This window comes from Rathayibacter sp. AY1B5, assembly GCF_002932795.1.
Taxonomy (GTDB): Bacteria; Actinomycetota; Actinomycetes; order Actinomycetales; family Microbacteriaceae; genus Rathayibacter.
Map to the genome: position 1 here is coordinate 1 of NZ_PSWM01000012.1, position 55,427 is coordinate 55,427.

Sequence of the window (55,427 nt, forward strand, 5' to 3'; positions counted from 1 at the left end):
CCCCTCCCGAACCGAAGGAAGACCCGCCCCCGTGAGCATCGAGATCAACAACGAGTCGAGCGTCCCCGTCGACGAGGCCGCCCTGCTGCGCCTCGCCGGCTACGCGCTCGACTCGCTCCACGTGCACCCCGACGCCGAGCTCGCGATCGTGCTCGTCGACGAGGGAGCGATGGAGCAGCTGCACGTGCAGTGGATGGACGAGCCGGGGCCGACCGACGTGCTCAGCTTCCCGATGGACGAGCTGCGCCCCGGCACCGAGGACGAGCAGACCCCCGCGGGGCTCCTGGGCGACATCGTGCTCTGCCCGCAGGTCGCGCAGTCGCAGGCCGAGTCGGCCGGCCACTCGGTGCTCGACGAGCTGCAGCTGCTGACCGCCCACGGGCTCCTGCACCTGCTCGGCTTCGACCACGCCGAGCCGGAGGAGGAGCGCGAGATGTTCGGCATCCAGCGCGACATCCTGGTCGGCTTCCACATCAGCGAGCGACGCCGCTAGAGCGCGCCGTGCCCACTCTCCAGCTCCTCATCGCCGCCCTCGCGCTCGTCGCCGTCGGCGGGTGGTTCGCCGCGACCGACGCCGCACTCGGCGTCCTCTCGCGCAGCGACCTGCTCGACATGGCCCAGCACTCCCGCAGCGCCCGCGCGCTCCGCGCGATCGCGGGCGACATGAGCGCCCACGTCAACGTCGTCAACTTCTCGCGGATCGCGGCCGAGACGACGGCCGCCGTGTTCGTCACCACGGTGCTGGTCGTCGAGGTGCCGCAGCTCTGGCTCGCGCTCCTGCTGGCGGTCCTCCTCATGGCGGCGGTCTCGTTCGTCCTGGTCGGCTCCAGCCCGCGCAGCGTCGGGCGCGCGAACGCCCGCGCGGTCCTGTCCACCAGCGCCTCGCTCGTGCACGTGCTCCGGCTCGCGCTGGGCCCGGTCGCGCACGGGCTCGTGGCCCTCGGCAACCGGGTGACCCCGGGGACGGGGCGCTCGGCGGGGTTCTCCTCCGAGGAGCAGCTGCTCAGCATGGTCGACGAGGCGACCGAGCAGGACGTGCTCGAGCAGGACGACCGCGAGCTGATCCACTCGATCTTCGAGTTCAACGACACCTTCGTGCGCGAGGTGATGGTGCCCCGCACCGACATGGTGACGATCGAGGCGACCTCCTCCGTCGGTGCGGGCATGGGGCTCCTGCTGAGCCGCGGCATCTCCCGGCTCCCCGTCATCGGCGACGGCGTCGACGACGTCCTCGGCGTGCTCTACCTGCGCGACGTGGCCCGGCACACCTACGAGCGGCCGGACGACGACGACACGGTCGCCGATCTCGCGCGCCCCGCGCTGTTCGTGCCCGAGTCGAAGAAGGCCGACGAGCTGCTCCGCCAGATGCAGCTCGAGTCCAACCACCTCGCGATGGTGGTCGACGAGTACGGCGGCATCGCGGGCCTGGTGACGCTGGAGGACCTCATCGAGGAGCTCGTCGGCGACATCTCCGACGAGTACGACCGCGAGGTCGACCTCTTCGAGGAGACGGCGCCCGGCGTCTACCGCGTCTCGGCGCGCCTGCCGGTGGACGAGCTCGGCGAGCTGTTCGAGCTCGACCTCGAGGACGACGACGTCGACTCGGTCGGCGGACTGCTGACCAAGGCCTACGGCCGCCTCCCCGAGCGCGGCGCGACGGCGCGGATCGGCGGAGTGCTGCTCGAGGCCGAGCAGGCGGACCCGCGCCGTGGGACCATCTCCACGGTGATCGTCCGCCGCGATCCCGATCTGGACACCGCCGGCGAGCCCGGCACCGGCCCCGTCGCGATCATCGCGGACGGCGGCACCACCACCCCCAGCCCGAGCACGGCTCCCACCCGCGGAGCCACGGGCGATCAGCACGAGGACGCACGATGACCGACACCACTCCCGCCGCCGCTCCCTACCGGGCGGGCTTCGTGTCCTTCGTCGGCCGCCCGAACGTGGGCAAGTCGACGCTCACGAACGCCCTCGTCGGCGAGAAGATCGCCATCACGAGCTCGAAGCCCCAGACCACGCGGCGCGCGATCCGCGGGGTGGTGCACCGCACCGACGGCCAGCTGATCGTCGTCGACACCCCCGGCATCCACCGGCCGCGCACGCTCCTCGGCGAGCGGCTCAACTCGCTCGTCACCTCGACCCTCGGCGACGTCGACGTGATCGGGATGCTTTTCCCGGCGGACGAGCCGATCGGCCCCGGCGACCGCTTCATCAACGAGCAGCTCGACTCCTTCCCGCGCGCCCGGAAGGTCGCGATCGTCTCGAAGGTCGACCTCTCCTCGAAGAAGTCGGTCGCGAAGCAGCTGCTCGCCGTCTCGGAGCTGCGCGAGTGGGACACCATCGTGCCGATCTCCGCCGTGACCGAGGAGCAGCTGGACGTCCTGGCCGTCGAGCTCCTGCGCCTGATGCCCGTCTCGCCCGCCCTCTACCCGGAGGAGGCGGTGACCGACGAGGACCTGTCCTCGCGGATCGCGGAGTTCATCCGCGAGGCCGCCCTCGAGGGCGTCTCGGACGAGCTGCCGCACTCCCTCGCCGTGACGCTCGACGACATGGTCGAGCGCGAGGACGGCTCGCTGATCGACATCTACGCCAACGTCTTCGTGGAGCGCGACAGTCAGAAGGGCATCATCATCGGCAAGGGCGGCCAGCGCCTGCGCGAGGTGGGCGCCGTCTCCCGTGAGCAGATCGAGCGCCTGCTGGGCCGCCGAGTGTTCCTCTCCATCCGGGTGAAGGTCGCCAAGGAGTGGCAGCGCGACCCGAAGCTCCTGGGGCGCCTGGGCTTCTGACGCCGGAGGGACGACGGCGGTCACCCTCCAGGACGACGCCCCCGGGCGCACGGACCCGTAGCGTGGTCCTCATGCGCGCCCTCCTCGACCGACCGGCGGCCCTGCCGATCGCCGGGGCGCTGCTCGCCGCCCTCCACCTGCTGCTCGGGCTCACCGGGGTCACTCCGACCGAGCGGATCGCTGGCGGCCTCGTGGTGGCGCTGGCCCTCGCGGTCGCGGGGTTCCTGCCCGCGCTCGCCCCCTCGCTCGTCGCGGTCGGCGCGCTCGCCGACGGGGGCGTCCTGCTGGGCGGCATCCCCGTCGACGGGGTTCTCGTCGGCCTGGTCGTCCTCTGGCAGACGACCCGCCGCGTAGGCCCCTGGACCCGTGCCCTGGCGCTCGCGGGCGGCCTCGTCCTCGCCGGGATCGGCGGCGTCACCGTCGCGCTCGGCCTCTCCGGCCCGCTCGATCCGTCCGGGCTCCCCGCCCGCGTGGAGTTCGTGGTCCTCGCCCTGGTCGCCCTCGCGGTCGCCTCCGTGCTCGGTGCGGCGAAGGTCCTCGTGTACCTCCACGCGCTGCGGACGCCGGTCCTCGCGGGCGATCGGATCGACGCGCTGCTGACCCGGGTCGCCGGCCCGCAGGACCCCTTCGCGGTGGGGGTCGCCGGCGGTCAGGCGCTGGTGCTCCTCCTCGTCGCCGGCCTCCCGTTCGCCGGGGTGGACGGCGCGATGCAGCTGCTGGTCGCGGGCGTGCTCGCGGTCGCGCTGGTGCTGCACCGGCGGTCACCGGTCCTCGCCCTCTCGATCGCCTGGGCCGGTGCCGCCCTGCAGATGAGCGCGAGCCTCGCTCCCGGACCGGCGGATCTGGCCATCCTGGCCGTCCTCTTCGGCGCCGGCGCGTCGGAGTCGCGGCGAGTGCGGATCGCGGGCGCGGTGTCGGCCGTCCTCGGCGCCGTGGTCGCCGTGGTCTACCTCGTCCTCGTCTTCGACCTCGTCGCGAGCGCCTACGACGGCCTGCTGTCGGCCGGCGCCACCTTCGGCGGGATCCTCGCGACGCTCGGCCTCTCCTGGACCATCGGCCTGCTCTCGCGGTCGGTCCGCCGGGCCCGGGAGGGCCAGACCCTGCGCGCGCAGGCCGAGCAGGAGCGCGCCCGAGCGCAGCGCGAGCTCGACACCGTGGAGGAGCGCAACCGGATCGCCCGCGACATGCACGACGTCGTCGCCCACTCCCTCGCCGTGGTGATCGCGCAGGCCGACGGCGCGCGCTACCTCGGCGCCACGAGTCCCGAGCAGACCGACGCCGCCCTGCTCACCATCTCCTCCGTCGCGCGGGACGCCCTCGGCGACGTCCGCATGCTCCTCGCGCAGCTGCGGCACTCGCAGAGCGACGGTCCGCAGCCCGGCGCACGCGATCTGCCGGCCCTTCTCGACAGCGTGGGCGGCGCCGGCGCCCCCGTCCGCGCCGAGCTCGACGTCGACCTCGAGGCCGTGCCGCGCGCCGTCGGGCTCGCCCTCTACCGCATCGCCCAGGAGGCGACCACGAACGCGCTCCGGCACGGGCGCCCGGGCTCCCCGCTCGACATCGCCCTGCGCCAGGACGGCGGCCAGCTCGCCCTGACAGTGCGGAACGCGCGGTGCGCCGACGCCGAGCGCGACTCCCTGCCCGGTGAGGGCCACGGCCTGGTCGGCATGCGCGAGCGCGCCGCGCTCGTCGGGGGAGTGCTCGCCGCCGGGCCGGTGGGGGACGACTTCGTCGTCGACGCGCGCCTGCCCTCCTCCCCGTCCCTCGTCCGCACCGCCCCACCCCTCGCCTCCGGAGGCAGCCCCGCATGACCGACACCATCCGCCTCGTCCTCGTCGACGACCAGGCCCTCTTCCGCGCCGGCATCCGCATGCTGCTCGGCTCGCAGCCCGACCTCGAGGTGGTCGGCGAGGCCTCGGACGGGGCCGAGGGCGCGGAGCTGGTGGCGCGGCTGGCCCCCGACGTGGTCCTGATGGACATCCGGATGCCGGGCGTCGACGGCATCGAGTCGACCCGTCGGATCCTCGCGGACGCGCAGGAGCGCCGGGTCGAGCCTCCGCGCATCCTCGTGCTGACCACCTTCGACCTCGACGAGGCCGCCGCGCGCGCCATCCGGGCGGGCGCGAGCGGCTTCCTCCTGAAGGACACGGAGCCCGGCTTCCTCCTCGCCTCCGTCCGCACCGTGCACGCGGGGACCGCGGTGGTCGCCGCCTCCGCGACCCGCGAGCTGTTCGAGCACTTCGGAGCGGCGGGCAGCGGACGCGAGACCCCGCCCGCCTTCGCGACCCTCACCGACCGCGAGCGCGAGATCTTCCACCTGGCCGCGCGGGGGATGAGCAACACCGAGATCGCGCGCGCCGAGTTCCTGAGCGAGGCGACGGTGAAGACGCACATCAGCCGCACCCTCGGCAAGCTCGGCCTGCGCGACCGTGTGCAGCTGGTGGTCTACGCCTACGAGAACGGCCTCGTCTCCTAGAGCGGGACGCCGGGGTGACGCGCCGCGGGGGCGGTGCTACCCTGACCGGGTGCGCTTCGGACAGCTCCTCCTTCTCCGCCGCGACGAGATCTGATCCTCAGGCCATCCTCGTCGCGGAGTCCGTCGTCGGCTGAACCATCCCTCGCCCGCGAGGTCGATCCGCATCCGGATCCCCGCGAGACCGCCCGACCGGCACCGCCCACCAGCGGAGCCGCGCGCGAGCGGGATCGGTCACGAGCGAGAACAGACACGTGCGCACCACTGCGCCGGGAGAGCACCTCATGCTGAACAACCAGAAGCCGTCGCCCATGCCGATCGGCAAGTACCGTCCCTTCCACGAGCTGATCGCCGTGGATCTGCCCGACCGCACCTGGCCGTCGAAGCGCATCACCACCGCGCCCCGCTGGTGCGCCGTGGACCTCCGCGACGGCAACCAGGCGCTCATCGATCCGATGAGCCCCGAGCGCAAGCGCATCATGTTCGATCTGCTGGTCCGGATGGGCTACAAGGAGATCGAGGTCGGGTTCCCGAGCGCGAGCCAGACCGACTTCGACTTCGTGCGCAGCCTCATCGAGGAGGGCGCGATCCCCGAGGACGTCACGATCCAGGTGCTGACCCAGGCCCGCGACCACCTGATCGAGCGAACCTACGAGTCGATCCGCGGTGCCCGCCAGGCGATCGTGCACCTCTACAACTCCACGAGCGTGCTGCAGCGCGAGGTCGTGTTCCGGAAGGACCGCCAGGGCATCATCGACATCGCACTGGCCGGCGCCCGCAAGTGCCGCGAGATGGAGTCGACCGTCCCCGGCACGGCCGTCTACTACGAGTACTCGCCCGAGAGCTACACCGGCACCGAGCTCGACTTCGCCCGCGAGATCTGCGACCGCGTCGTCGAGGTCTTCGAGCCGACTCCCGAGCGCAAGGTCATCCTGAACCTGCCCGCCACCGTCGAGATGGCCACCCCGAACGTCTACGCCGACTCGATCGAGTGGATGAGCCGCAACCTCGCTCAGCGCGAGAACATCGTGCTGTCGCTGCACCCCCACAACGACCGCGGCACGGCCGTGGCGGCCGCCGAGCTGGGCTACCTGGCCGGCGCCGACCGGATCGAGGGCTGCCTCTTCGGCAACGGCGAGCGCACCGGCAACGTCGACCTGGTCGCGCTGGGCGTGAACCTGTTCACCCAGGGGATCGACCCGCAGATCGACTTCAGCGACATGGACGGCATCAAGCGCACCGCCGAGTACTGCAACCAGCTGCCCGTGCCCGAGCGCAGCCCCTGGGCGGGCGACCTGGTCTTCACCGCCTTCAGCGGCTCGCACCAGGACGCCATCAAGAAGGGCTTCGAGGCGATGCAGGCCGAGGCCGAGCGGACCGGCCGCAGCGTCGACGAGCTCACCTGGGCCGTGCCGTACCTGCCGGTCGACCCGAAGGACCTGGGCCGCTCCTACGAGGCGGTCATCCGCGTCAACTCGCAGTCCGGCAAGGGCGGAGTCGCGTACCTGCTGAAGACGGACCACGCGCTCGATCTGCCGCGCCGGCTGCAGATCGAGTTCTCGGGCGTCGTGCAGGCCAAGACCGACGCCGAGGGCGGCGAGGTCACGAGCGAGCAGATCTGGACGGTGTTCCAGGACGAGTACCTGCCGGCGCCCGCCGAGCGCGCCGATGAGAAGTGGGGACGCTTCGAGCTGCTGCGCACGAACACGTCGAGCGATCTGGGCGGCAGCATCGCGTTGGACGCGGTCCTCCGGGTGGGCGACGAGAGCGTCTCGGCCAGCTCGCGGGGCAACGGCCCGATCAACGCCTTCGAGGCCGTGCTGGAGCAGCAGGGCGTCGAGGTGCGGGTCCTCGACTACGTCGAGCACGCTCTCAGCGCCGGTGGCGACGCGCTGGCCGCCTCGTACGTCGAGTGCACGGTGAACGGACGCACTCTGTGGGGCGTGGGCGTGGACGCCGACATCTCGACCGCCTCCCTCAAGGCCATCGTCTCGGCCGTCAACCGCGCCCTGCGCGAGGAGGTCCCGGTCCGCGAGCTGGCCGGCGCCTCCGCCTGATCGGGCCCGATCCCCGCCGGGGGAGCCGTGACGGGTCGCGGCTCCCTCGGCGTTCCGGTGCGCGGACCGCGCGGAACGCCGCTCCCTGCGTCCGAGTCGGGCGCCGCTAGCTCCGGCGGCGCCAGCGCAGGCGCGGCACCCCGCTGAGCGCGCGCTGCTCGGGCAGGCTCCAGCCGTAGCGGACCGCGAGCAGGCGGATGACCGTGGTCACGCCCACCGCGAGCGGCGCGGCGAAGTCGATCGTCACTCCGAAGCGCAGCGCCAGGACCAAGACCCCCGTGCCCACCGAGGCGGCGACCGCGTAGAGCGAGCCGACGTGCATCAGCGCGATCGGCCGGTTCAGCAGGATGTCGCGGACGACGGATCCGCCGACGGCCGAGACGGTGCCGACGAACACCGCTGGAACCTCCGGCACACCGAGCGACAGGGCCTTCGTGGTGCCGATCGCGCCGAAGAGCCCGAGGGTCAGCGCGTCGAGGGCGGTGATCGTCCCGTCGACCCGGTTCAGCAGGTGCTGGAGCAGCATGCCCAGCAGGGAGGCGGTCACCGCGACGATCAGGTACGCGTCGGTGTGCAGGGCCACCAGGGGCGTCTGGAGCAGCAGGTCGCGGAGCACGCCGCCGCCGAGGCCGGTGGCCGTGCCGATGATCGTGACGCCGAGCAGGTCGATCCGGCGGTCGCGGAACTCGCCCGCGAACATCGCGCCCTGGAGGCAGCCGATGGCGATCGCGAGCAGGTCGGCCCAGGCCGGGATCTCGAAGAGGGAGGCTGCCACCCGGACATCGTTCCACGGCACGGGCCCTGCTCCGGCCGGGCTGCCAGCCGGGTGTCGGGGGTCGGGGGGATAATCGGGGAATGCCCACCTATCGCGACGAAGCCGTGGTGCTCCGCACGCACAAGCTGGGCGAGGCCGACCGCATCGTGACGCTGCTCTCGCGCAGCCACGGCAAGATCCGCGCGGTGGCGAAGGGCGTGCGCAAGACCGGCTCGAAGTTCGGCTCACGGCTCGAGCCGTTCATGGTCGCCGACCTCCAGCTCTACGAGGGCCGGAGCCTCGACATCGTCACGCAGGCCGAGTCGCTCGGCGCCTACGGTGCGCTGATCGCCGCCGACTACGACAGCTACACCGCGGCGAGCGCGATGGTCGAGACGGCCGACCGCCTCACCGACGCGGACGCCTCCCTGCAGCAGTACCTCCTGCTCGTCGGGGCCCTGCGCTCGCTCTCGAAGCACGAGCACGAGCCGGTGCTGACGCTCGACTCCTACCTCCTGCGGGCGCTCTCGATCGCGGGCTGGGCGCCCAGCTTCGAGGACTGCGCGCGTTGCGGCGCCCCCGGACCCCACGGCGCGGTCGTGGTGCAGCTCGGTGGCGTCGTCTGCACCGACTGCACGCCTCCCGGCGCGCCGAGGGTCGCTCCGGAGGTCGTGGTCCTGCTGGGAGCGCTGCTCACGGGAGACTGGGCCCACGCCGAGACCACCGAGCCGACCACGCGGTCGCGGGCGAGCGGAGTGGTCGCCGCCTACACGCAGTTCCACCTCGAACGCGGTCTGAGATCCCTGGAGCACGTCACCCGATGAAGCCCTTCACCCACAAGGACGCCGAGCCGTACCGCCCTCTCGACTGGACCGGGATCCACCCGCCCGCGATCCCGCGGAAGGCCGTCCCGGGGCACGTCGCGATCGTGATGGACGGCAACGGCCGCTGGGCGAACTCGCGCGGGCTGACGCGGATCGAGGGGCACAAGCGCGGCGAGACGGCGCTGCTGGACGTCGTGGCCGGAGCGATCCAGATCGGCGTGAAGCACCTCAGCGTCTACGCGTTCTCGACCGAGAACTGGAAGCGCTCGCCCGAGGAGGTGCGCTTCCTGATGGGCTTCAACCGCGACGTGCTGCACCGCCGCCGCGATCAGCTCAACGAGTGGGGCGTGCGCATCCGCTGGGCCGGCCGGAAGCCGCGCCTGTGGGCCTCGGTGATCACCGAGCTGCAGTTCGCCGAGCGGATGACCGCGGACAACGACGTGCTCACCCTCACCATGTGCGTCAACTACGGCGGGCGCACCGAGATCGCCGACGCGGTGCAGCGGCTCGCCGCCGAGGTCCAGGCGGGGCGGCTCAAGCCCTCCGGCATCTCCGAGAAGACGATCGCCCGGGCGCTCTACGTGCCCGAGATGCCCGACGTCGACCTCTTCGTGCGCTCCTCCGGCGAGCAGCGCACCAGCAACTTCCTGCTCTGGCAGAGCGCCTACGCCGAGATGGTGTTCCTCGACCGGCTCTGGCCGGACTTCACGCGGACCGACCTCTGGGACGCGATCGAGCACTACTCCGGCCGCTCCCGCCGCTTCGGCGGCGCGGTCGACGTGCCGGGGGCCTCCTCGTGATCCGGGCCGGGATCGTCGGCTTCGGGCTCGCCGGCAGCGTCTTCCACGGTCCGTTCCTCGCGGCCGACCCGGCGTTCGAGGTCGTCGCCGTCTCCACGCGCGACGCCGGTCGGATCGCCGCGGCCTCCGCCGCGCATCCGGGCGCCCGGATCGTGCCCGACCTCGACGCGGTGCTCGCCGAGCGGCCGGAGCTGGTCGTCCTCGCCTCGCCGCCGTCGGTGCACCGGGAGCAGGCCGTCCGGGTGCTCGAGGCCGGGGTCGCCGTCGTGATCGACAAGCCCTTCGCGCCGAGCACGGCCGACGCGGACGCGATCATCGCCGCCTCCGAGCGGAGCGGGGCGCCCGTCTTCGTCTTCCAGAACCGGCGCTGGGACGCCGATCTCCTCACGCTCCGCCGCCTCCTCGGCGAAGGGGTCCTCGGCGAGGTCCTCCGCTTCGAGTCGACCTTCGAGCGCTGGAGCGCGCCGAAGACGGGCCGGTGGCAGAGCGGGACAGGTCCGGCAGAGGGCGGAGGGATCCTCTTCGATCTCGGCAGCCACCTGGTCGATCAGGCGCTGGTGCTGTTCGGCCCGGCCGTCGTGACGGCGGCCGAGACCCGGACCGTCCACGAGGGCTCGGCGAGCGAGGACGACGCGTTCGTCTCGCTCCTGCATCACAGCGGCGTCCGCTCCCACCTCACCATGAGCCGGGTCGCCCGGGCGACCGGCCCCCGCTTCCGCGTGCTCGGCACGCGTGCCGCGTTCAGCGTCGGCGGTCTCGATCCGCAGGAGACCGCGCTCCGCACCGGCGGCGCCCGACCGGACGACGAGGGCTTCGGCGAGGTCGCGCCGGAGGCCTGGGGCGTCCTGGTCGACGACTCCGGCTCCCACTCCGTGCCCAGCGAGCGGGGACGCTACGCCGCGTTCCTCGAGCAGGTCACCCGGTCGCTCCGGGAGGGCGCTCCCTCGCCGGTCGACGTCCGCGAGGCCCGCGAGGTCGTCGCCGTGCTCGAGCAGGCGCACGCCCTCGCCGCCCGCTGACCGGGGCCGCCGCCGACGCGCCCGGTCGCTCCCCGGTCTTGGCGATCCGGCTCCGGAGCGTCATCCTCGAGAGGTGAGCACCGCACTGCCGAACCACGCCGACCTGCGCGCGCGCTTCGCCGGTGCCCGCGGCTACCACAACGCCTGCACCCTCGGTCTGCCGCCGCGGGAGACCGTCGAGGCGCTGCGGGCCGACCTCGACGGCTGGTCGTCCGGGGAGAGCACGGCCGCCGCCTACGGTGCTGTCGCCGAGCGCGCGCGAGCCTCGTTCGCCGCGATCGCCGGCGTCCCGGTCGACCGTGTCGCGATCGGCTCGCAGACCTCCGCCATGGCCGCCGTGCTCGCCGCCTCGCTGCCCGACGGGGCCCGCGTGCTCTGCGTGGACGGCGACTTCTCCTCCATCGTGTTCCCGTTCCTCGCCCAGGCGCACCGCGGAGTGACCGTGCGCTCCGTCGCGCTCGACGCGCTGGCCGACTCCGTCGAGCACGAGGACGACCTCGTCGTCTTCTCCGCCGTGCAGTCCAGCAGCGGAGCCCTCGCGGATCTCGACGCCGTCCTCGAGGCGGCCGCGCGCCACGGGGTGCGGACCGCGTGCGACCTCACGCAGGCGGCCGGCGTCCTGCCGGTCGACGCCTCCCGCTTCGACGCGACCCTCACCCACGCCTACAAGTGGCTGTGCTCGCCGCGCGGAGTGGCGTTCCTCACCGTCTCGCCGGCCTACGCGGCCGAGCTCGTCCCCGTGCAGGCGGGCTGGTACTCGGGGGAGGACGTGTGGTCGTCCTGCTACGGACCGGCCATGCACCTGGCCGAGAACGCCCGCCGCTTCGACGTCTCGCCGGCCTGGCAGGCGTTCGCCGGAGCCGAGGCGTCGCTCTCCCTGTTCCGCTCGCTCGACCTCGACACGGTCTGGGCCCACGCCTCCGGCCTCGGCGACCGGCTGTGCGAGCGGCTGGACCGCGAGCCCCAGCACCGGGCGCTCGTCTCCTGGCCGGACGAGGGGGGAGCGGACCTGGAGCGGCTGCAGGCCGCGGGTCTGCGCGTCTCGGGCCGCGGCGGCCGGCTCCGCATCGCCTTCCACCTCTGGAACGACGAGTCCGACGTGGACGAGCTCGTCCGCGTGCTGCGGGAATAGCGGGGCGCCCGCTCCGTTGTCCTGGGGGTGAGTGCTGCGCCGAGCCCCCTGTCCGTCGACGTCTGGTCCGACATCGCCTGCCCCTGGTGCTACATCGGGAAGCGACGGTTCGAGCGAGGGCTCGAGGCCTTCCGCGCCGCGCACCCGGAGGCTCCGGAGGTCGTCGTCGAGTACCGCAGCTTCGAGCTCTCGCCGGACACGCCGGAGGACTACCGCGGGGGAGAGGCGGCGTTCCTCGCCGAGCACAAGGGGATCCCGGAGGCGCAGGCACAGCAGATGCTCGATTCCGTCACGGCGATCGCGGCGAGCGTCGGCCTCGACTACCACTTCGAGTCGGTGCGTCACGTCAAGACGGTCACCGCCCACCAGGCGCTCCACCACGCCAAGGAGAACGGACTGCAGCTCGAGCTCGTCGAGCGTCTGATGAGCGCGTACTTCGTCGAGGGCCGCGACCTGGCCGATCCGGACGTGCTCGCCGCGCTCGCCGGCGAGGTCGGGCTCGACCCGGCCCGGACGCGCCGCGCTCTCGAGGACCAGCGCTACCTCGGGCGCGTGCAGTCCGACATCGCCCAGGCCCGCGAGTACGGGATCTCGGGGGTGCCGTTCTTCGTCCTCGACGGGCGCTTCGGCGTCTCCGGCGCCCAGGAGCCGGCGGCGTTCACCGAGGTGCTCGAGCACGTGCTGGAGCAGCGGGCGGCCGTCGCATGAGCGGGCCGTTCGAGATGCTCGGCGACTCCGGCGGGGCGCTGTGCGAGGACGGCGTCTGCGCCGTGCCGCCCGCGGAAGCGGAACCGCAGGCCGAGGTGCCGCCGATCAGCGCGGAGGCTCCTCCACGGTGATGTCGGCCACGATCGCGCCGTAGGCGGACACGAGGGCGTCCGCGTCGACGAAGGCGCTGCGGCCGTCGGCGCCCGCTCCCATCGCGACGCGGCGGCCGAGGATCCGCTCGTCGGCGTAGACCGGCCAGGCCGTCGTGGAGCCGATCGGCGTGATGGCGCCGCGCCGGTAGCCGGTCGCCTCGAGGGCGGCCGTCTCGTCCGGGAGGCGGAGCCTGTTCACCCCGACCACCGCGCGCAGCTTCGGCCACGCGATCTGCCGCCCGCCGGGAACCAGGGCGAACAGGTAGCCGCCGTCGTGGCGCTTCACCACGAGCGACTTCACGATGTCGCCGGGCTCGATGCCGAGCAGCGCGGCCGCCTCGTGCAGGCTGCCGGAACCCGGCCTCTCCACGATCTCGACCGCCAGGCCGCGGGCGGACGCGTCCGCCTCCAGTCGCTGCGAACCGTCCTCCACGGATGCGCTCCCGCTCATCTCTCCACCTCTCCGCTCGTCACTTAGCCTTCCCCAACACAGGATCTGGGAGAATCGATACCGATGTCCTCCACTCTCACGGCCGCCCCGCCCGCGCGCACCGCGCCGGCGCTCCGGATCGGCCCCCTCGAACTCGACGCGCCGGTGGTGCTCGCCCCCATGGCGGGCATCACCAACACGGCGTTCCGCCGCCTCTGCCGCGAGTTCGGCAACGGCCTCTACGTGAGCGAGATGATCACCTCCCGCGCGCTCGTCGAGCGCACGCCGGAGTCGATGCGCCTCATCCGCCACCACCCCAGCGAGTCGGTGCGCTCGATCCAGCTCTACGGAGTGGACCCGGTCACGGTCGCCGAGGCCGTCACCCTGCTCGTCGCCGAGGACCGGGCCGACCACATCGACCTCAACTTCGGCTGCCCCGTGCCCAAGGTCACCCGGAAGGGCGGGGGAGCGGCTCTGCCGTGGAAGCTCCCGCTGTTCCGGCAGATCGTCGAGGGCGCGGTGAAGGCCGCGGGCGACGTCCCGCTCACCGTCAAGATGCGCAAGGGCATCGACCCGGACCATCTCACCTACCTCGAGGCCGCCCGTGCCGCCGAGGGCGCCGGAGTCGCGTCGATCGCGCTGCACGCACGCACCGCCTCCGAGTTCTACAGCGGGCACGCCGACTGGTCGGCGATCGCCACGCTCAAGGAGACGGTCACGAGCGTGCCCGTGCTGGGCAACGGCGACATCTGGTCGGCCGAGGACGCGCTGCGGATGATGGCCGAGACGGGCTGCGACGGAGTCGTCGTCGGTCGCGGCTGCCTCGGGCGCCCCTGGCTCTTCGGCGACCTCGCCGCCGCGTTCGCCGGCTCCGACGACCGGTTCCGTCCCTCGCTCGGGCAGGTCGCCGAGGCGTTCCGGCGCCACGCGGAGCTGCTCGTCGACTTCTTCGAGAGCGAGGAGCGCGGCTGCCGCGACATCCGCAAGCACGTCGCCTGGTACTTCAAGGGCTACGCCGTCGGCGGCGACCTCCGCGCCCGCCTGGCCACCGTCGAGTCGCTCGCGCAGCTCGACGAGCTGCTGGCGACACTCGACTGGACGCAGCCCTACCCGGGCGAGGCGGCCGAGGGGCAGCGGGGCCGCGCCGGCTCGCCCAAGGTCCCCTCCCTCCCGGACCGCTGGCTCGAGTCCCGCGAGCTCGACGCCGGGCAGCGCGACGCGGTCTCGGCCGCCGAGATCCACCACAGCGGTGGATGACCGCGCGCTCTGGGGGTACTCGCTCGTCGACACCGAGCGATTCCTGCCGGAGGACCACTCGACCCGCCGCTCGGACTTCGCCCGCGACCGCGCCCGGCTCTTCCACTCCAGCGCGCTCCGCCGGCTGGCCGCGAAGACCCAGGTGCTCAGCCCCACCGCGGGCGTCGACTTCGCGCGCAACCGACTGACCCACTCCCTCGAGGTGGCCCAGATCGGCCGCGAGCTCGCCACGAGCCTCGACCTCGACCCCGACGTCGTCGACACGGCCTGCCTCGCGCACGACATCGGGCACCCGCCGTTCGGCCACAACGGCGAGCGCGCACTCAACACCTGGGCCGAGGGGATCGGCGGCTTCGAGGGCAACGCGCAGACCTTCCGGCTGCTCACGCGGCTCGAGCCGAAGGTGTTCGGCGACGACGCCCGCCCCTACGGACTGAACCTCACCCGCGCCAGCATCGACGCGAGCTGCAAGTACCCCTGGCCCGACACGCGCTCGGTCGCCGACCCGTCGGGGCGCGCCAAATTCGGCTTCTACGCCGACGACGCCCCCGCATTCGCCTGGATGCGGGAGGGCGCCCCCGAAGGCGTGCGCTGCATCGAGGCCGAGGTGATGGACCTCTCCGACGACATCGCCTACTCCGTGCACGACTTCGAGGACGCGGTGGTCTCCGGCTACATCGACGTCGAAGCACTCGGCTCCCGCGCCGACCACGAGGACCTCGTGCAGTCCATGCACTCCTGGGTCGGCGGGGAGGTCGGACACGACGAGCTCGTCGCCGCCTTCGACCGTCTCGACTCGCTCGACGTGTGGGTCTCCTCCTGGGACGGCTCCCGCCGCGACCAGGCCCGGCTCAAGAACCTGACCAGCCAGCTCATCGGCCGCTTCGCCGCCGCCGCCACCGAGGCCACCCGCGAGGCGTACCAGCACCCCGACCTCGTCCGCTTCGGCGGCCACGTCGTCGTCCCCCGCGAGCAGCAGGCCGAGATCGCCGTGCTCAAGGGGATCGTCGCGACGTTCGTGATGTCGCGGAACACCCGCCAGCCCATCTACGCCCAGCAGCGCGAAGTCCTCACCCGCCTCGCCGACACGCTCCTCGACCGCGGCCCGGGAACCCTCGAGCCCGGCTTCGCCGAGGACTGGCACGCCGCCCCCGACGACGACGCCCGCCGCCGCGTCGTCGTCGACCAGGTCGCCAACCTCACCGACCAGAGCGCCCTCGCCTGGTTCGAGAGGCTGTGTTGAACTCCACGCCGGTCCTTGCCCGGCGTGGCGCGGTCGGCTTTTCGACGGGGTGCGTTTCGTAGGGCGGGGTGCGTCCGCCTAGGGCGATCCGCTGGTACGCGGATCGGCCGTTCGGCGGTGCCGTGGGCACGCCGGTCCTTGCCCGGCGTGGCGCGGTCGGCTTTTCGATGGGGTGCGTTTCGTAGGGCGGGGTGCGTCCGCCTAGGGCGATCCGCTGGTACGCGGATCGGCCGTTCGGCGGTGCCGAGGGCACGCCCGTTGCGGCCCGGCGTCACCGTGGTCGACGTGGCGACAGGGGGCGAGTGGTGGAGCAGGTGCGTCCGCCTAGGGCGATCCGCTGGCACGCGGATCGGCCGTTCGGGGGTGCCGGGGCGCGCCCGTTGCGGCCCGGCGTCACCGTGGTCGACATGGCGACAGGGGGCGAGCGGTGGAGCAGGTGCGCCCGCCCGGGGCGGTCTGCGGGCGGGCGGATCGGACTGTCGGCCAGGGGCGCCGCTCGGCGGGCGCGAGGGAGCGCGGGGGCGGCGGGTACGGTGAGGGCGTGGGAGCGGAGCGGACACGGCAGCGGATCCTCGAGGCGGCGACGGAGGAGTTCGCGGCGCACGGGCTGGCGGGAGCACGGGTCGACCGCATCGCGGCACGATCGGGGATGAGCAAGCCGATGCTGTACTCGCACTTCGGAGCGAAGGAACGGCTGTTCGACGCGGTGTTCGACGAGCACGTGCTCGCCAACGCCCAGCGGGTGCCCTTCACTGCGGCGGACCCCGCGGGCTACGCGAGACGGCTCTACGACGACTACCTGGCCGACCCGGCGCTGATGCGCCTGGTCATGTGGAAGCGTCTCGAGCAGGAACCGGCCGGCTACCTGTACGAGGGCAACGAGGGCATCGACGAGGCGAACCTGGCCGACATCGCGGAGCAGCAGCGCGCCGGCGTCCTCCGGCCCGACCTCGACCCGGCCGACCTCTGGACGCTCCTCATCGCGACCGCCGCGGCCTGGGCCCAGGGCTCCGTCACCACGGTCGCCGACCCCGGCGACCCGGACCCGGTGCACCAGCGCCGACGAGCGGCGCTGGGAGAGGTCGTCGACGCGGCCCTGCGACTCCGCTGACGATCCCGCGGAACCTACCAACCGGTAGGTAGTCTTTCCGGCATGCTCACCACCGCACTCCTCGCCGAGCGTCCCGGCGACTCCCTCCGCCCCGCCGTCATCGAGCGGCGCGAGCTGCGCGCCGACGACCTCGACGTCCGCGTCGACTTCTGCGGCGTCTGCCACAGCGACCTCCACGCGCTGGGCGCGGACGCGGGATTCCCGCTGGTGCCCGGCCACGAGTTCGTCGGCGAGGTCCTCGCCGTCGGCTCGGGAGTCACGGCGTTCCGCCCGGGCGACGCGGTCGCGGTGGGGAACATCGTCGACTCGTGCGGCGAGTGCGGCATGTGCCGCGCGGGTCAGGAGAACTTCTGCGCGCGCTTCCCGACTCTCACCTACGGCGGTGCGGACCGGGTCGACGGGACGCCGACGCTCGGGGCCTACTCCGGCCGGTACGTCGTGAGCGAGCGGTTCGCCTACGCGCTCCCCGAGGGCCTGGATCCGGCAGCGGCCGCACCGCTGCTCTGCGCGGGGATCACGGTCTGGGAGCCGTTGAGAGCGTCGGGAGTCGGGCCCGGGACCCGCCTCGGTGTGGCGGGCCTCGGCGGACTCGGCCACCTGGCGGTCCGCCTCGGCGCGGCTCTCGGCGCCGAGGTCACGCTCCTGACCACGTCACCGGGCAAGGAGGCCGACGCCCGCCGGCTCGGAGCGCAGCACGTCGTCGTCACGACCGACACGGAGGCGCTCGCCGCCGCCCGCGACTCGCTCGACGTCGTGATCGACACTGTGTCCGCCCCGCACGACCCGGCACCGTACCTGCGCGTGCTCGCCCTCGACGGCACCCTGTTCCTCCTCGGGCACCTCGGCACGGTGACGCTCGACGTCCTGGACCTGCTCGTCGGCCGGAAGCGGCTCGCCTCGGCCGGGAGCGGAGGGCGCCGGTACACGCAGGATCTGCTCGACTTCTGCGCCGCTGAGGGCGTCACCGCGGAGGTGGAGGTGCTGCCGGTCGCGGAGATCGGGTCCGCCCTCCGCCGGCTGGCGCGGAACGACGTGCGCTACCGGTTCGTCCTCGACCTCCGCGGCATCGACGACGACCGCCGGTGACGCCACGGGCCGAGGATCAGCCGGCGAGCAGCTGCCCGTAGCGCTCCTCCGGGTCGAGGGCGAGGCCGGCCTTGACGCTGCGGGCGATGTCGTCGGCGAGCACTTCGGAGTCGCCGCGCTCGAGGCCGTCGAGGGCGGCGGTCACGATCGCCTCGGGCGAGGACTTGGGCGCGTCCGTCCAGGACGCCATGTCGGTGTCGACGAACCCCATGTGCAGGCCGAGGACCTGGGTGCCCTGCTCGGCGAGAGCGAGGCGGAGGCCGTCGGTCGCGCTCCACGCCGCGGCCTTCGACATCGAGTAGGACTCGGCGCCCGGGAACGACGTGAAGGACGACACGGACAGCACGTTGAGCACGGCGCCGCCGCCCGCGCGGCGCAGGTGGCCGGCGAAGGCGCGGGCCAGCAGAAGCGGTCCGAACGCGTTCGTCTCGACGGTCCGGCGGATCTCGGCGATGTCACCGGTCAGGAAGGGAACGGTCGGCGCGATGCCCGCGTTGTTGACGAGGATCTGCAGGTCGCCGAGTTCGGCGGCCAGCTGCTCGATGCGCGCCGGGTCCGTGACGTCGAGGGCGACGGGGACCACGCCCTCGCTCACCGGGATCGAGGAGACGTCACGGGCGGCGGCGTAGACGGTGCGGGCCCCGCGGGCGCGGAGCTGCCGGACGAACTCGGCGCCGATGCCCCGGTTGGCGCCGGTGACGAGGGCGGTGGAGTCGTGGATCTGCATGGTGTCCCGCTTTCTGTAGCGATCGATAAAGAACGTGTGGCGAGGACGCTAGCACATTCCGTAGCGCCTGCTATAGATTGGTGCTCATGGCAGGACGACCGAGGAGCTTCGACCGCGAGGCGGCGCTGCGGACCGCGATGAACCGCTTCTGGAGCGACGGCTACGACGAGACCACGGTCGCGGTGCTCACCCGCGACATCGGCATCTCGGCACCGAGCCTCTACGCCGCCTTCGGCGACAAGGACGAGCTCTTCGAGGCCGCAGCCGTCTGCTACTCCGGCACCGCGAACGCCGTGCTCGAGGAGATGCTCGACCGGCCGACCGCGCGGGAGGCCGTCGCCGCCGTCGTCCGCGTCAGCGCGGAGGGGTACTCCGCGCCCGGAACTCCGGCGGGCTGCTTCGTGCTGAGCGAACCGCGGCTCGAGGCTCGTCGCCGCGAGATGGAGGCGCTCATCGCCGCCCGGGTCGAGCGCGGGATCGAGGAGGGCGACGTGCCGCCGGAGACGGACGCCGGATCCGTCGCCGCCTTCGTCGTCGCCGTGCTCAGCGGGATGTCGACGCAGGCCCGCGACGGAGCACCGGCGGACCGCATCGCGGGCATCGGCGAGCTCGCACTCGGCGCGCTGCCGGCGGCCACGGGCGGGCGAGCTGCAGGGCGCACGCAGAAAGCCCCCGGATGAGGCCGCGTCGTCCCCGTCTCGGCCTCCTCGCCCTCGTCGTCGCCGGCCTGCTGCTGGTCCAGCCCGCCGCGGCCTCGGCGGCACCCCTGCTGCCTCCCGCGAACGGCGTCCTCGACTACCAGCTCGGAGGCGCCTACGCTCCGGCGTCGAGCGTCACGATCGTCGACCGCGATCGCACGGACGCGCCCGCCGCCGGCCGGTACAGCATCTGCTACGTCAACGCCTTCCAGACCCAGCCCGGAGAGAGCGCCGCCTTCGCGAAGCGGCACCCCGAGCTCCTGGTGAGGAGAGCGGACGGGAAGCCCCTCGCCGACCCGGGCTGGCCGGACGAGTACCTCTTCGACGTCTCGACCTCCGCGAAGCGGACCGCTCTGCTCGCGATCGTCGGCGCCTGGATCGACGGATGCGCCGAGGACGGCTTCGACGCCGTCGAGGCCGACAATCTGGACAGCTACACCCGCTCGGGCGGGAGGCTGACGACGTCGCAGGCGCTGGCGTTCGCCACCCTCCTGACGGCGCGCGCTCACCGCGCCGGCCTGGCGATCGGCCAGAAGAACGGGGCCGACCTCGCCGCTGCCGGGAAGAGGACGGTCGGCTTCGACTTCGCGGTCGTCGAGGAGTGCCAGGTCTACGACGAGTGCACGGCCTACACGGACGCCTACGGGCGACAGGTCTCCGAGATCGAGTACACCGACAACGGCCGGTCGGCCTACGCCGAGGCCTGCGCCGCGCAGGGCCGGAGCATCTCGGTCACCCTCCGCGACCGCGACGTCGTTCCCCGTGGCGCAGCGGGGTACGTGAACCGGCACTGCTGACGCCTGGCCGACGCTACTGCAGCGCTCCCAGCACGACGGCCGCGGCGCGGGCGACGAGCGCGTCGTCGTAGTCCGCCTTGGGGTCGTTGCGCGCCGTGAGGATCGACAGCACGACCGCGTCCCGCCCGGGCGGCGTCACCACGGCGACGTCGTTGCGGATCCCGCCGGCGCCTCCGGACTTGTCCGCGACGCTCCAGCCGGCCGGAGCACCCGCCCGGACGAGCGTGTCGCCGGTCGCGTTGCCGCTCATCCAGGCGAGCAGGAGCGCGCGGTCCTCTGCGGACAGCACCTCACCCGTGGCGACCGCGGCGAGGTCCGCGGTGAACGCGGCCGGGGTGGTGGTGTCCTCGATGCTGCCGGGCTCGATCGTGTTCAACGCGGGCTCCTCGTTCACCACCTCGGTGGTGGTGTCGCCGAGAGCCTCGAGTCCGCGGTCGAGCGCGGAGGGTCCGCCGATGCGCCGGAGCACCAGATTCAGCGCCGTGTTGTCGCTCCGGCGGACCGCCGCCTCGGCGAGCTGCGACAGCGGCAGGCCGGTGGCGGTGCTCTCCTCCGTGACGGGGGAGTAGCCCGCTGCCTCGACGTCGGCGGCGGTCCAGGTGACCACCTCGTCCCGCTCAGCGGCGGGGGCCGTGCGCAGGAACTCCGCCACGGCGAGGGCCTTGAGGCTCGAGGCGTAGCCGAAGCGCTCGTTCGACCGGTGCTCGATGCGGCGGCCCGAGCCGGTGTCGACCGCGCTGACGCCGATCCGGGCGTCGAACTCGCTCTCGAGCGCGGCCAGCTCAGCGGAGACGTCGATCGGAGGAGGGGTGGCGGAGGGTGCCGGCGACGACACGGAGGCGGACGACGCAGGCGTGAACGGGGTGTCCACCGTGCCGGTGCACCCGGCGAGGGCCAGGAGGAGGGCGGGCCCCGCGAGTGCGCGGAGGCTGCGCGACGACGCTCTCGAACGGTTCACAGCGCGGAGTAGACGACGAAGAAGGCGACGGCGGCCGCCGCGGTGGCGCCGAGCGCCGCGAGCCGGACGAGTGCCCGGGGCCTCCTCCGCACGACGGCCAGGACGAGGAAGCCCGCGCCCAGGACGACCTGGATCCACCAGTACACCGGACTCGTGGTGTCGGCGACCGCGCCCAGCGCCCAGACGCCCTCGCCGATCAGCACGCCCGAGAGCGGCGCGACGGCCAGGACGCGCCACATCGTCGAGCCGTGGAGGGTGAGGGCGGCGGCGGCCCCCAGGATCGGCCCGGCGGGGACGGCGAGCAGCCAGAAGACGTCGGTGAAGGGGAGCGAGTAGCCGAAGCCGCGCGCCGCGGTCACGAGGTCGTAGCCCTCGAGCAGCGCCCAGAAGCTCAGCAGTCCGAGCGCGGCCGCCGCCACCGGCCGAGCGCCGCCGAGGCGCACGAGCGCGAACACGAGCATCGACCAGCCCCCGGAGGAGTTGGCGAACGAGCTCACCGACGGCGGGAGGGAGCCCTGCAGCAGGCTGGTGAGCCCGCCCAGGACGAGCCCGCCGAGCAGGGCGACGAGCAGAGCGCGCAGGAGGGGCGGGCGGGAGGCGGCAGGGGGCATGGGTCGATTCTCGGAGACAGCGGGAGGGGGCGGATCAGGGATGACCCTGATCTCGGGGTGCGGGGCCCCGGAGGCGCGCAGGCTCAGTCGAGCACGGCGTAGGCCTCGAGCTCGACCAGCACGTCGGGCTCGAAGAGGAAGTCGACACCGATCGCGGACAGCGGGGGCAGCGGGTCGGGGAGCCGGAGCTCCTCGCGGACCTGCTCGATCCCGGCGGCCCACGCGGTGAACATCTCCGGAGTGGACCGCGTGAGGAAGAACCGCAGCCGGACCACGTCGTCGAAGGTGGCGCCCGCTCCGGCGAGCCCGCGGGCCGTGTTGCGCAGCACCTGCGCGACCTGGCCGGCGAGGTCGTCCGGCGCGAGCCGGTTCCCCTGGCCGTCGCGGGCGATCTGGCCCGCCACGTGGACGTGCCGGGCGCCCGTGGCCACGGAGATGTGGGCGTAGTTCACGGGCTGGAGCATGCCCTCGGGGGAGGAGGTGGTGACGGTCATGACGACTTCTCTCGATAGGCGGTTCCCTCTGTCTACCTGGTGTGCTCAGGGCACTTCGACGAGACGAGGTGGCATGGACGACACCGCTCCGACCGTCACCGAGCTGCTGCAGGTCGACGCTCCGCATCGCGAGCTGCTCGACGAGCTCCTCGACAAGTGGTCGCTCCAGGTGCTCGACCAGCTCTGCGAGCGGCCCTTGCGGTTCAACGAGCTGCGCCGAGCGGTGCCGGCCGTCGGGCAGAAGTCGCTCACCGCTGCGCTCCGCGGGCTGGAGCGGAACGGGATGATCGAGCGGGTGGTGCTCGGCACCCGACCGGTCGCGGTCGAGTACCGGATCTCTCCGATCGGCGACACGCTCAACGAGCTCGTCGACGCGCTCCTGCGGTGGACGGACCGGCAGCTCCCCGCGGTGCAGGAGGCGCGCGCCCGGTACGACGGCGCCCTGTGACGCGGGCGGAGCAGGGCGGCCGCTCCGCCCGCGCCGCCTAGGCGAGACCGCCGTTGACGAAGACGACCTGCCCGTTGATCCAGCGGCCGGGACCCGCCAGGAACGCGACGGTCTCGGCGATGTCCTCGGGCTGCCCGAGCCGCTCCAGCGGGACGGCTCCGGCGAGTCGCGCCACCTCCTCCTCCGACTTCCCGTCGAGGAACAGGGGAGTGGCGGTCGGCCCCGGAGCCACGGCGTTGACGGTGATGTCCCGGCCCCGGAGCTCGCGGGCGAGGACGAGGGTCATCGCCTCCACCGCCGCCTTCGACGCGACGTACGGGGCGTAGGTCGGGAACGACGTGCGCGTCACGCTGGTCGAGAAGGTGATGATCGCGCCGCCGGGGCGGAGCCTCGCCGCGGCGAGCTGCGCGAGGACGAAGGGCCCGCGGATGTTGGTGCGGTGCATCCGGTCGAGGTCCGCGAGGTCGAAGGTCGCGACGGGCCCGAGGATCATGATCCCCGCGGTGTTGACCACCACGTCCAGACCGCCGAGCGCCTCCTCGGCCTCGCTGAAGGCCGCGGCCATCGCGGTCTCGTCCGCGACGTCGCCGCCGACGACGACGGCCTCGACGCCCGCCTCCCGGGCTCGCGCCGCGACGCTCTCGGCGCGGTCGCGGTTGCCGGAGTAGTGCACCGCGACCGAGAAGCCGTCGCGGGCGAGGCGCTCGACGACGGCGCGCCCGATGCCTCCGGAGCCGCCGGTCACGAGAGCGGTGCGAGGCTGGTGCTGTGCGGTCATCGGGTCTCTCCCTGGGTCGTGGTGTCGGTGGGGGCGAGCAGGTCCTGCATGCGGATCCTCTCGTAGAACTCGCGGCGCACGGCGTCCCCCAGCTCGAAGACGCGGGCGGCGCCGTCGTCGGCCGGATCGATGACGACCCGGAAGGGGCGCGAGCCGCGGGGCAGGTCGATCACCCGCGCGATCTCGGCGGCGACCTCCTCCGGGTCGGCGTCGTCGGGGGCGAGCTCGGCGAGGCGGGCCGAGACGTCCTCCATCAGACCCGGGTAGCGGTCCTCGTACGCGGAGGCGATGTCGGCGCGCTCCGCCCGTCCGGCGTGGGCGAAGTGGTTGGTCCCGGTCGTGTACGACCCCGGGACGACGATCACGGTGTCGATCCCGAAGCGCGCCACCTCCACCGCGTAGCCGACCGCGAGCGCGTCCTCCGCGGCCTTCGCGGCGAAGTACGGCCCGAGGTAGGGCGGCGTGCCGCCCCGCGAGCTCGACGAGCCCACCCACACCAGCAGACCCTCCTCCTGGGCGCGGAGGATCGGCAGGACCGCGTGGTTCAGCCGCTGCGTCGAGAGGACGTTGACGTCGTAGGCCGCGGCGAGCTGCTCCACCGTGAAGGCCTCGGTCGGCCCGAGGACCATGTGGCCGGCGTTGTGGACGACGACGTCGATCCTGTCGCTCTCGTCCGCGATGCGGGCGACGGCGGCGTCGACGGAGGCCTGGTCGGACACGTCGAGCTCGATCGGGCGCAGGTCGACGCCGTGCTGCTCGGCGAAGTCGCGGGCCTCCTGGGCGGCCGGAGCGTTGCGGGTGCCGAGGGAGCGCATCCCGGCGTACACGCGATGCCCGGCGAGGGCGAGCCTGCGGACGGTCATTGCTCCGAAGCCGCTCGAGGCGCCGGAGACGATCACGACTTTCGACATGGTGGTCCTTTCATGGGGGAGGAGGGACGGTCCCACTCTCGGGCGGGCGGGACCGCCGCGGTGTCGCGGTCCTGCGGAGGACGAGCGCGATCCTGCGGAACGACGGTCACGAGGCGGCGGGCGAGCGGAGGGCCGCGTAGAGCTCCTCGGGCGAGCGGTCCAGCAGGGCCTTCACCCCGGCGGTCTCCTCGTCGAGCGCCTCCTCGCGGCCCGCCGCCAGTGCGTCGAGGGCGAGCGAGACGGCCGCCTCCGGACTCGCCTTCGGGATCTCCCAGCCGGCCATCATGTCGGTGTCGGTCGAGGACAGGTGCACGGCCAGGACCTGCGTCCCCTGCGCGGCCAGCTCGAGCCGGGTGCTGTTGGTCAGCTGCCACTCCGCGGCCTTCGCCGCCGCGTAGGCGCCGTTGCCCGGGTAGGTGCGGAAGGACAGCAGCGACAGGACCGAGACGATCGCGCCGCCGCCGTTGCTCCCGAGGATCGGGGCGAAGGCGCGCGTCATGCCGAGGACCCCGTAGAAGTGGGTGTCCATCTCCGCACGGATGAGCTCGAGATCGCCGGTGACGAGGTCCTGCAGGGTGGGGATCCCCGCGTTGTTGACGAGCAGGTCGACGTCGCGGGCCCGGGCTGCGGCGGCGGCGATCTGCCGGGGATCGGTGATGTCCAGCTCGAGGGTCACGACGCGCGGGTCGGCGTCGAATCCCGCGAGAGACGGGGGCCGTCGCGCTGTCGCGTAGACGCGCTCGGCGCCCCGGTCGAGGAGCTGGTCGACGAAGCGGGCACCGAGGCCCCGGTTCGCGCCGGTGACGAGTGCGGTCGATCCTGTGATGTCCATGTCGTCGACCGTGAGATCTGACATCAGTGTCAGCTGCAAGGGGTCGGAGGAGAACGGATGAGGATCGGCGAGCTCGCGGAGCGCACGGGAGTGAGCGTGCGTTCACTCCGCTACTACGAGACGCGGGAGCTGATCCGCTCCTGCCGGACGGACGGCGGTCAGCGCGTCTACGAGCAGGACGCCGTCGACCGGGTCCTGCTGATCCAGCAGCTGTTCCGGGCGGGCCTGGGCAGCGCCGAGGTCGTGCAGCTCCTCCCGTGCATCTACTCCGGCACCACGACCCGGGCGATGCTCGGGCTCCTCGAACGGGAGCACGCCCGCCTCGACGCCCAGATCGAGGACCTGGTCGCGACGCGGGACCGCCTCGCGGAGCTGCGCGTGGACGCCGCGGGGCGCCTGGCCGCCTGACCGAGTCACTCGAGCCGGGCGCGGTGCTCGCGCGGGCTGACTCCGTGGTGCCGGCGGTAGGCGGCGGCGAAGGCCGCGGGCGTGCTGTAGCCGCAGGCGGCGGCGATCGCCGCGACCGGAGCGTCCGAGCGGCCCAGCAGTGCGCGGCCGTGCTCCATCCGCAGCGCCGTCAGGCGGCGCATCGGCGTGGACCCCGTGGCGGCGGAGAACCGGCGCAGGAAGTGGAACGGGCTGAGGTGCACCAGGGCTGCGAGCTCGTCCAGGGTCACGGGATCCGCGAGCCGGGCCGCGAGGTGGTCGGCGACGAGGGCGAGCTGGACGGGGGAGAGGCCGGGCTCGGCCCGACGCGCGACCGGCTCGGGGAGCGAGAGCAGGTGCGCCACCAGCGAGAGGGCCGCCGTCTCCCCGAGCAGGGCGGGAGCGCCGACGCGCGCGGACCGGTCGATCGCGAGCATCGAGGCGTGGACGTAGTCGTCGCCGAGCGCGAGGACGTCGAGCCGCGCGGCCGGCGTGCCGGGGAACGCCTCGAGGACGCTCGCCACCAGAGTCGGTCCGACGGCGACGTGCAGGGACGCGAACCGCTCCGTGCTCCTGCTGCTCCAGGAGGCCCGGATCTCCCGGCCGGGGGGCGTCGCGGACGTGCGGCCCGGGGCCGCCTGCCCGGTCGCCCAGCGGCCGTGGGGTCGGGCGCTCTCGATCACGTAGGAGCCCGCCGTCACCAGCACGAGGCGGAGCTCGTCGCTCGGCGGCGCGTCGATCTCGTGGTCGTGCGGATCCACGACCTCCTGCACGCGGACCGAGCCCGCGCTGTCGGGACCGGTCACCGCCCGCCCCCGAACGCCGCCGCCGAGACCTCCGACCAGGACCGCCAGGTCCGCAGCCTCTCCTCGTAGACGGCCTCGATCATCGGGAGGACCGAGCCGAGCACCAGGCGGGCGGGCGGGTCCGCCGCATCGACGAGGCGGAGGATCGCCGGGACCGTCGCGACCGGATCGCCGACCGAGAACTCGGGTCCGTGCTCGCGCACGCCCGCGTACTCCTCCCGCTCGGCGCTCCGCCGCGACCCGCGCGAGAGCCAGTCGGTGGCGTAGGGGCCCGGCTCGACGCAGGTGACGCGGACGCCGAGCGCTTCCACCTCCTGGCGCAGCGACTCGCTCAGTCCCTCCAGCGCCCACTTCGACGCGTGGTACGCGCCGATCCCGGGGAAGGCGCACCCCGCCCTCGCTGGTGACCTGCAGCAGGCGGCCCCGGGAGCGCCGCAGCGCCGGGAGCGCGGCCTGGGTCACCCAGAGCGCCCCGAAGAAGTTCGTCTCCATCTGCTCGCGGATCTCCCGCTCGGTCAGCTCCTCGACCATGCCGAAGTGGCCGTAGCCGGCGTTGTTGACGACGATGTCGATCCCGCCGAAGCGCTGCTCCGCCGTCGCGACGGCGTCGAGCACACCGTCGCGGTCGGTCACGTCGAGCTCGAGCGGGAGCAGCTGCTCCGGGAAGCGGGCGGCCGTCTCGGCGAGCCGACCCGTGTCGCGGGCCGTGGCCGCGACCCGGTCGCCGCGCTCGAGCGCCGCCTCCGCCCAGAGCCGACCGAAGCCGCTCGTCGTGCCGGTGATGAGCCAGGTCCTCGTCGTCGTCATGCAGGCGAGTCTTCTCGGACCGCGCCCCTTCCGGTAGCGAATGCTGATCACGTCCGGCATTCCTCATCGGACTGACCGGCGCATACTGGCCCCATGCCCCTCGACGTGCACCCGCAGCTGCTCCGAGCCCTGGCGGCGGTGCTGCGCACGGGATCCTTCACCGGCGCCTCCGAGGAGACGGGCTTTACGCAGTCCGCCGTCTCGAAGCAGATCGCGGCGCTGGAGGAGGCGGCCGGAGTGCCGCTGTTCCAGCGCGGCCCGCGGGGAGTCGTCCCGACGGCCGCGGCTCTCGGCCTCGCCCGTCACGGCGCGGCCGTGCTCGACCACCTCGACGCCGCCGCCCGGGAGGTCGCGGCCCTGGACCGGCCCCTGCTCGGACGGGTCCTCCTCGGCGGGTTCCCGACCACCGCGATGCGCCTCGCTCCGGAGACGATCGCCCGCGTGCGCGGCGACCACCCGGCGATCGAGGTCGTCCTCCTCGAGTCCTCCACGCCGGTGCAGCTGCGCCGCCTCCGCGCGGGGCGCCTCGACCTGGCCGTCGTCGCGGTCGGCACGGAGCCCGACGAGCACGACCTGACCGGGCTCGAGACCGAGATCCTGCCCTCCGGCGCCCTGCACGTCGCCGTCGCCGACCACCACCCCTGGGCGCGAGTCCGGCGCCTCTGCCTCCGCGACCTGGCCGACGCCGACTGGGTGGTCGGCCGCGGGGGGAGGGGCGAGCCGCAGTTCGGCGTCTGGCCGGACGCCGAGCGGCCACGGGTGGTGGCCGAGATCGACGCGTGGAGCAGCCGCCTCGGCTTCGTCGCGGCCGGCCTCGGGGTCACGACGGTCCCGGCTCTCGCGATCGCGGGACTGCCGCGCGGTGTGGTCGCCGTGCCCGTCGACGCCGCCCGGCGCCCTGCGCGCGCCTTCCTCGTCGCCTCCTCGGGGCCGCTCGACGAGGCCGCCGGAGTGGTCCGCTCCGCCCTGCACGAGGTCGCCGCCGAGATCGCCGCGGCGCCCGCCCGCCCGGACCGCGCGTAGCCGGCCGTCGTCGCGACCGGGCCGCCAGCAGTTCTCCCCACCCCGACTCGGGGGCCTCAGCGGCCGATACGATGGACCCCATGCCTCGGATCCGACAGTCAGATGTCGAGGAGGTCAAGGCGCGGGTGAACATCGGCGACGTGATCGGCGAGTACGTCACGCTGAAGTCGGCCGGCATCGGCTCGTTGAAGGGCCTCTGCCCCTTCCACGACGAGCGCAGCCCCAGCTTCCACGTCCGCCCGCAGGCCGGCTTCTACCACTGCTTCGGCTGCCAGGAGTCGGGCGACGTCTACAGCTTCGTCATGAAGATGGACCACAGCTCGTTCAGCGAGACCGTCGAGCGCCTCGCCGGGCGCATCGGCTTCCCGCTGCAGTACGAGGACGGCGACGGCCGCGCACCCGAGACCGGCGGGCGCGCGCGCCTCCTGGCCGCGAACGACGCCGCGGAGGAGTACTTCCGCGAGCAGCTCGCGACCCCGGGCGCCGACGTCGGCCGGCGCTTCCTCGGCGAGCGGGGCTTCGACCGCGCCGCCGCCGACCGCTTCGGCGTCGGCTTCGCGCCCGACGGCTGGGACGGGCTCACCACCGCGCTCAAGCGCCGCGGCTTCTCGGAGGAGGAGCTGACGACGGCCGGCCTGGTCAGCAGCAACAATCGCGGCGGCGTCTACGACCGCTTCCGCGGCCGCCTCGTGTGGCCGATCCGCGACGTGACCGGCCAGACCGTCGGCTTCGGCGCCCGCCGCCTCCTCGAGGAGGACAAGGGCCCCAAGTACCTCAACACCCCCGAGACGCCCGTCTACCACAAGTCCCAGGTGCTCTACGGGCTCGACCTCGCCAAGCGCGACATCTCCCGCGGGCACCGGGTGGTCGTCGTGGAGGGCTACACGGACGTCATGGCCTGCCACCTCGCCGGCGTCACCACCGCGGTCGCCACCTGCGGCACCTCCTTCGGCGTCGACCACATCAAGGTGCTGCGCCGGGTGCTGGGCGACGACAGCGGCGTCGGCGAGGTCGTCTTCACCTTCGACCCCGACGCGGCGGGCCAGAAGGCCGCGATGCGCGCGTTCCAGGAGGAGCACCGCTTCGCCGCGCAGACCTTCGTCGCCGTCGCGCCCGAGGGCCTGGACCCCTGCGACCTCCGCCTGAACCGCGGCGACGACGCCGTCCGCCGCCTCATCGACGACAAGAAGCCGATGTTCGAGTTCGTGATCCGGCAGCTGCTCGACCGCTACGACCTCGAGACGGTCGAGGGCCGGATCGCGGCCCTGCGCGCGGCCGCCCCGGTCGTCGCCGAGATCCGCGACCCGGCGCTGCGGCCCGGCTACTCCCGCGAGCTCGCCCGGATGCTCGGCCTGGACATGGCCGAGGTCAACTCCGCGGTGCGCTCCGCCGGATCCCGGCCCCGCTCCTCCGGACCCGAGGGCCGCGATCAGCAGGGCGGACGGGGCGGCGGCGAGTCGCCCACGGCCGAGGCGCCCCTCGGCGCGCGCATCGCCGACCTGCCCGTCGACGTCGTCACGCGGATCGAGCGCGAGGCGCTGATGGCGATGCTCCAGCTGCCCCAGGCGATGGGGCCGGAGCTCCTGGCCCGGGCGGCGCACGCGGCGGTCACGAACGAGACCCTCCGCGTGGTCCGCGACGCCGTGGTCGCGAACCTCGAGCGGGCGGAGGACCGCGACTGGGTCGAGCACGTCGCCGACGACGTCCCCGGCCCCTTCGCCTCGCTGGTGCGCCAGCTCGCTGTGGCGCCGATCCCCGCCGCCGACGAGGAGGGGCTCGCCCGCTACTCCCGCGACGTGGCGATCTCGCTCATCGAGCGCGACCTGCTCCGCGAGATCGCCGAGCTGCGCGGGGCGCTGCAGCGCGCGTCCGCCGATCCCGTGATGGCGCGCGCGGTGCAGGTGCGCCTGGTCGAGCTCGAGCGCGAGAAGCGGGCGCTGCGCACGGAGTGAGCGTGTTGCGGTCGTGTGAAGAAATCGGCCGCACGCCCGTGCCGGTTCGGAGAGCGCTCACAACTGTGTTACCCATGAGGAACAGCAATGCGGGCGTCCAGTGTCGTGACGCCACAGCCCACAGGAGATCTGTGTGCCGAGAGTCCGCGCGCCCGGAGCGCGCCCGCATCCCATCCTTGACAGGAAGAGGCAGACGGAGATGAATTCCGCATCCACTCGCGGCACCCGTGCACTGGCCGCCGCCGCAGGCTTCGCCGCGGTCGCGCTCGTGCTGACGGGCTGCGCCGCCGGCGGGAACGACTCGTCCGGCGGCAGCGCCGGAGGGGCCCTGACTATCGGCACCACCGACAAGATCACGACTCTCGATCCCGCGGGCTCCTACGACAACGGCTCGTTCGCCGTGATGAACCAGGTGTTCCCGTTCCTGATGAACACCCCCTACGGCAGCCCGGACGTCGAGCCCGACATCGCCGAGTCGGCGGAGTTCACCGCGCCCACGGAGTACACCGTGAAGCTGAAGGAGGGACTGAAGTGGGCCAACGGCCACGACCTCACCTCCTCCGACGTGAAGTTCTCCTTCGACCGCCAGGTCGGCATCGCGGCCGAGAACGGCCCGTCCTCGCTCCTGGCGAACCTCGACAGCGTCGCGGCTCCGGACGACACGACCGTGGTCTTCACGCTCAAGTCCGAGAACGACCAGACCTTCCCGCAGATCCTCTCGAGCCCCGCCGGCCCGATCGTGGACGAGGAGGTCTTCTCGGCCGACGAGCTGACGGCGGACGCCGACATCGTCTCGGGCGACGCCTTCGCCGGGCAGTACACGATCGCGAACTACGACGTGAACAACCTCATCCAGTACAAGGCGTACCCGGACTACCAGGGCGTGCTGGGCGAGGCGAAGACGGACACCGTCAACGTCAAGTACTACGCGGACTCGTCCAACCTCAAGCTGGACATCCAGGAGGGGAACATCGACGTCGCGTTCCGCAGCCTCTCGGCGACGGACATCGACGACCTCCGCGGCAACGACACGGTCAAGGTCGTGGACGGACCCGGCGGCGAGATCCGCTACATCGTCTTCAACTTCGACACGCAGCCCTTCGGCGCGACCACCGGTGAGGCCGACAGCGCGAAGGCCCTCGCCGTGCGCCAGGCCGTCGCCGACCTGATCGACCGCGACGAGATCGCCGACCAGGTCTACAAGGGCACCTACACACCCCTCTACTCCTACGTCCCCGCGGGCCTGACCGGCGCGGTCGAGCCGCTCAAGTCGCTCTACGGCGACGGCAACGGCGCGCCCGACGCGGACAAGGCGAAGGCGACCCTCGAGGCCGCCGGCGTCACCTCTCCGGTCACCCTGAACCTGCAGTACTCGAACGACCACTACGGTCCGTCCTCGGGCGACGAGTACGCGCTGATCAAGGACCAGCTGGAGTCGACCGGCCTCTTCACCGTGAACCTGCAGACCACGGAGTGGGTGCAGTACTCGAAGGACCGCTCGAGCGACGTCTACCCGGCGTACCAGCTCGGCTGGTTCCCCGACTACTCCGACGCCGACAACTACCTCTCGCCGTTCTTCATCAAGGAGAACTTCCTCGCGAACCACTTCGACGACGCCGAGGTGCAGAGCCTGATCGCGCAGCAGGTCTCGACCACCGACGCCGACGCGCGCACCGCGCTGATCGAGCAGATCCAGGAGAAGGTCGCGGCACAGCTCTCGACCGTCCCCTACCTGCAGGGCTCGCAGGTGGCGGTCGTCGGCAGCACGGTGAGCGGAGCCGAGGACACCCTCGACGCCTCGTTCAAGTTCCGCTACGCGGCACTCAGCAAGGGCTGATCCACCCCCTCGCGGCCGGCGCCTCCCCGACAGGAGGCGCCGGCCGTTCTCCACGAAAGGCATCACGTGACGACAGCCACGACGGCTGCGGCGACGGCGCCCACCCGGCGACCGCGCGGCTCCGGGGGCGGACTCGGGCGCTACCTGCTCGTCCGCTTCCTGCTCATCATCCCCACCGTCTTCATCCTCGTGACGCTGGTGTTCCTCCTCATGCGCTCCACGGGCGACCCGATCACAGCGGCCCTCGGCGGCCGCCTGACCGCCGACCAGCTCGCCGAGCGCGTGGCCGCCGCCGGCTACGACCGGCCGCTGATCGTGCAGTACCTCGAGTACCTCGGCAAGCTGCTGACCGGCGACTTCGGCACCACCCTGAGCGACAACCGCCCCGTCACCGAGGTGCTCCTCACCTACGGTGCCGCGACGGTCGAGCTCGCCTTCTACGCCCTGATCGTGGCGTTCCTGGTCGGCATCCCGCTCGGGATGCTCGCCGCCTACCACCGCGACCGCACGCCCGACGCGGTGCTGCGCATCTTCGCCATCCTCTGCTACGCGACCCCGGTGTTCTTCGCGGGCCTGCTGCTGAAGCTGGTGTTCTCCGTCTGGCTGAAGTGGTTCCCCGTCGCCGGGCGCGCCTCGACGAGCACCGAGCTCTCGCTCCAGTTCCTCGAGAACAAGACCGGCATCTACCTCATCGACGCGATCCAGACCGGCGACCCGGCCGCGATCTCGGACGTGCTCTCGCACGCGGTGCTCCCCGCCGTCGCGCTGGGCCTGCTGACCGCGGGCATCTTCCTGCGCCTGGTGCGGACCAACGTGATCGGCACGCTCGGCACCGACTACGTCGACGCGGCGCGCTCGCGCGGAGTGAGCGAGTTCCGGCTCGTCCGCACGCACGCCTACCGGCCGGCGCTCATCCCGATCATCACCGTGATCGGACTGCAGATCGCCCTGCTGCTCGGCGGCGCCGTCCTCACCGAGACCACCTTCGAGTGGAAGGGCCTCGGCTTCCAGCTCGCCGAGTACCTCCAGGCCCGCGACTTCGTGGCCGTGCAGGGCATCGTCGCCCTGCTCGCCGTCATCGTGGCGCTGACCAACTTCATCGTCGACGTCATCGCGGCGCTCATCGACCCGCGAGTGAGGTACTGAGCATGAGCATCACCTCCCCGGCGCGCCCGCGCCGCCGCCTCGTCGACCGCCTGCCGGTCGTCCACCAGCTCCGGCAGAGCGTCGGCCTCCAGCGGGGGATGCTCGTCACCGGCCTGATCATCACCGGCGCGTTCCTGCTGGTGGCCCTGTTCGCGCCCCTCATCGCGCCCTACGGCTACTCGCAGCTGCGCTCGGGCGGCGAGTCGTTCGGAGCGCAGGAGCCGCCGAGCGCGGAGCACCTGCTCGGCACCACCGTCGGCGGCTACGACGTCCTCTCGCGCGTGATCTGGGGAGCGCAGACCGCGTTCCTCGTGATCGTCGTCGCCGTGGTCCTGTCGATCTTCCTCGGCGTCTTCCTCGGCCTCGTCTCCGGCTACCTCGGCGGCTGGCTCGACCGCGTGCTCGTCGTGATCTGCGACGCGATCTACGCGTTCCCGACCCTGCTGCTGGCGATCGTGATGTCGATCGTCATCTCCGGCGGGCAGTCGAACCTCTGGGCCGGCATCTTCGCCGCGGCGGTCTCGATCACCGTCGTCTACATCCCGCAGTACTTCCGCGTGATCCGGGCCGAGACCGTGCGGATCAAGGGCGACGCCTTCGTCGAGTCGGCGAAGGTGATCGGAGCGTCGACGCCGCGGATCATGTTCCGCCACGTCCTGCGCAACGCGACGCGCACGCTGCCGCTGATCTTCACGCTCAACTCCTCCGAGGCGATCCTGACCCTCGCGGGCCTGGGCTTCCTCGGCTTCGGCATCGAGCCGACGTCGGCCGCCGAGTGGGGCTACGACCTCAACAAGGCGCTGTCGGACGTCACGAGCGGCATCTGGTGGACCTCGGTCTTCCCGGGTCTCGCGATCGTGCTCGTGGTGCTGGGCATCACCCTCGTGGGCGAGAGCCTGAACGACCTCGCCGACCCGCGCCTGCGCGGTCGGCGCGCGGTGGCCGCCGGTGCCGGCGACGTCGCCGCGACGTCCGTCGTGCCGGGCGGCGTTCTCGCCGCCGACGGCCTGGAGACGCCGGGGCACGACCCCGTCGCCGGAGTGGAGGGGACGCGATGAGCGACCAGCGCATCGTCCGGGACGCCTCAGCGCGTCCGATCGTGGACATCACCGACCTCGAGGTCGCCTTCGCGAGCGACCGCGGAGCCGTCCGCGCCGTCGCCGGGGTGAGCCTGCGCGTGGAGCGCGGCGAGGTCCTGGCGATCGTCGGCGAGTCCGGCAGCGGCAAGACCGTGACCGCGAAGACCATCCTCGGCCTCCTGCCCGAGACGGCCACCGCCTCCGGAGTGGTCCTGCTCTCGAAGAAGGACGGCAGCGCGGCGACCGACGTCGTCTCCGTGCCCAAGGCGCGCCTCCGGGAGCTGCGCGGCACCGACGTCGCCATGGTCTTCCAGGAGCCGGGCACCGCCCTCAACCCGGTCTTCACGGTCGGCTGGCAGATCGCGGAGGGGCTGCGCGCCCACGGCTCCGTCTCGAAGAAGGAGGCGCGGCGGCGCGCGATCGACGTCCTGCGCACCGTCGGCATCCCGGAGCCGGAGAAGCGGGTCGACTACTACCCGCACCAGTTCTCGGGCGGCCAGAAGCAGCGCGTCGTCATCGCGATGGCCCTGGTCCTGGACCCCGGTCTGATCGTCGCGGACGAGCCGACCACGGCCCTCGACGTGACCGTGCAGGCCGAGATCCTCGACCTGCTCCGCCGGTGCCGCGACGAGTTCGGCACCTCGATCGTGCTGATCACCCACAACATGGGCGTCGTCGCCGACCTGGCCGACCGCGTCGCCGTGATGTACCAGGGCGAGCTGGTCGAGGAGGCGACGGTCTCCGAGCTGTTCTCGGCGCCGAAGGCCGAGTACACCAGGAAGCTCCTCGCCGCCGTCCCGCACGTGGGCCAGGGCGTCGAGCGCGCCCGCGTCCGTGCCGTCGAGCGCGCCGAGGCCCCCGAGGCCGAGACGCTCGTCGCCGCCGAGGGCCTGCGGATCCAGTACCCCGGCCGGCTCGGCCGCCCCGGCTTCGTCGCGGTCGACGGCGTCTCGCTGCGCATCCGCGCGGGCGAGGTGCTCGGCCTCGTCGGCGAGAGCGGCTCGGGCAAGACGACCATCGGGCGCGCGATCGCGGGCCTGACGCCGGTGACCGGCGGGTCGCTGAAGGTCCTCGGCAAGGAGATGCGCGGCATCCGCGAGCGCGCCTTCCGGCCGGTCCGCGGCGACATCGGCTTCGTGTTCCAGGACCCGGCGTCGAGCTTCAACCCCCTGCTCACCATCGCCGAGTGCGTGGCCGAGCCGCTGATCGTGCACGGGCGGGCCGGCGACGCCGCCGGGGCGCGCTCGCGCGTCGACGAGCTCCTGGAGGCGGTGCAGCTGCCCCGCTCCTACGGCGACCGCTACCCGCACGAGCTCTCCGGCGGCCAGCGCCAGCGCGCCAGCCTCGCCCGGGCCCTCGCCCTGGAGCCGAAGCTGTTGATCGCCGACGAGCCGACCTCGGCGCTCGACGTGTCGGTGCAGGCCCGCGTACTCGAGCTCTTCGCCGAGCTGCAGCGCGAGTTCCGCTTCGCCTCGCTGTTCATCAGCCACGACCTCGCCGTGGTCGACCTGCTCGCCGACCGCATCGCGGTGCTCTACCGCGGCGAGCTGGTCGAGGAGGGGACGGGAGCCGAGGTGCTCGCCGCGCCGAAGCACCCCTACACGCAGCGACTGCTCGCCTCCCTGCCCGTGCCCGACCCGGTCGAGCAGGCCTCGCGGCGCGAGCTCCTGCGCAGCATCGTCGAGGCGGAGCGCCGGGCGTGAGCCGGACCGCCGGGGATCCGGCCCCCATCGTCGTCGACGACCTCAGCGTCGAGTACCCCCCGCGCGGCATCAGCCGCCGGTGGACGGCGCTGCGGGGAGTGAGCCTCCGGGTGGAGCCGGGGGAGGTGCTCGGGATCCTCGGCGGCAGCGGCTCGGGCAAGTCCACGCTCGCGCGCGTGCTCGGCGGCGACGGCCTCGGGCACGACGGCGGCCGCACGCGCCCCGTGATCATCGGAGGGGACGCGACGGTCGCGGGGCACCGCCTCCGCTCCCTCCCCGCCCGCGAGCTCAAGCGCTTCACCGTCGACGTCGCGCATCTCGCGCAGGACGCCGGCGCGACCCTCCGCCCCGAGCTGACCGTCTCGGAGCTGATCGCCGAGCCGATCTTCCTCCGCGACCGCCACTACGACCCGAAGGCCGCGGCGGTGCGGGTGGCGACGCTGCTCGACTCCGTGCACCTGCCGCTGTTCCTGCTGGACCGCTACCCCTACGAGCTCTCCAGCGGCCAGCGCCAGCGCGTGGCCGTGGCCCGCTCGCTCGTGCTCGGCCCGAAGGTGCTGATCGCCGACGAGCCGACCTCGGGCATCGACGCGACGGTGCGCGAGTCGATCGTCGACCTCCTCGCCGATCTGCGGCGCCGGGAGGGCTTCGCGGCCGTCGTGGTCAGTCACGACATCGACGTGCTGAGCCGGGCGACCGACCGGATCGCGGTGCTCGTCGGCGGCGAGGTCGTCGCCTACGGTCCGCTGCTGGACGTGCTGATCGAGGCCCGGCACCCCTACGTGCGCGAGCTCGGAGCGGCCTTCGCCGAGTACGAGCGCTTCGACGCCTCCCGGGCGCAGCGCGTCGAGGCGGCCGACCAGTGACCGTCCCGCGCGTCGCGGTGCTCCCGCGGCCGAAGCCGGTGTTCGCCGAGGCGGTCGAGTCGGGCGGGGGAGTGGTCGTCGGACTCGACGAGAGCCCGGACGCGCTGCTCTGGCTGTCCTACGGCCGCACCGACGAGCTGGCCGCGGTGCTGGAGGAGCACCCGACGATCCGCTGGGTGCAGCTGCCCTGGGCCGGCGTCGACGTCTTCGCGCCCGTGCTCGCCGCGTCCCGCGCGGACGTGGTCTGGACCAGCGCCAAGGGCGCCGACGCGGAGCCGGTGGCCGAGCACGCGCTCGCGCTGGTGCTCGCCCTCCTGCGCTCGCTGCCGGAGCGGGCGCGCGCCGAGTCGTGGGGGCCGAAGAAGGCGGTCACGCTGCACCGCGCCTCCGTGGTGATCGTCGGAGCGGGAGGGATCGCTCGCGAGCTCCTGCGGCTGCTCGCCGTCTTCGACTGCCGGGTGACGATCGTCCGCCGCGGAGACGAGCCGGTGGAGGGCGCCGCCCGCACCCTGCCGGCGTCGCGGCTCGCCGAGGCCGCGGCGGACGCCGACGTGCTGGTCCTGGCCGCCGCCGCCACCGCGGGCACGGAGCGGATGATCGACGCGGGTCTGCTCGCGCGGCTCCCCGCCCGCGCCGTGCTCGTCAACGTCGCCCGGGGGAGCCTCATCGACACGGACGCGCTCGTCGCCGCCCTCGCCGAGGGCCGTCTCGCGGGTGCCGCGCTCGACGTGACGGACCCCGAGCCGCTGCCCGACGGGCATCCGCTGTGGAGCGAGCCCCGGTGCCTGATCACGCCCCACAGCGCGGACACCCCCGAGATCACCGCGCCGCTCCTGGCCGAGCGCGTGCGCGCCAACGTGGCCGCCTGTGCCGCCGGCGAGCCGTTCGTCGGCCGTGTCGACCCGGGCTCCGGCTACTGAGTGCGCGCCCGATTTTGCGTTCGCGGAGAGTTTGCTAAAGTAATACCGCGCTGATCGCCTCCGGGTGGTCGGATGATCCTCGATAGCTCAATTGGCAGAGCAATCGGCTGTTAACCGGTAGGTTCTTGGTTCGAGTCCAAGTCGGGGAGCGAAGGGTCCGGGACTCCACTCTCGGGCCCTTTTTTCGTGCCCGCGAGCGGTCGCCCTCGAAGGCCCATGCGCTCGGACCGACGATCGGAGGCGCGATGCGAGACGACGTGCTCGCCCTTCTGCGCCGTCGTCCCGACGTCGAGGCGCCGGATCTCGTCGCCGTCGACGCCAGCGACCGCCTGCTGCTCGACCTCGCCGCCGACCGCGGCCGCATCGCCGTGATCGGGGACGCCTACGGGGCGCTGAGCATCGGCCTCGCCGCCGAAGGCCGTGCCGTGCGCGTCGTGCAGGACTCGATCACCGCCGAGCGGGCTCTCGCTCGCAACCTCGAGGCGGTGCGCGCCGCGGGCGTCGAGACCGCGCCGGTCGAGATCGTCGACTCCGTCGCGGAGGCCGTCCGCGACGCCGACACGGTGCTGCTGCGCCTGCCTCGCTCGCTCGACGCCCTGGCCGCCGTCGCCGCCGAGACCGCCCTCGCGGATCCGGCGGCGACCCTGATCGGCGCCGGCCGGATCAAGCACATGACCCGCACGATGAACGACGTGCTCGCCGCGCGCTACGAGCGGATCGACGTCTCCCTCGCCCGTCAGAAGTCGCGCGCCCTGCTCGCGAGCAGCGCCCTCCCCGACCAGCCGCCCGTGCCCGGGCCCGAGCGGCGCCGTCTGGTCGAGCTCGACCTCGAGGTCGTCGCGCTGCCGGGAGCCTTCGCCGGGGCGCGCCTGGACCTCGGCACCCGCGCCCTGCTCGCCGCCCTCGACCTCGACTCCCTCCCCGCGGGCACCGCCCTCGACCTGGGCTGCGGAACCGGCGTGCTCGCCGCCGTCGTGGCCCGGGCCCGCCCCGACCTCGCCGTGACCGCGACGGACACCTCGCGTGCCGCGGTCGAGTCCGCCCGGGCGACCTCGGCGGCCAACGAGCTGCCCGTCCGCGTCCTCCGCGACGACAACGCCTCGACGCTGGAGCCGTCCTCGGTCGACGTCGTGCTCTGCAATCCGCCGTTCCACTCCGACGGAGCCGTCACCGACCTCGTCGCCCGGCGCATGCTCCGTGCGGCCGGCCGCGTGCTGCGCCCCGGAGGCGTGCTGTGGACGGTCTTCAACTCCCACCTCGCGCACCCGGCCGAGCTGCGCCGGGCGGTCGGGCCGACCTCGGTGGTGGCCCGCGACCGCCGCTTCACCGTCACCCGCTCCGTGCGCTCCGACGGCTGAGTCCGGCTCCGCAACCCCCTCCGCGGCCTCAGGTCCGCTGTCCGGGGCGCGGGTACGATCTCTCTCCGGCGCCCCTGTGCCGAACCCGTCCCGTCCCCCCGGAGGCCGTCGTGCTCGAAGTCGTCCTCGTCCTCGCCCTGATCGCCCTGGTCGCGGTCGTCGTGCTGTGGCGCCGCGCCGTCGGCGCCGAGCGCCGTGCCGCCGAGAGCCGTGCGGAGGAGGCGGCGCGCGTCGTCCGCCTCGAGCTGGCGGTCGGCGAGCAGGAGGCGAGGCTCCGCATCGTCGGCGAGCTCGAGCAGCTCGCGGTCCGCAGCGCCGCGCACGTCGTCGAGGAGGCCGAGAGCGTCCGGCTCACGATCGACCGCGACCCCGCCGCAGCCGCGCGGTCGGCGCAGCGTGCCGTGCGGGCGGCCGAGGCCTCGCTGGCGCAGCTGCGCCGCATCGCGACCGTCGCCTCCGTCGATCCGGGGGAGCTGCCGCGCACCGGCGGATCCGCCCCTCTGATCGAGGGTGCCCGCGAGCGCGGCCTGAGCGTCCGCGAGGAGTCGTTCGGCGAGCCGTTCCCGCTGCAGGACGGCGCCGAGGTGGCCGTGCTCCGGGTGCTCGAGTACGCCTTCGACTCGGCGCTGGAGACCGGCGGCGCGGGGACCGAGGTCCGCATCAGCTCCCGGTGGACGACCACGGGCCTGCGGGTGGAGGTCGACGACGACCGCGAGCAGCACGGCGCGGCGGAGCAGGACGCCAGCGCTCTCGAGGCGGACCTGCGCTCGCTCACCGAGCGCATCGACAGCCCCGCGCTCGCCGAGCTGCGCGAGCGCGCCGCCCTCTTCGGCGGCGACGTGACCGAGAAGCGGACGCCCGGCGTCGGCCGGAGCGTCACCGCCTCGTTCCCCGCGATCCGCCATCACAACGGCGTGCACGGGGTCGACCTGTCAGGGTTCCCCGGCTAGTCCGACAGGGCCCGCTCCGCGGAACGCACCTCCTCGGGAAGCCGATCGCGAGCAGTGAGGCCGCCCGCCCGCCGCCCGGGTCCCCAGGAGTTGTCGCACTCGCGCTCGAGTGCGACGACTCCTGCGTTCTCGCGGCCCGAGTCAGTCCTCGAGGTGCTCCACGCCGGGCAGCCACGAGACGCCGGGTCCGCCCCAGCCGCGCTTGCGGGTGATCTTCGCGACCGGCTTGTGGTAGTGGTGCTCGAGGCGGTCGATGTAGAGCACGCCGTCGAGGTGGTCGAACTCGTGCTGGAACACTCGGGCGAACCAGCCGTCCGCGACGATCTCGAACGGCTCCTGCTCGAGGTCGACCGCGCGGAGGATCGCGCGCTCGGAGCGGCGGAGCGGGAAGCGCTCGCCGGGGAAGGACAGGCACCCCTCCGACTCCGTGTCCTCGTCCGCCTCGCCGAGCGGGGTCGGCGTGACGTACAGCTCGGGGTTGATCGCGACGCCGCGGCGGGGGGTGCCGTCGTCGTCGGCGTAGTCGTAGACGAACAGGCGCAGCGGGACGCCGACCTGCGGGCCGGCGAGGCCGACTCCGGGGGCGGTGTCCATCGTCTCGAACATGTCGGCGACGAGGGTGCGCAGCGCGTCGTCGAACTCGACGACGGGGGCGGCGGGGGAGTGCAGGACGGGGTCGCCGGCGATGCGGATGGGGAGGACGGCCATGGGGGACAGGGTACCGCGGGGCCGCCGACCGGGTCCGCGAGGATCATCCGCTGGGCTCAGACCCTCACCCGTGCGTCGGAGGACTCCCGGAGGCGTTCTGGGTAGGGTCGACCCCATGCCCGCCGATCTCGCCGAACTCCTCAACGACCCGGCGAAGTTCATCGGCATCCCGATCGCCCTCGTGGGCGCGGTGTTCCTCTCCCTCGGCGCGCAGTTCCAGCACCGCGGAGTGGCGAAGGTGGAGCGGTTCTCGAAGCGCTCCGGCTCGTCGGGGCTCAGCGGCGGCCAGCTGGTCGCCCTGCTCTCGCGCCCCTCGTGGGTGATCGGCACCCTCCTCCTGGGTCTCGCGATCGTCTTCCAGCTGACCAGCCTCGGCTTCTCCCCGCTCATCGTGGTGCAGCCGCTCGGAGCGGTGGCGCTCGTGATCACCGCGGTCGTGAACGCACGGGTCAGCAGGGTGCGCCTGAACGCCGCGTCGATCCGGGCGATCGTCCTCTGCGTCGGGGGCGTCGGCACGTTCGTCCTCGTCGCGGCCTTCAACGCGGTGGACAAATCGATCCAGACGCCCGAGCTCATCACGATCCTCGTGATCCTCGCCGTGGTGCTCACGGTCTTCGTCATCGCCTTCCGCGTCTTCCGCCGCGGAGCGAAGGCGATCTTCTACATCGTGGGCGCCGGAGTGGTCTACGGCTTCGTCGCGACGCTCGCGAAGGTCGTGCTCAACCGCATCAAGTACGGCGAGTTCGACCCGCTGACGGTGGTCTGCATCGTCGCGCTCCTGGCCGCCACGGCGCTCGGCGGGTACTTCGTGCAGAACGCGTACTCCTCCGGCCCGCCGGACCTCGTCGTCGCGGGCCTCACCGTCATCGACCCGCTGGTCGCCGTCGCGATCGGCATCGTCGTGCTCGGGGAGGCGCAGTACGCGGCACCGTGGGCGATCCCGCTCTTCATCGCGGCCGGTGCCGTCGCCATCTACGGCGTCTTCCTCCTCGCCAAGCACCACCCGCAGGCGCGCTGACGGCGCGGGATCCCGGGTGGTGAGGACTCCTCTGCCTACAATGGGTCCGCGCCGAGAGCCACGAAACCGACCGACCTCCGCCGATCGCTCCCTTCTCTCCCCGAGCGGCACGACACCGATAGGACCTCCCGTGTCAGATCCCCGCGACGCGTCCCGACCGGGATCGCCCGACTCCCGACCGCTGACGGTCGTGATCGGCTGCGACACCTTCGCCCCCGACGTGAACGGAGCCGCGAAGTTCGCCGAGCGCCTCGCCGCCGGTCTCGCGCAGCGCGGCCACGAGGTGCACGTCGTCGCCCCCTCGGCCGACGGCTGGAGCGGCACCCGGGTCGAGACGCACGAGGGCCAGCGGATCATCGTGCACCGCCTCTACAGCTGGCGCTGGTACCCGCACGACTGGCTGCGCTTCGCGATGCCGTGGCGGATCCGGCAGAACAGCGCGCGCATCCTCGACGAGGTGAAGCCCGACGTCGTGCACTTCCAGTCGCACATCATCGTCGGCCGCGGCCTCGGGATCGAGGCGGCCAAGCGCGGCATCCGCATCGTCGGCACGAACCACTTCATGCCCGAGAACATGCTCGAGTTCACCCTCCTGCCGAAGGCCGTGCAGGCCAAGGCCGTGGCGATGGCGTGGCGGGCCGCGCGCCGCACCTTCGGCCGGGCCGAGGCGGTCACCACGCCGACCCGCAAGGCCGCGCAGTTCCTCGAGAAGTACACGGGCCTCCGAGGCGTCCACTCGATCTCCTGCGGCATCGACGCCGACAACTACACGCCCGACTTCGAGGCGCGCGCCGGCAACTCGATCCTCTTCGTCGGCCGGGTGACCGGCGAGAAGCACATCGACGTCCTGCTCCGCGCGGTCGCCCTGCTCGACCCGGCGCTCGACGCGAAGCTCGAGATCGTCGGCGGCGGCGACCAGATGCGCAACCTCCAGCAGCTCGCCACGACCCTCGGCATCGCCGACCGTGTCCGCTTCACCGGCTACGTCTCGGACGCCGATCTCAAGGAGGCGTACACCCGCGCCACCGTGTTCGCCATGCCGTCCATCGCCGAGCTGCAGAGCATCGCGACGATGGAGGCGATGGCCTCGGCCCTCCCCGTCGTCGCCGCCGACGCGATGGCCCTCCCGCACCTCGTGCACGACGGCGAGAACGGCTACCTCTTCGCTCCGGGCAGCGCCGAGGCCCTCGCCGAGCGCCTCACCGCCGTGCTCACGGCCGACCGGGAGGACTTCGAGGCGATGAAGCGCGCCTCCCTCCGCATCGTCGCCGCGCACGACATCAACCGCACGATCAGCACCTTCGAGACCCTGTATCGTGGTGAGCCGGTGGCCGTTCCGGCCTCCGACGCAGCGTCCGCACCCGCCGCCACCTGACGGCCGCTCGGACGGCCGCCGCGGGGCGTTAGCTCAGCCGGTCAGAGCAGCGGACTCATAATCCGTCGGTCACGGGTTCAAGTCCCGTACGCCCTACTCCGCTCCACCCGCAATGGTCCCTTCCCTCCAGTGCCGGGTCGGGCATCGAGCTGATGCCGGTCCCGTCGGAGCGCGCGGGTCGTCCCGCGATGGCCCCGTCGTGCCGACGGGCCGTGCCTCAGGACGGCGCCGACGCGGTCCTCGCCGGTACGCCGACCGCGGACGAGTCGGAGGCGACGTCGCGGACGACGACGGCGCCGGCTCCGATCCGCACACGGTCGCCGACGGTCACGTCCCCGACGATCGTCGCGCGGGCGCCGATGTAGACGTCGTCGCCGATGACGGGGGTCCGGCCCTTCGACTCGCCGATGGTGACGCCGTGGTAGATGAACGCGTTCCTCCCGATGACCGTGCGCGGGTGCAGGATCACGCCGCGGCCCCAGTGGGGGAGACGCAGGCCGGGCCCGACCTGAGCGGTCGGCGGCAGCTCGGCTCCGACGATCATGCGGGTCCAGACGAGGTGGAGGGGGAGTCTGGTCCTCCGAGAGCTCGAGTACTGCCCGAGTCGGAGGACGAGGACGGTGAGCCGGTCGGAGGCGTGGCCCTTGGCGGCCAGGTCCGCGCGGACGACGGCTCGGAGTTCGGCGAGATCCATGCTCCCAGTCTGGGTGGGAGCCTCGCGGGCGGGGCCGGGCCGTCGGAGATCGTCCGAGGCGTGGCGAGCATTCGCGAGCGGACGACGCGGTGGCGCGATGCGCTAGCACGTCCCGACGCGCCGCGCCCGTACTGGCCGCTCCCCGCTCGACGTGATTGCCTGATCCTGTGCCTGACCTTCCGATGTTCCCGCTCGGCTCCGTGCTCCTGCCGCACATGCCGCTCCCGCTCCGGCTGTTCGAGCCGCGGTACCTGCGGATGCTCGGCGACGTCCTCGAGGACGAGACCCTCGCGTTCGGCGTCGTGCTCATCGAGCGCGGCCAGGAGGTGGGCGGCGGCGACCAGCGGTTCGCGGTCGGTGCCCGCGCGCGCATCCTGAACATCGACGGGGCGGAGTCGTTCGTCACGCTCGACTCGGTCGGCGAGGAGCGCTTCGAGGTCGTCCGCTGGTACGAGGACGACCCGTACCCGCGCGCCGAGGTCCGGCTCCTGCCCGATCTGGAGTGGGACGAGAAGCACGCCCCCGCGCTGGCCGCGGCGGAATCGGCGGTCCGCACGGCACTGGCGGTCGCGAGCGAGTTCGTCGAGCAGCGCTACGGCGCGGTCGTCGAGCTCGCCGAGGATCCGGCCGCGCACGCCTGGCAGCTCGCCGGCGTCGCACCGGTCACCGAGCTCGACCGGCTCGCGTTCCTCCGCAGCTCCACCATGGAGGAGCTGCTGGAGTCGGTCCGGGAGCGCTCCGCCGAGGCGACCGAGTCGTTCCGCGCCGGCTGGGCCTGAGCCCTGCACCGCGTGCCGCCGTCCTGCGACCGGCCCGTCAGTCCTCGAGGCTGACGCCGCGCTCCTCCGCCAGCGTGACCAGGTCGTCGACGACCACGAGCGCCATCCGCACCGAGCGGTCGCGGCGGTACTCCTCGTCGTCCGGGTCGATCCGCGAGGTGCGGTCGAGGGTCTCCTCGATCGACTGCGCGAGTTCGCGCCACGCGTCCTGACGGGCGTCGTCGACGAGCCTCGCGAGGTACTCCTCGTCCTGTGCCCGCCTGTGGAGGGAGTCGGCGACGAGGAGCGAGAGCCGCTCGCGGTGGTCGAGGTTGTCGACGTCGGCCGAGCGGTAGTCGTGCACGTGGTCGGAGCGGCCGCCCACCGAGGTCACGTCGGCGGCGATGCCGCGGAGGCGCTCAGCGGCCGCCTCGGACTCGCGCGCCAGCTTCTCGAGCTCCTCCGCGGCGACCACGGAGTAGCGGCCCGAGTCGAAGGGGACGTCGGCGCCGAGGCCGTCCATCAGCACCCGGTTCTTCACGGCCATCCGGCTCGCGTACTGCGCGAGCATCAGGCCCTCCTCGGCGGCCTCCTCGACGGAGGCGGGCTCGCGCGACGGGTTCTCATCGGGGTCGTACGGCTCCATCTTGAACCTGCGTCGACGCCGGAACCACACGTGCGTCACCTACATCCCGGAGCAAGCGCCCCGCCCGCCGGAGCACCTCTTCGAGAGTACCCGGCGGGCGGGCGCCGTGGTCGGCGGCTCAGGCCTCGCGCCAGTCGTCCTGCCGGAGGTGGGAGCCGGCCTGCGGCCCCATCTGCAGCATCCCGCCGTCGACGACGTACGAGGATCCGGTGATGTAGGAGGCGGCGGGAGAGGCCAGGAAGGCGACCACCGCCGCGATCTCGCGGGCGTCGCCGGGGCGGCCGAGAGGGATGCCGGGGCGGTCGATCGTGAAGGGGTCCACGTCCTCGGCGTCGTTCATCGGCGTGGCGATCTCTCCGGGGGCGACGGCGTTGACAGTGATGCCGAGGGAGCCGAGCTCGAGCGCGGCGACCTTCAGCAGCCCGCCCAGCCCGTGCTTGGCAGCGGTGTAGGCGACGGAGCCGACCCGCGGCTGGTGCTCGTGGACACTGGTGACCGCGATGATCCTGCCGCCCGTGCCCTGGGCCGCCATGCGCCGCGCGGCGCGCTGGAGGCAGACGAAAGCACCGTCGAGGTTGAGGGCGACGGTCGAGCGCCAGCTGTCGAGGCTCTGCTCGAGGAAGGGCTCGCCCCCACCCCCGCCCGCATTGCTGACGGCGACGTCGAGCCCGCCCAGTCGATCCGCGAGGTCGTCGATCACATCGCCCGCGCCCTCCAGATCCGTCGTGTCGAGGCGCGCGATCTCGGCGCGCCGGCCGAGGGAGCGCACCTCCTCCGCTGTGCCCTGCGCGCCCTCCTCGTCGCTTTGCCAGGTGATGCCGACGTCCATTCCCGCCTCGGCCAGTGCCACCGCGGTCGCCCGGCCGATGCCGGAGTCCGAGGCGGTCACCAGTGCACGGGTGGGCCGGAAGTCCCGAGGTCCCTGAGTCATGTCGTCTCCTGTCTCGATCGAGCCGCCGATCCGGCGGACACGGATCGATCCCATCAGCGGCTCCGGAGCGCTCGGGAGCCGGTTGACAGGTCCGGGCTCGCGCGTGACGCGTGGCGGTGTCCCCGCTGAGCGCCCCGATCGCGTTGACTGGGCGGATGGATCACCGGCGCATCTCGGTCGTCGTCCCCGTGAAGGACGACGCCCGCCACCTCGAGCAGCTGCTCGAGCTCCTCCGCGAGCAGACGCTCGCTCCGTTCGAGATCGTCGTCGTCGACGACGGCAGCACCGACGACAGCGCCGACGTCGCGCGGGCGGCGGGCGCGCGGGTGGTGCGGCACGACGGCGCCGGGATCCCGGCGAGCACGGCGCACGGCTTCGACGAGGCGCACGGCGACGTCCTCGCGCGGCTCGACGCCGACTCCCGCCCGGGACCCGACTGGCTGGCGCGCCTGGCCGGCCACTTCGCCGATCCCGAGGTCGGAGCGGTGACCGGTCCCGGACGCTTCGACGAGCTCGGTCCGATCGCCCGGGTGATCGCGCGGGTCGCCTACATGGACGCCTACTTCGTGCTGATGGGGTCGGCGCTGGCCAACTGGCCGCTCTTCGGCTCGAACTGCGCCGTCCGCCGGTCGGCGTGGGAGGAGATCGCGGAGGAGATGCACCGGCACGACGCCTACGTGCACGACGACGTCGAGATCAGCGTGCACCTGGGACTCCGGCACCGGATCGTGCTCGACCGCCACCTCGAGGTCGGCATCTCGGCGCGCCCGTTCGGCGCCTTCGCCGACATGCTCCGCCGCTTCGACCGCGCTCTGCACACGCTGGCGCGGCACCCCGGGATGGGGTCGTCCCTGCAGCGCTGGACGCACCGGGTGCGTCGGACCCACCGCGACCACCTGCGGGCGACGGCCGCGGCGCGACGCGAGGGCTAGGCGCGCTCGGACGCGGGGCGCCCTTCCTTCGGCATCGCCCAGACCGCGGCGAGCATGCCCACGGCGAGGACCGTGAGCGCGATGCAGACGAAGCGGGTGCCCTCGGCGAGGTCCGCCGGTGCGGGGACGCCGCCGCCCGCCTTCGCGTTCACGATCGCGCCGAAGACGGCCACGGCGACGGCGCTGCCGATGTTCCGGGCGAAGAAGTTGGTCGAGGAGACCACTCCGCGCTCGTTCCAGTCGACGCTCGACTGCGCCCGGATCAGCGTCGGAGTCGCCACGAGCCCCATGCCGGCGCCGATCAGCACGCAGAAGCCGGCGATCTCCCACAGCGTCGAGGAGGAGCCGAGCAGGATGGTCAGCGCCGTGCCGATCACGACGAGCCCCGCTCCGAGGAAGCCGGTGTTGCGGAAGCCGATGCGCAGGTAGAGCCGGCCCGACAGGCTCGCCGCGACCGGCCAGCCGAGCGTCATCGCGGCGACGGCGAAGCCCGCGCCGAGGGCGGAGCTGCCGAGAACGCCCTGCGCGAAGGTCGGGAAGTACGAGGTGACGCCGAGCGTGATCGCGCCGACGGTCACCGAGACGAGGCTGGTGGAGATCAGCACGCGCCGCGTGAGGACCCAGAGGGGGAGGACCGGGGCTGCCGCACGCCGCTCGATCGCGACGAAGCCGGCGAACGCGAGGGCCGAGACGACGAACACGCCGACTCCGGCGGGGGAGAGCCACGGCCAGGCGCTGCCGCCCTCGAGCAGTCCGAGGATGAGCAGCGCGGTGCCGACGGCGAGCACGGAGGCGCCGGCCACGTCGATCCGCTGCTTCTCGCCCCGCGTGGTCTCGCGGAAGCTGCGGATCAGGAGGAACGCCGCCAGGAGGCACAGGGGGATGTTGACGAGGAAGATGCCGCGCCAGGCGCCCAGGTCCGAGAGCACGCCGCCGAGAGTCGGCCCGACGACCGAGGAGATGCCCCAGACGCTCGCCAGGTAGCCCTGGGTCTTCGCGCGTTCGGCGACCGTGTAGATGTCGCCGGCGATGGTGATGCCCATCGGCTGGATCGCTCCGGCCCCCAGTCCCTGCAGAGCCCGGAACGCGATGAGCGCGGGCATGCTCCAGGCGAGGCCGCACAGGAGCGAGCCGACCAGGAACAGCGCGATGCCGATCAGCATGATGGGCTTGCGCCCGATCACGTCGGCGAGCTTGCCGTAGAGGGGGACGGAGACGGCCTGGGCCAGCAGGTAGATCGAGAACAGCCAGGGGAACTGCTCGAAGCCGCCGAGGTCGGCGACGATCGACGGCACGGCCGTCGAGAGGATCGTGGCGTCGAGGGCGACCAGAGCGGTCGAGATCATCAGGGACAGCAGGATCGGGCCGCGCTCCGAGCGCAGTCCGACACTCGCGCGGGTGGGGGCGTCGGTCACTCTGTCCAGGCTATTCCATAGCCGGGGGATGGAAGCGGGGCGGAGAGGATCCGCTCCGGGGCTCGGTAGACTGGCGGCATGGAACTCGTTCTCTGGCTCGTCGTGTCCGCCATCGCCGGTGTCGGCCTCGTCTCCGGAGTCGCGGCTCTCATCGCCATGACGCGGGCTCCCTGGTCGGCCGACAAGTAGCCTCCCGGCCGGCCTCGCGCCGGCACTACTCGTAGATCCGCACCACGCTCCACTGCGGCTCCGTCGACGCGACCACGTCGAGCACGAACGCTCCGCCGGTCTCGAGGTCCGTCGCCTGGAAGCGCCAGCCGCCGATGCTCACCGGCGTGCGCCCGAACGTCGGTGGGAACCCCTCGAGGGGCGCCCACCACTCGCTCGTGCAGGTCCACACCGTCGGCCGGTCGGTCACGCGGTAGCTCCCGCCCCGCCACTCGAGCGCGATCGGCACTCCCTCGCCGTCGGTCGAGACCAGCGCCGTCTCGTCGATCACCGCCATCGTCGTGCTCCCGTTCACTCGCCGGACCCGGTTGGCCGTTCGAACATGTGTTCGATAGTCTGCGAGTGTACGCCGCGGCGCTCGTGCTCGCCACGGCCGCGGATCGACCGGTGGGAGGCGCGATGATCGAGTGGAGTCCGCTCCAGATGCTGCGCAGCAGCGGGCAGGACGAGTGGGTGATGGTCGACGCCCTGCGCACCGGCAGGATCGGCCTGGTGCGCCGCATCGAGACCGGCCCGTACCGCGAGACCTGGTTCCGCGCGGTCACCTGGGCGGCCGAGCCGGAGAAGCGGACGCTCGTGGGCTACTCCCGCTCGATGGACACCATCGCGGCCGCCCTGTGGGCCCATCAGCCGCCGACGGCGCAGGAGAAGCCCTTCCCCGGCTACCCGCCCTCGCGGCCGTCGCCGTGACTCCTCCCGCGATCAGGGGCCCGGCCGTCCCGGCAACGGCGGCCTCCGTGTCCGCCACGGGGGAGAATGGCCCGATGCTCCTCGCACTCGTCGGCGGCCCCACCGGGGCGTGGCGGGCGGTCGACCCCGTCGGCGGCGCCGAGGCCCGGAGCGGTCGGGGTCCGGGCGAGCTGGCGGCGTTCGTCCGGGAGCGGGAGCCGGAGCGCCCGCGCTGGGTGTGGGACGACACCGCGCGGTGGTACCCCGCACTGCTGTCGGCCGGGGTGGTCGTCGCCCGGTGCCACGACCTCCGGCTGGCCCGCGCGATCCTCCGCCGATCCGTCGCCGCCGCCGGATCGGCTCTCGCGCGCTCGCCCCTCGACCCGTGGGACGCGGGAGCCGCAGCCCCCGCCGCGCTGGACACGCTGATCGGGTTCGAGGAGGCGGCGGGCGGCTCCGACGGGCTCGACCCCGTCCTCGAGCTCGCCCGTCAGGAGGAGGCGCTCGCCGGCGCCGTCGAGGCCGGCCGGCTCCGCCTGCTGCTCGCCGCCGAGTCCGTCGGCGCGCTGATCGCGCGCGAGATCGCCCATGCAGGACTGCCATGGCGCGCCGACGTGCACGACCGGGTGCTCACCGGGATGCTCGGCCCCCGCCCGCTCTTCGGCGGCCGCCCGGCCAGGCTGGAGGCGCTGGCCGGCCGCCTGCGCGACGCGCTCGGCGCGCCCGAGCTCAACCCCGACTCGCCCGCCGAGCTCCTCAAGGCGCTGCGGCGCGCGGGACTGCCGGTCGAGTCGACGCGCTCCTGGGAGCTGCAGTCCATCGAGCACCCCGCGGTGCCGCCGCTCCTGGAGTACAAGAAGCTCTCCCGCCTCCTCACCGCCAACGGCTGGGCCTGGCTCGACGCGTGGGTGCGCGACGGGCGGTTCCGCCCGGAGTACGTGGTGGGCGGCGTCGTCACCGGCCGCTGGGCGACCTCGGGCGGAGGGGCGCTGCAGCTGCCGCGGCAGATCCGCGCCGCGGTCACCGCGGACACGGGCTGGAGCCTCGTGGTCGCGGATGCGGCGCAGCTCGAGCCGCGCATCCTCGCCGCGCTCTCGGGCGACTCGGCCATGGCCGCCGCGGGGCGGGGCCGCGACCTCTACCAGGGCATCGTCGACGCCGGCGTGGTCCCCGATCGACCGCGGGCGAAGGTCGCGATGCTGGGGGCGATGTACGGAGCGACGAGCGGCGAGGCCGGGCGGCTGCTCCCGAGGCTGGCCCGCGCCTACCCGCGCTCGGTCGCACACGTCGAGGCGGCGGCGCGGGCGGGGAAGCGCGGCGAGAGCGTCTCGACGCGGCTCGGGCGCAGCTCGCCTCCCGGGCCCGAGGGGCTCTCGACCGATGCGGCGCGAGCGCGCGAGTGGGGGCGCTTCACCCGCAACTTCGTGGTGCAGGGGACCGCGGCCGAGTGGGCGTTGTGCTGGATGGGCGAGCTGCGGGCACGACTGCGAGCTGAGGGCGGCGCGGTCGGCCGGGCGCACCTCGTCTACTTCCTGCACGACGAGGTGATCGTGCACGCTCCCGCCGACGCCGGCGAGCGGGTCGCCGCGATCGTCCGCGAGGCGGCGGTGCGCGCCGGACGCTCGCTCTTCGGGGAGGGCGAGGTCGACTTCCCGGTCACCGTCGCCGTGGTCGACTCCTACGACCAGGCGAAGTGAGGCGCGGGCTCAGTACCAGTGCGGCGAGCGGCTGTTCCAGCTCGACCACGCGTTGCAGGGCGAGCCGTAAGCGCTCTTGATGTAGGAGAGCCCCCAGTCGACCTGCGTCGCCGCGTTCGTCTGGTAGTCGGCTCCCGAGTTGGCCATCTTGCTCGCCGGCAGGGCCTGGGGGATGCCGTAGGCGCCGGAGGAGCGGTTCAACGCGTTCCAGCGCCATCCCGATTCGCCGTTCCACAGCGGGATGAGGCATCGGTCGACCTGGTCCGCGCCCCAGCCGAAGCGGCCGACGGCGGTGCGGGCGTAGGCCTGGGCCTGCGCGGGGGAGAGGCCGTCGGTGCGGCCGGCGTAGGTGCCGAGGGCGGCGATGGTCTTGGCGGAGCTGTTGCGCGCGCCCGTCGGGTCGTCGTCGCCGAGCTCGACCGGGCCGCCGCCGCCACCGCTGTTGGAGGGCGCTGCCGGAGCCGCGGCCGCGGCGGGGGCCGACGCCGAGCGCTGGCGGGCGGCCTCGGCCTCGGCGGCGAGGCGGGAGAGGCGCTGCTGCTCCTCGAAGGCCGACTTCGCGTCCTGGCCGTCGGCGTACTCCCGCTCGATCTCGGCGGTGGTGTTCTTGAGCGAGGCGAGCTGGGTGTAGAGCTCCTGGCTGTACTTCTCCTGGTCGGCGACCTTGGCGTCGGCCTCGGCCTGAGCGGAGCGGGCGGCCGAGAGCGCGTCGGCCGCGGCAGAGGCGAGGGAGACGCGCTCGCCCCGGGCCTGCTCGGCCTGGGCGGCGAGGGAGACGGCCTGGTTCTCGGTCGACTGCGCCGCGGTCTGGAGCCGGCTGGTCTGCTGGGTGAGCTGCGTCATGGTGCCGAGGCGGTAGAGCAGCTCGCTCGACTCGTCGCCGCCGATGAGGAGGTTCAGCGTCGCATCGGTCCCGCCGTTGCGGTAGAGCTGCGCGGCGAGGCGGCCGGCCTGCTCCTTCGCGGCGTCGGCGTCCGAGCGGGCGGCGGAGGCCCGCTCCTCCAGGGCGCTCACGCGCTGGGTCGCCTCGTCGAGAGCGCTCTGCGCGGCGTCCGCCTCGGCGGCGCGGCTGATGGCGGCGTCGGTGAGAGCGGCGGCCTGGTCGCGCAGGTCGGCGAGGAAGGCGGTGATGCGGTCGACCTCGGCGGCGGTGGCGCTCTCGCTCGACTTCGCGGCTTCGACATCGGACCACGAGGGGTAGTCGGACGGGTCGTAGGCGGCGGACGCGGAGAGCGGTGCGGCGAGGGCGGCGCACAGGACGAGGACCGTGCCCGCTCCGGCGGCGACGAGGCGCCGGCGCGCCCGGGAGGGGACGCGGAGACCGAGGGGGGTGCGGGACATGCGAACCACCCTAGGCGACGGCACCCGTGCCTGTCTCGTCCCGGCTCGAGGCGCGACGGCCCCGGCGGGGACGCTCGAGGGCGTACCCGCGGACGCCCCGTCCCGGCCCGTCGCCCGTGAGCTCGTCGCGGGCCGCCACGAGGAGGCGACGCAGGGACTCCTCCCGCACGCGGGCGGCGATCGCGGCGAGGCGGCGCTGTGGGTGCGGGTCCTCCTCCTCCGCCTGCTCGTCGGCGGTGGCGGGCAGCGCGCTCTCGTACGCGTCGAGGACGGCGGCGAGGTCGGCGCCGGACAGGCTCGACGCCAGCATCACCCGGTCGAGGACGTCGTCCCAGTCCTCCTCCGGGGACGCTCCGTCACCCGTCAGCCAGGCGGCGGCCTCCGTGCGGCCCTCGTCGGTGAGCGCGTGCAGGGGGAGGCCGTCGTCGGTGGACCCGGCCGAGACGACGAGGCCGCGCTCGCGCAGGCGCTCGAGCGTCGAGTAGATCTGGCCGACGTTGACCCGCGGCCGGTGCGCGGCACGGTCGAGGAGCTCGGCGTGCAGCTGGAGGCCGTAGGCGGGGCCGAGCGTGAGCAGGGCGAGCAGACCGTCGCGGACGGACACGGTGCTCCTCCCGGCGGGCGTCTGGCGGTGTGCGGCGTCCGGCGGCGCGGACGACCCGAGTATAGGCAGGAGCCGGACGCGGCCGGTCGAGCAGGCGCGGCGAGCCGCCTTGACGGAGGTCCGCCGCTCCTGCATGATCGGGCGTGGTGGCACGTCCACCGTCATAATCGAAGAAGGCGCACCGCAGAGTGTTCCGTGGTCCGGGTCGTTGGGGAAGACGCACCGGGACGAACGGAGGACACCATGGTGGCGCAGCAGACTCGGGGTGTGCTCTTCGTGCACTCCGCCCCCCGCGCGCTCTGCCCCCACCTCGAGTGGGGGACAGGTCGCGCTCTCGGTCGTGCCGTGAACTTCGCCTGGATCGAGCAGCCCGTGCTCCGCAGCACGCTGCGCGCCGAGTTCGCCTGGGAAGGCCCTGTCGGAACCGGTGCGGTCATCGCGTCCGCCCTCCGCGGCTGGGCGGACGTCCGCTACGAGGTCACCGAGGAGCCCTCGCCCGGCGTCGACGGCGGCCGCTGGATGCACACGCCCGAGCTCGGCATCTTCTACGCCCAGACCGACAGCGCGGGGAACACCGTCGTGCCCGAGGACCGCATCCGCTCCGCCATGGAGCTCGCCGGCGCCGACCCCATCGAGCTGCACCGCGAACTGCGTCTCGCCCTCGGCCAGGCCTGGGAGGACGAGCTCGAGCCCTTCCGCTACGGCGGCGATTTCGCCCCCGTCGTCTGGATGCACGGGGTCGGGTGAGCTGATCCGACGCCGTTCCCTGTGCGGCGTCGCGCGGTCGGCTCGGGGAGGTGGTCGGGTTCCGTAGGGCGTCTCGCGTTCGGCGACGCGGATAAGCTGACGACCGTCGGATACGCCTCGCGGGTGCTGCTCGCGCCTCAGGCATCTTCGACCTGGACGTCGGCAAGGGCCACACGAGCCGGCAGAGGGCGGCGTGGTCCTTGCGCGGTCGCCCGCACCGATTTTCTGCACGACACGATCGGACCGAGCCGCGGCGAAGCCCGCGCTCCCCTCGAGCTCAGCTGCGTGAACCGAAGCGTCCGACCCGAGTCGCGGCGAAGCCCGCGCTCCCACTCGGACAGCTTCCGTGATCGGAGCATGCGACCCGAGTCGCGGCGAAGCCCGCGCTCCCACCAGCACGGTGTGGCCACCAGCGCCCACCCGCACGGTGGTGCAGGTCCCTCGCGACACGAGGCGTATCCGGGGATCCGCGTTCCAGCGGATCACCGTCGCCGCACCGCACCGGCCCTCGGAGACCCGACCCCCCTCCCCAGCGGACGCGCCTGCGCCGCGCAAGGAGCGGCGCAGCCCGCTCTCCGCACGGTGGAGCGGGGCTACGCCTCGCTACACCGTCCGGAAAGCGGCAACAGCATTGTGCCCCCCGAACCCGAACGAGTTCGAGATGGCGACCAGCGGTCCGTCGCCGAGGGCGCGGGGGCTGGTGACGACGTCGAGGGGGATCTGGGGGTCCTGCTCGAAGAGGTTGATGGTGGGGGGCGCGGTGCGCTCGTGGAGGGCGAGCACGGTGAAGATGGCCTCGAGCGCGCCGGTGCCGCCGAGGAGGTGGCCGGTGGCCGCCTTGGTCGCGGAGACGGCGATGTTCGGGAGGTGGTCGCCGAAGACGCGCAGCAGGGCGCGGTACTCGGCGATGTCGCCGACCGGGGTGCTCGTCGCGTGGGCGTTGACGTGGGTGACGTCGGTGAGCGCTGCTCCGGCCTGCTCGAGGGCGCCGATCATGGCGCGGGCGGCGGCGGAGCCCTCGGGGTCCGGTGCGGTGATGTGGTACGAGTCGCTGGTGACGGCGCCGCCGGCGAGCTCCGCGTAGATGCGGGCTCCGCGGGCGAGGGCGTGCTCCTCGGTCTCGAGGATGAGCGTCGCGGCGCCCTCTCCGAGGACGAAGCCGTCGCGGGAGACGTCGTAGGGGCGCGAGGCGGTCGCCGGGTCGTCGTTGCGGCGCGAGAGTGCCTGCATCGACGCGAAGGCGGCGATCGGGAGCGGGTGGACGACCGACTCCGTGCCGCCGGCGATGACCACGTCGGCGAGGCCGAGCTGCATGTGCTCGTAGGCGTTCGCGAGGGCCTCGGTGCTGGAGGCGCAGGCCGACACGTCGGTGCGGGCGTAGGCGCGGGAGGGGATGGCCATGCTGATCGCGGCGGCGGCCGCGTTGGGCATGAGCATCGGGATGGTCATCGGCAGGACCCGGCGGGGACCGCGCTCGCGGAGGGTGTCCCACGCGTCGACGAGGGTCCAGAGGCCGCCGATACCGGTCGAGTAGTCGACGCCCACGCGGAGCGGGTCGACGTCGGTGATGCCGGAGTCGGCCCAGGCCTCGCGGGCCGAGATGAGCGCGAACTGGCTGGAGGGGTCGAGGCGCTTCGCCTCGGGGCGGGAGAGCACCTCCTCCGGGCGCACCTTGGCCTGGGCGGCGAAGGTGACCGGGATGTCG

55 protein-coding genes, 2 tRNA genes and 1 pseudogene (1 of these 58 running past the window's edge) are annotated in these 55,427 nt (G+C 73.2%); 38 read left to right on the plus strand and 20 right to left on the minus strand.

Going from position 1 to position 55,427, the window contains the following annotated elements; translation table 11 throughout:
* Positions 1 to 31: 31 nt before the first annotated feature.
* The 6 genes from ybeY to leuA all read left to right on the plus strand — a co-directional run bounded on the left by ybeY (position 32) and on the right by leuA (position 7,316).
* Entirely contained in the window at positions 32 to 493 is a 462-nt protein-coding gene (gene ybeY, locus C5D44_RS09140) for an rRNA maturation RNase YbeY (RefSeq protein WP_104223424.1), read from the plus strand.
* 8 nt (positions 494 to 501) lie between these two features.
* Positions 502 to 1,878, plus strand: coding sequence for a hemolysin family protein (locus tag C5D44_RS09145; protein WP_104281460.1), 1,377 nt, complete (start codon positions 502 to 504; stop codon positions 1,876 to 1,878).
* Complete coding sequence (gene era, locus C5D44_RS09150) at positions 1,875 to 2,786, plus strand: GTPase Era (RefSeq protein ID WP_104223426.1); 912 nt, start codon at positions 1,875 to 1,877, stop codon at positions 2,784 to 2,786. Before C5D44_RS09145 ends, era begins: the two co-directional genes overlap by 4 nt.
* 71 nt (positions 2,787 to 2,857) lie before the next feature.
* Entirely contained in the window at positions 2,858 to 4,597 is a 1,740-nt protein-coding gene (locus C5D44_RS09155) for a histidine kinase (RefSeq protein WP_146088015.1), read from the plus strand.
* Positions 4,594 to 5,262 (plus strand): response regulator transcription factor, encoded by a 669-nt coding sequence (locus C5D44_RS09160; RefSeq protein WP_104234459.1) that lies wholly within the window; start codon positions 4,594 to 4,596, stop codon positions 5,260 to 5,262. Before C5D44_RS09155 ends, C5D44_RS09160 begins: the two co-directional genes overlap by 4 nt.
* A 281-nt stretch (positions 5,263 to 5,543) precedes the next feature.
* Complete coding sequence (gene leuA, locus C5D44_RS09165) at positions 5,544 to 7,316, plus strand: 2-isopropylmalate synthase (protein WP_104276824.1); 1,773 nt, start codon at positions 5,544 to 5,546, stop codon at positions 7,314 to 7,316.
* A 106-nt stretch (positions 7,317 to 7,422) separates the two neighbouring features.
* On the opposite strand, the gene C5D44_RS09170 is transcribed toward leuA, so the two are convergent.
* Positions 7,423 to 8,091: a trimeric intracellular cation channel family protein gene (locus C5D44_RS09170; RefSeq protein WP_104276823.1), complete on the minus strand. Its 669-nt coding sequence runs from the start codon at positions 8,089 to 8,091 to the stop codon at positions 7,423 to 7,425.
* Positions 8,092 to 8,171: 80 nt separating this feature from the next.
* Between C5D44_RS09170 and recO the strand changes: the two genes are divergently transcribed.
* From recO to C5D44_RS09195, 5 genes are all read left to right on the plus strand, one after another.
* Positions 8,172 to 8,894 carry a DNA repair protein RecO gene (gene recO / locus C5D44_RS09175; RefSeq protein ID WP_104276822.1) on the plus strand — a complete coding sequence of 241 codons (723 nt, stop codon included), beginning with the start codon at positions 8,172 to 8,174 and terminating at the stop codon, positions 8,892 to 8,894.
* A complete protein-coding gene (locus C5D44_RS09180) occupies positions 8,891 to 9,694 on the plus strand; it encodes an isoprenyl transferase (RefSeq protein ID WP_104276821.1) in 804 nt (267 codons plus the stop codon). Before recO ends, C5D44_RS09180 begins: the two co-directional genes overlap by 4 nt.
* Positions 9,691 to 10,713, plus strand: a complete 1,023-nt coding sequence (locus tag C5D44_RS09185; RefSeq protein WP_104281462.1) for a Gfo/Idh/MocA family oxidoreductase — start codon at positions 9,691 to 9,693, stop codon at positions 10,711 to 10,713. Before C5D44_RS09180 ends, C5D44_RS09185 begins: the two co-directional genes overlap by 4 nt.
* A gap of 73 nt (positions 10,714 to 10,786) precedes the next feature.
* Positions 10,787 to 11,845 (plus strand): aminotransferase class V-fold PLP-dependent enzyme, encoded by a 1,059-nt coding sequence (locus tag C5D44_RS09190; protein ID WP_104276819.1) that lies wholly within the window; start codon positions 10,787 to 10,789, stop codon positions 11,843 to 11,845.
* A 27-nt stretch (positions 11,846 to 11,872) separates the two neighbouring features.
* Positions 11,873 to 12,553 (plus strand): DsbA family protein, encoded by a 681-nt coding sequence (locus C5D44_RS09195; RefSeq protein ID WP_104276818.1) that lies wholly within the window; start codon positions 11,873 to 11,875, stop codon positions 12,551 to 12,553.
* Positions 12,554 to 12,658: 105 nt separating this feature from the next.
* Here the strand turns inward: C5D44_RS09195 and C5D44_RS09200 are convergent, their stop codons facing one another.
* The gene (locus C5D44_RS09200) at positions 12,659 to 13,156 is read right to left on the minus strand and encodes an aminoacyl-tRNA deacylase (protein ID WP_104281463.1); all 498 of its coding nucleotides are present in this window, start codon (positions 13,154 to 13,156) and stop codon (positions 12,659 to 12,661) included.
* A 63-nt stretch (positions 13,157 to 13,219) separates the two neighbouring features.
* Here C5D44_RS09200 and dusB point away from each other — a divergent pair, with 63 nt between their 5' ends.
* The 4 genes from dusB (at position 13,220) to C5D44_RS09220 (ending at position 17,832) form a co-directional block, all read left to right on the plus strand.
* Complete coding sequence (dusB, locus tag C5D44_RS09205; RefSeq protein ID WP_104281464.1) at positions 13,220 to 14,392, plus strand: tRNA dihydrouridine synthase DusB; 1,173 nt, start codon at positions 13,220 to 13,222, stop codon at positions 14,390 to 14,392.
* Positions 14,385 to 15,635, plus strand: coding sequence for a deoxyguanosinetriphosphate triphosphohydrolase (locus C5D44_RS09210; protein ID WP_104223438.1), 1,251 nt, complete (start codon positions 14,385 to 14,387; stop codon positions 15,633 to 15,635). The genes dusB and C5D44_RS09210 overlap by 8 nt, the downstream gene beginning before the upstream one ends.
* 541 nt (positions 15,636 to 16,176) lie before the next feature.
* A complete protein-coding gene (locus C5D44_RS09215) occupies positions 16,177 to 16,746 on the plus strand; it encodes a TetR family transcriptional regulator (protein WP_104281465.1) in 570 nt (189 codons plus the stop codon).
* A 42-nt stretch (positions 16,747 to 16,788) separates the two neighbouring features.
* Positions 16,789 to 17,832 (plus strand): NAD(P)-dependent alcohol dehydrogenase, encoded by a 1,044-nt coding sequence (locus tag C5D44_RS09220; RefSeq protein WP_104281466.1) that lies wholly within the window; start codon positions 16,789 to 16,791, stop codon positions 17,830 to 17,832.
* Positions 17,833 to 17,848: 16 nt separating this feature from the next.
* Here the strand turns inward: C5D44_RS09220 and C5D44_RS09225 are convergent, their stop codons facing one another.
* Positions 17,849 to 18,559 carry an SDR family oxidoreductase gene (locus tag C5D44_RS09225; RefSeq protein WP_104276812.1) on the minus strand — a complete coding sequence of 237 codons (711 nt, stop codon included), beginning with the start codon at positions 18,557 to 18,559 and terminating at the stop codon, positions 17,849 to 17,851.
* Between the two features lie 86 nt (positions 18,560 to 18,645).
* On the opposite strand from C5D44_RS09225, the gene C5D44_RS09230 reads away from it, so the two are divergent.
* Entirely contained in the window at positions 18,646 to 19,239 is a 594-nt protein-coding gene (locus C5D44_RS09230; RefSeq protein ID WP_146088016.1) for a TetR/AcrR family transcriptional regulator, read from the plus strand.
* The gene (locus tag C5D44_RS09235; RefSeq protein WP_104281468.1) at positions 19,236 to 20,054 is read left to right on the plus strand and encodes an endo alpha-1,4 polygalactosaminidase; all 819 of its coding nucleotides are present in this window, start codon (positions 19,236 to 19,238) and stop codon (positions 20,052 to 20,054) included. Before C5D44_RS09230 ends, C5D44_RS09235 begins: the two co-directional genes overlap by 4 nt.
* 13 nt (positions 20,055 to 20,067) lie before the next feature.
* On the opposite strand, the gene bla is transcribed toward C5D44_RS09235, so the two are convergent.
* The 3 genes from bla to C5D44_RS09250 all read right to left on the minus strand — a co-directional run bounded on the left by bla (position 20,068) and on the right by C5D44_RS09250 (position 22,117).
* The gene (gene bla / locus C5D44_RS09240; RefSeq protein WP_104281469.1) at positions 20,068 to 21,012 is read right to left on the minus strand and encodes a class A beta-lactamase; all 945 of its coding nucleotides are present in this window, start codon (positions 21,010 to 21,012) and stop codon (positions 20,068 to 20,070) included.
* Positions 21,009 to 21,623, minus strand: coding sequence for a DUF6518 family protein (locus C5D44_RS09245; RefSeq protein WP_104281470.1), 615 nt, complete (start codon positions 21,621 to 21,623; stop codon positions 21,009 to 21,011). Before C5D44_RS09245 ends, bla begins: the two co-directional genes overlap by 4 nt.
* Positions 21,624 to 21,706: 83 nt before the next feature.
* A complete protein-coding gene (locus tag C5D44_RS09250) occupies positions 21,707 to 22,117 on the minus strand; it encodes a Rid family hydrolase (protein ID WP_104281471.1) in 411 nt (136 codons plus the stop codon).
* 73 nt (positions 22,118 to 22,190) lie between these two features.
* On the opposite strand from C5D44_RS09250, the gene C5D44_RS09255 reads away from it, so the two are divergent.
* On the plus strand, positions 22,191 to 22,565 hold the full coding sequence (locus tag C5D44_RS09255) for a helix-turn-helix domain-containing protein (protein WP_104281472.1): 375 nt from the start codon (positions 22,191 to 22,193) through the stop codon (positions 22,563 to 22,565).
* Between the two features lie 37 nt (positions 22,566 to 22,602).
* Here C5D44_RS09255 and C5D44_RS09260 read toward each other — a convergent pair whose 3' ends face one another.
* The 3 genes from C5D44_RS09260 to C5D44_RS09270 form a co-directional block, all read right to left on the minus strand.
* Entirely contained in the window at positions 22,603 to 23,343 is a 741-nt protein-coding gene (locus tag C5D44_RS09260) for an SDR family oxidoreductase (RefSeq protein WP_104281473.1), read from the minus strand.
* Positions 23,340 to 24,254 carry an SDR family oxidoreductase gene (locus tag C5D44_RS09265; RefSeq protein ID WP_104281474.1) on the minus strand — a complete coding sequence of 305 codons (915 nt, stop codon included), beginning with the start codon at positions 24,252 to 24,254 and terminating at the stop codon, positions 23,340 to 23,342. Before C5D44_RS09265 ends, C5D44_RS09260 begins: the two co-directional genes overlap by 4 nt.
* A 106-nt stretch (positions 24,255 to 24,360) precedes the next feature.
* The gene (locus tag C5D44_RS09270) at positions 24,361 to 25,110 is read right to left on the minus strand and encodes an SDR family oxidoreductase (protein WP_258065216.1); all 750 of its coding nucleotides are present in this window, start codon (positions 25,108 to 25,110) and stop codon (positions 24,361 to 24,363) included.
* 33 nt (positions 25,111 to 25,143) lie between these two features.
* Between C5D44_RS09270 and C5D44_RS09275 the strand changes: the two genes are divergently transcribed.
* On the plus strand, positions 25,144 to 25,494 hold the full coding sequence (locus tag C5D44_RS09275; RefSeq protein ID WP_104281475.1) for a MerR family transcriptional regulator: 351 nt from the start codon (positions 25,144 to 25,146) through the stop codon (positions 25,492 to 25,494).
* A gap of 5 nt (positions 25,495 to 25,499) precedes the next feature.
* Here C5D44_RS09275 and C5D44_RS09280 read toward each other — a convergent pair whose 3' ends face one another.
* Positions 25,500 to 26,318, minus strand: a complete 819-nt coding sequence (locus tag C5D44_RS09280) for a helix-turn-helix domain-containing protein (RefSeq protein WP_104281476.1) — start codon at positions 26,316 to 26,318, stop codon at positions 25,500 to 25,502.
* Positions 26,315 to 27,185, minus strand: a pseudogene (locus tag C5D44_RS18710) (SDR family NAD(P)-dependent oxidoreductase). Before C5D44_RS18710 ends, C5D44_RS09280 begins: the two are co-directional and overlap by 4 nt.
* A 33-nt stretch (positions 27,186 to 27,218) precedes the next feature.
* Between C5D44_RS18710 and C5D44_RS09290 the strand changes: the two are divergent.
* From C5D44_RS09290 to C5D44_RS09340, 11 genes are all read left to right on the plus strand, one after another.
* The gene (locus C5D44_RS09290) at positions 27,219 to 28,148 is read left to right on the plus strand and encodes a LysR family transcriptional regulator (protein WP_104281477.1); all 930 of its coding nucleotides are present in this window, start codon (positions 27,219 to 27,221) and stop codon (positions 28,146 to 28,148) included.
* 80 nt (positions 28,149 to 28,228) lie between these two features.
* Positions 28,229 to 30,100 (plus strand): DNA primase, encoded by a 1,872-nt coding sequence (dnaG, locus tag C5D44_RS09295; RefSeq protein ID WP_104281478.1) that lies wholly within the window; start codon positions 28,229 to 28,231, stop codon positions 30,098 to 30,100.
* A gap of 199 nt (positions 30,101 to 30,299) precedes the next feature.
* Entirely contained in the window at positions 30,300 to 31,937 is a 1,638-nt protein-coding gene (locus tag C5D44_RS09300; RefSeq protein ID WP_104276807.1) for an ABC transporter substrate-binding protein, read from the plus strand.
* 66 nt (positions 31,938 to 32,003) lie between these two features.
* Positions 32,004 to 33,083, plus strand: coding sequence for an ABC transporter permease (locus C5D44_RS09305; RefSeq protein WP_104223444.1), 1,080 nt, complete (start codon positions 32,004 to 32,006; stop codon positions 33,081 to 33,083).
* 2 nt (positions 33,084 to 33,085) lie between these two features.
* A complete protein-coding gene (locus tag C5D44_RS09310) occupies positions 33,086 to 34,141 on the plus strand; it encodes an ABC transporter permease (RefSeq protein WP_104281479.1) in 1,056 nt (351 codons plus the stop codon).
* On the plus strand, positions 34,138 to 35,865 hold the full coding sequence (locus C5D44_RS09315; protein ID WP_104281480.1) for an ABC transporter ATP-binding protein: 1,728 nt from the start codon (positions 34,138 to 34,140) through the stop codon (positions 35,863 to 35,865). The genes C5D44_RS09310 and C5D44_RS09315 overlap by 4 nt, the downstream gene beginning before the upstream one ends.
* Complete coding sequence (locus C5D44_RS09320; protein WP_104276805.1) at positions 35,862 to 36,731, plus strand: ATP-binding cassette domain-containing protein; 870 nt, start codon at positions 35,862 to 35,864, stop codon at positions 36,729 to 36,731. The genes C5D44_RS09315 and C5D44_RS09320 overlap by 4 nt, the downstream gene beginning before the upstream one ends.
* On the plus strand, positions 36,728 to 37,651 hold the full coding sequence (locus tag C5D44_RS09325) for an NAD(P)-dependent oxidoreductase (RefSeq protein WP_258067933.1): 924 nt from the start codon (positions 36,728 to 36,730) through the stop codon (positions 37,649 to 37,651). The genes C5D44_RS09320 and C5D44_RS09325 overlap by 4 nt, the downstream gene beginning before the upstream one ends.
* A gap of 76 nt (positions 37,652 to 37,727) precedes the next feature.
* A tRNA-Asn gene (locus tag C5D44_RS09330) sits at positions 37,728 to 37,800 on the plus strand.
* 96 nt (positions 37,801 to 37,896) lie between these two features.
* Positions 37,897 to 39,009 (plus strand): class I SAM-dependent methyltransferase, encoded by a 1,113-nt coding sequence (locus C5D44_RS09335; protein WP_104281481.1) that lies wholly within the window; start codon positions 37,897 to 37,899, stop codon positions 39,007 to 39,009.
* Between the two features lie 110 nt (positions 39,010 to 39,119).
* Positions 39,120 to 39,959, plus strand: coding sequence for a hypothetical protein (locus C5D44_RS09340; protein WP_104281482.1), 840 nt, complete (start codon positions 39,120 to 39,122; stop codon positions 39,957 to 39,959).
* Positions 39,960 to 40,100: 141 nt separating this feature from the next.
* Here C5D44_RS09340 and def read toward each other — a convergent pair whose 3' ends face one another.
* Entirely contained in the window at positions 40,101 to 40,667 is a 567-nt protein-coding gene (gene def, locus C5D44_RS09345) for a peptide deformylase (protein WP_104281483.1), read from the minus strand.
* A gap of 115 nt (positions 40,668 to 40,782) precedes the next feature.
* Here def and C5D44_RS09350 point away from each other — a divergent pair, with 115 nt between their 5' ends.
* The 3 genes from C5D44_RS09350 to C5D44_RS09360 all read left to right on the plus strand — a co-directional run bounded on the left by C5D44_RS09350 (position 40,783) and on the right by C5D44_RS09360 (position 43,156).
* A complete protein-coding gene (locus tag C5D44_RS09350) occupies positions 40,783 to 41,685 on the plus strand; it encodes a DMT family transporter (protein WP_104223451.1) in 903 nt (300 codons plus the stop codon).
* 130 nt (positions 41,686 to 41,815) lie between these two features.
* Complete coding sequence (locus C5D44_RS09355) at positions 41,816 to 43,060, plus strand: glycosyltransferase (protein WP_258067934.1); 1,245 nt, start codon at positions 41,816 to 41,818, stop codon at positions 43,058 to 43,060.
* Positions 43,061 to 43,082: 22 nt separating this feature from the next.
* Positions 43,083 to 43,156, plus strand: a tRNA-Ile gene (locus tag C5D44_RS09360).
* A gap of 121 nt (positions 43,157 to 43,277) precedes the next feature.
* Here the strand turns inward: C5D44_RS09360 and C5D44_RS09365 are convergent.
* A complete protein-coding gene (locus C5D44_RS09365) occupies positions 43,278 to 43,754 on the minus strand; it encodes a serine acetyltransferase (RefSeq protein ID WP_104281485.1) in 477 nt (158 codons plus the stop codon).
* A 167-nt stretch (positions 43,755 to 43,921) separates the two neighbouring features.
* On the opposite strand from C5D44_RS09365, the gene C5D44_RS09370 reads away from it, so the two are divergent.
* On the plus strand, positions 43,922 to 44,533 hold the full coding sequence (locus C5D44_RS09370) for an LON peptidase substrate-binding domain-containing protein (RefSeq protein WP_244229436.1): 612 nt from the start codon (positions 43,922 to 43,924) through the stop codon (positions 44,531 to 44,533).
* Between the two features lie 37 nt (positions 44,534 to 44,570).
* Here C5D44_RS09370 and C5D44_RS09375 read toward each other — a convergent pair whose 3' ends face one another.
* A complete protein-coding gene (locus tag C5D44_RS09375) occupies positions 44,571 to 45,158 on the minus strand; it encodes a hypothetical protein (RefSeq protein ID WP_104276799.1) in 588 nt (195 codons plus the stop codon).
* Positions 45,159 to 45,276: 118 nt separating this feature from the next.
* Positions 45,277 to 46,089: an SDR family oxidoreductase gene (locus tag C5D44_RS09380; RefSeq protein ID WP_104281515.1), complete on the minus strand. Its 813-nt coding sequence runs from the start codon at positions 46,087 to 46,089 to the stop codon at positions 45,277 to 45,279.
* A 155-nt stretch (positions 46,090 to 46,244) separates the two neighbouring features.
* On the opposite strand from C5D44_RS09380, the gene C5D44_RS09385 reads away from it, so the two are divergent.
* Positions 46,245 to 47,021, plus strand: coding sequence for a glycosyltransferase family 2 protein (locus C5D44_RS09385; protein WP_104281486.1), 777 nt, complete (start codon positions 46,245 to 46,247; stop codon positions 47,019 to 47,021).
* Here C5D44_RS09385 and C5D44_RS09390 read toward each other — a convergent pair.
* Positions 47,018 to 48,367 carry an MFS transporter gene (locus C5D44_RS09390; protein WP_104276834.1) on the minus strand — a complete coding sequence of 450 codons (1,350 nt, stop codon included), beginning with the start codon at positions 48,365 to 48,367 and terminating at the stop codon, positions 47,018 to 47,020. The two genes, C5D44_RS09385 and C5D44_RS09390, sit on opposite strands and share 4 nt — an antisense overlap.
* A gap of 283 nt (positions 48,368 to 48,650) precedes the next feature.
* Entirely contained in the window at positions 48,651 to 48,959 is a 309-nt protein-coding gene (locus C5D44_RS09395; RefSeq protein ID WP_146088017.1) for a hypothetical protein, read from the minus strand.
* Between the two features lie 47 nt (positions 48,960 to 49,006).
* Here C5D44_RS09395 and C5D44_RS09400 point away from each other — a divergent pair, with 47 nt between their 5' ends.
* Together C5D44_RS09400 and C5D44_RS09405 are read left to right on the plus strand one after the other, a co-directional pair.
* The gene (locus C5D44_RS09400; protein ID WP_104281488.1) at positions 49,007 to 49,354 is read left to right on the plus strand and encodes a hypothetical protein; all 348 of its coding nucleotides are present in this window, start codon (positions 49,007 to 49,009) and stop codon (positions 49,352 to 49,354) included.
* A 74-nt stretch (positions 49,355 to 49,428) separates the two neighbouring features.
* Positions 49,429 to 51,030 carry a bifunctional 3'-5' exonuclease/DNA polymerase gene (locus tag C5D44_RS09405; protein WP_104281489.1) on the plus strand — a complete coding sequence of 534 codons (1,602 nt, stop codon included), beginning with the start codon at positions 49,429 to 49,431 and terminating at the stop codon, positions 51,028 to 51,030.
* 9 nt (positions 51,031 to 51,039) lie between these two features.
* Here the strand turns inward: C5D44_RS09405 and C5D44_RS17720 are convergent, their stop codons facing one another.
* Both C5D44_RS17720 and C5D44_RS09415 read right to left on the minus strand, forming a co-directional pair.
* Positions 51,040 to 52,371, minus strand: coding sequence for a hypothetical protein (locus C5D44_RS17720; protein WP_146088018.1), 1,332 nt, complete (start codon positions 52,369 to 52,371; stop codon positions 51,040 to 51,042).
* A gap of 10 nt (positions 52,372 to 52,381) precedes the next feature.
* Positions 52,382 to 52,975: a PadR family transcriptional regulator gene (locus tag C5D44_RS09415; protein WP_181110088.1), complete on the minus strand. Its 594-nt coding sequence runs from the start codon at positions 52,973 to 52,975 to the stop codon at positions 52,382 to 52,384.
* A gap of 243 nt (positions 52,976 to 53,218) precedes the next feature.
* On the opposite strand from C5D44_RS09415, the gene C5D44_RS09420 reads away from it, so the two are divergent.
* Positions 53,219 to 53,722 carry a DUF3145 domain-containing protein gene (locus C5D44_RS09420; RefSeq protein WP_104226674.1) on the plus strand — a complete coding sequence of 168 codons (504 nt, stop codon included), beginning with the start codon at positions 53,219 to 53,221 and terminating at the stop codon, positions 53,720 to 53,722.
* A 603-nt stretch (positions 53,723 to 54,325) separates the two neighbouring features.
* Here the strand turns inward: C5D44_RS09420 and C5D44_RS09425 are convergent.
* On the minus strand, positions 54,326 to 55,427 hold the 3' portion of the coding sequence (locus C5D44_RS09425; protein WP_104281491.1) for a beta-ketoacyl synthase. 134 nt of this gene lie beyond the right edge of the window; 1,102 of the gene's 1,236 nt are visible here — the last part of the coding sequence; its start codon lies beyond the right edge, outside the window; the stop codon is at positions 54,326 to 54,328.

Coding starts and splice junctions, on each gene's coding strand:
- dusB (WP_104281464.1), top strand. CDS start 13,220: ATGTCCTCCACTCTCACGGCCGCCCCGCCCGCGCGCACCGCGCCGGCG.
- C5D44_RS09420 (WP_104226674.1), top strand. CDS start 53,219: ATGGTGGCGCAGCAGACTCGGGGTGTGCTCTTCGTGCACTCCGCCCCC.
- C5D44_RS09290 (WP_104281477.1), top strand. CDS start 27,219: ATGCCCCTCGACGTGCACCCGCAGCTGCTCCGAGCCCTGGCGGCGGTG.
- recO (WP_104276822.1), top strand. CDS start 8,172: ATGCCCACCTATCGCGACGAAGCCGTGGTGCTCCGCACGCACAAGCTG.
- leuA (WP_104276824.1), top strand. CDS start 5,544: ATGCTGAACAACCAGAAGCCGTCGCCCATGCCGATCGGCAAGTACCGT.
- era (WP_104223426.1), top strand. CDS start 1,875: ATGACCGACACCACTCCCGCCGCCGCTCCCTACCGGGCGGGCTTCGTG.
- C5D44_RS09265 (WP_104281474.1), bottom strand. CDS start 24,254: ATGTCGAAAGTCGTGATCGTCTCCGGCGCCTCGAGCGGCTTCGGAGCA.
- C5D44_RS09310 (WP_104281479.1), top strand. CDS start 33,086: ATGAGCATCACCTCCCCGGCGCGCCCGCGCCGCCGCCTCGTCGACCGC.
- C5D44_RS09200 (WP_104281463.1), bottom strand. CDS start 13,156: ATGAGCGGGAGCGCATCCGTGGAGGACGGTTCGCAGCGACTGGAGGCG.
- C5D44_RS09220 (WP_104281466.1), top strand. CDS start 16,789: ATGCTCACCACCGCACTCCTCGCCGAGCGTCCCGGCGACTCCCTCCGC.
- C5D44_RS09225 (WP_104276812.1), bottom strand. CDS start 18,559: ATGCAGATCCACGACTCCACCGCCCTCGTCACCGGCGCCAACCGGGGC.
- C5D44_RS09350 (WP_104223451.1), top strand. CDS start 40,783: ATGCCCGCCGATCTCGCCGAACTCCTCAACGACCCGGCGAAGTTCATC.
- C5D44_RS09160 (WP_104234459.1), top strand. CDS start 4,594: ATGACCGACACCATCCGCCTCGTCCTCGTCGACGACCAGGCCCTCTTC.
- C5D44_RS17720 (WP_146088018.1), bottom strand. CDS start 52,371: ATGTCCCGCACCCCCCTCGGTCTCCGCGTCCCCTCCCGGGCGCGCCGG.
- C5D44_RS09375 (WP_104276799.1), bottom strand. CDS start 45,158: ATGGAGCCGTACGACCCCGATGAGAACCCGTCGCGCGAGCCCGCCTCC.
- C5D44_RS09315 (WP_104281480.1), top strand. CDS start 34,138: ATGAGCGACCAGCGCATCGTCCGGGACGCCTCAGCGCGTCCGATCGTG.
- C5D44_RS09155 (WP_146088015.1), top strand. CDS start 2,858: ATGCGCGCCCTCCTCGACCGACCGGCGGCCCTGCCGATCGCCGGGGCG.
- C5D44_RS09390 (WP_104276834.1), bottom strand. CDS start 48,367: ATGATCTCGACCGCTCTGGTCGCCCTCGACGCCACGATCCTCTCGACG.
- C5D44_RS09275 (WP_104281475.1), top strand. CDS start 25,144: ATGAGGATCGGCGAGCTCGCGGAGCGCACGGGAGTGAGCGTGCGTTCA.
- C5D44_RS09380 (WP_104281515.1), bottom strand. CDS start 46,089: ATGACTCAGGGACCTCGGGACTTCCGGCCCACCCGTGCACTGGTGACC.
- C5D44_RS09335 (WP_104281481.1), top strand. CDS start 37,897: ATGCGAGACGACGTGCTCGCCCTTCTGCGCCGTCGTCCCGACGTCGAG.
- C5D44_RS09385 (WP_104281486.1), top strand. CDS start 46,245: ATGGATCACCGGCGCATCTCGGTCGTCGTCCCCGTGAAGGACGACGCC.
- C5D44_RS09270 (WP_258065216.1), bottom strand. CDS start 25,110: ATGTCAGATCTCACGGTCGACGACATGGACATCACAGGATCGACCGCA.
- dnaG (WP_104281478.1), top strand. CDS start 28,229: ATGCCTCGGATCCGACAGTCAGATGTCGAGGAGGTCAAGGCGCGGGTG.
- C5D44_RS09180 (WP_104276821.1), top strand. CDS start 8,891: ATGAAGCCCTTCACCCACAAGGACGCCGAGCCGTACCGCCCTCTCGAC.
- C5D44_RS09230 (WP_146088016.1), top strand. CDS start 18,646: ATGGCAGGACGACCGAGGAGCTTCGACCGCGAGGCGGCGCTGCGGACC.
- C5D44_RS09405 (WP_104281489.1), top strand. CDS start 49,429: ATGCTCCTCGCACTCGTCGGCGGCCCCACCGGGGCGTGGCGGGCGGTC.
- C5D44_RS09250 (WP_104281471.1), bottom strand. CDS start 22,117: ATGACCGTCACCACCTCCTCCCCCGAGGGCATGCTCCAGCCCGTGAAC.
- C5D44_RS09260 (WP_104281473.1), bottom strand. CDS start 23,343: ATGACCGCACAGCACCAGCCTCGCACCGCTCTCGTGACCGGCGGCTCC.
- C5D44_RS09235 (WP_104281468.1), top strand. CDS start 19,236: ATGAGGCCGCGTCGTCCCCGTCTCGGCCTCCTCGCCCTCGTCGTCGCC.
- C5D44_RS09365 (WP_104281485.1), bottom strand. CDS start 43,754: ATGGATCTCGCCGAACTCCGAGCCGTCGTCCGCGCGGACCTGGCCGCC.
- C5D44_RS09245 (WP_104281470.1), bottom strand. CDS start 21,623: ATGCCCCCTGCCGCCTCCCGCCCGCCCCTCCTGCGCGCTCTGCTCGTC.
- C5D44_RS09255 (WP_104281472.1), top strand. CDS start 22,191: ATGGACGACACCGCTCCGACCGTCACCGAGCTGCTGCAGGTCGACGCT.
- def (WP_104281483.1), bottom strand. CDS start 40,667: ATGGCCGTCCTCCCCATCCGCATCGCCGGCGACCCCGTCCTGCACTCC.
- C5D44_RS09300 (WP_104276807.1), top strand. CDS start 30,300: ATGAATTCCGCATCCACTCGCGGCACCCGTGCACTGGCCGCCGCCGCA.